Genomic DNA, 49774 nt, shown 5'->3' with positions numbered 1-49774 from the left:
CCCTGCCACGGCGGGGCTTATATGTTGATCAAACTGTAACGATCACCGAAGATCCGTGTCCGAACAGGCCCTGGTTGGCAGTGATTCCGACCTTCGCGCCCTCGACCTGGCGGCCCTCCGCCTGCCCGCGCAGCTGCCACGTCAGCTCGCAGACCTGCGCCAACGCCTGTGCGGGGACGGCCTCGCCGAAGCAGGCGAGCCCGCCGGACGGGTTCACGGGGATGCGTCCGCCGATGGTGGTCTCGCCGGCGCGCAGCAGCTGCTCCGCCTCGCCGCGGCCGCACAGCTGCAGGTCCTCGATCCAGTCCAGCTCCACGGACGTGGCCAGATCGTAGACCTCGGCGACGTCGACGTCGGCCGGCGCGATGCCGGCCTCCTCGTACGCCGCCTGCCCGAGCGACTCCTTGAACGTCAGCGCCGGCGCCGGCACGGCCGAGGCCGAGTCGGTGGAGAAGTTCGGCATGTCCATGATGGTCTGCGGGAACGTGGGCGTGACGGTGGAGATGGCGCTGATCCGCACCGGGTTGGCGATGCCCATCTTGCGGGCGTACTCCATCGAGGTGACCAGGATGGCCGCGCCGCCGTCGGACGTGGCGCAGATATCCAGCAGGTGCAGCGGGTTGGAGACCACGGGGGAGGCCAGGACGGCGTCGACTGTGACCTCCTTGCGGTAGCGGGCGTTCGGGTTGCTGAGCCCGTGCTTGGCGTTCTTGACCTTGACTGCCGCGAAGTCCTCGCTGGTGGCGCCGTACAGGTCCATCCGGCGGCGGGCGTTGAGCGCGAAGTACGCCGGGTTCGTCATGCCCATCAGGCGAAAACGCAGCCAGTCCGGGTCATCCCAGCGCTCCCCGGCGACCGGCGCCAGGAAGCCCTTGGGAGTGGTGTCCGCGCCGACGACGAGGGCGACCTCGCTCAGGCCGGCGAGGATCCGTGCGCGGGCGGTGTCGAGGGCCTGGGCGCCGGTGGCGCAGGCCGCGTAGGAGGTGGCGACGCGCGCCCCGTTCCAGCCGAGGGCTTGCGCGAACGTGGCGCCGGCGACATAGCCGCCATAGCCGTTGCGCACGGTCTCGCCGCCGACGATGTAGTCGACGTCCTGCCACGGCACGTTGGCGTCGGCCAGCGCGGCGCGCGCTGCGGCGACGCCGTACTTGACGAACGAGTGGCCCCATTTGCCCCACGGGTGCATGCCCACACCGAGGATTGCCACATCTGTCGACTTGCTCATGCCTGCTGCTCCTTCACGGCGGTGGGCTTCCAGGCCCACATGCTGCGGTCGCCGGTCTCGTCGGTGTAGATGGTCTCCACGACCAGCTCCACTGGGTTGCCGACCTTGAGGTCGTCCACGCCGTATCCGTTGGCAGCCTGGCCGAGGATCACGATGCCCTCGGGCAGCTCCACCGCGACGAGCGCGAACGGCACGTACGGGTCGGAGATCGGGATGTACGGGGGCGGCGGCTGGTACTGCGCGTCGGTGTAGGACCACACGGTGCCGACGCGGGAGAGCTCGGCGCTAGCGAACTCCTCGCCGGAGCAGGCGGGGTTCTTGCAGAAGTTCAGCTCACGCGGGAACGAGATGGTTCCGCAGGAGGTGCACTTACTGCCGATCAGGGCCGGCTCGGGGCCGGTGGTGAACCAGCCCTCGATGGCTGGGGTCGCACTGGTGGTCATGAAAACCTCATTTACTGGTCAAAACCGGTCGGGCGCTCGTCCACCACATCCGATGGTGAAACGCGTTCCAGTCTCGCATGCGAGTGGTCGAATGGTTCCGGACGTTCCCGTTGGGTGGAGCGGTCACTGGGCCGTCGCGGCGGCGCGCCGGCCCGCGCGGCGGCCGAAGAACGAGCCCTCGCCGAGTTGGGTCCCGCTCGCATAGCCCTTTCCGTCCTGCGCGATATTCGACGCGCACGCGCCCGCGGCGTACAGGCCGGCCACCGCGCTGCCGTCCGCGCGCAACACCTCGGCGTCGACGGACGTGCGGAGCCCGCCCAGGGTGAAACCGGCATAGAACGCCTTGCCGAGGGTCAGGTCGAACGCCGCCCACGGCCCGTCGTCCTGGGCGGCGAGCCACTGCGGGGCCTTGTGGAAATCGGGGTCTGCCCCGCGCGCCGCGTGCTCGTTGTAATGGTCGAGGGTGGACTGCAGCTGCTCGGCCGGGATGTCGAGCGCGGCCGCCATCTCCGCGACGGTCTCCCAGCCGTCGATGAACGGCACGAGGGGGACTTGCGGGCGCGCCATGTGCGCGGAGTCGACGATCAGGTACGCCCTGGCGCCGGGCTGTTCGAGGGCGAACGCGGAGGTCCGCGAGTGGTAGGAGTCCTCCGCGACGAACCGGCGCCCCTCGCCGTTGACGATCAGGCCCGTGAGCAGGATCGACGGCGGATAGACGGGCGCGGTGATAAAGGCCTGGTCCATGTGGGCGGTCGCGCCGCCGACGGACTGGCCCAACAGGATGCCGAGGCCGTCGTCGTAGGTGGTGCCCAGCGTGTAGGGCTTCTGCGCCAGCTCCGGCACGTGCTCGGCCACCATCTCGGCATTCATCACGAAGCCGCCGGCCGCGATGACCACGGACCGCGCGCGGATGGCCCCGGCCTCGCCAAATCGCCGCCAGGTGGCGCCCACGACCTCGGCGGCGTCGACGATGAGCGCGGTGGCCCCAGTCTCGTAGCGGATCTCCACACCGAGGTCCGCCGCGCGGGCGAGCAGGGCGTCGATGGCCATGGCCGCGCCGCCGGTGTCACCGGGCCGGGGCACCTTGTGCCCGCGCGGGGCCGGGACCGCCTCCTCGCAGAACGGCCACACCTTCTCATTGCCGGTGTACATCAGGCCCTCGGTGCCGGGCTGGATGACGGCCTTCTCGGGGTAGTAGCTGCGCTCGAATCGCAGCCCCAGGGACTCGAGCCAGTCGAAGTGGTCCACGCTGCCGTCGGCGTAGGCGCGGATCTTCTCGGGCTCCGGCTCCAGCGAGACCGACATCAGGTACTTGTACATCTCGTCGGCGGAGTCGGCGTGGCCGGTGGCCTGCTGCACCGCGGTCCCGCCGCCCAGGTAGAAGTGCCCGCCGGCGAGGGCGGTGGTCCCGCCCGCGACCGCGGCACGCTCCAGGACGAGCACCCGAGCACCCCGCGCCGCGGCCTCGACGGCAGCGCTGCCGCCCGCGATACCGAAGCCGATCACCAGCACATCGACATCGTCGGTCCACTCCGTCAGCGTCGACGCGGGCACCGGTGCTGTGTTCGGCTGGCTCATAAGGCTCCTCTATCGCGGGGAAGGGGGATCTAGATCGGTTGGAAGTCGGCGATGCGCCACGTGCCGTCGACGCGAGACATGGTGACGAGGACCCGGCTGCCGCTGTGGCTCGGCTCGGGGTTCGCCGCGGTGGTGGTGCTCTGGTTGATGAATAGCAGCACCGTGGCGGTGTTGGTGTCCCCCGAGACCAGCGACCTGCCGACCACGGTGGCCTCGGTGCTGATGCCCTGCTCCCGGGCGGCTGGGACCACCTTCTCCGAGGAGGTCTGGCCGTAGGCGTCCCGGAAGGGGGACGGCGCCAGCCCGTCGGCCGCCGAGCGCAGTTGGACCTCAACCTCCTCGGGATTGTAGGAGAGCAGGGCGACGGACTGCGCCGCCGCGGCGTCGACGGCGAGTGCGGTCCCCGTCGCGTCGCGCCCATGCCGGGAGTGCTGGAGGTAGAGGACCGCGGTGGCGGCGAGGAGGGCGATGAGGACCAGGGCCAGGGCGCTGCGGAGAATGCGGCTGCGGCTCAATTCACGAACTCCATCCCGGAGACCGCGGTGCGGCCGTCCTCCTCGACGACCGTGACCCGGAACCGGTAGGTGCGGACCTCCGATTCGGCGTTGTCAGAGTTGGTGATGGTCTGGTTCGCGGCGACGAGCAACACCGCCTGATCCTCGCCGACCTGCTCGATCCCCACTGCCTCGACCTTGCCCTCCGCGTCGACCTGGCCGGACTCCACCGCCTTCGCGAGTGAGTCCGCGCGGCCGCCGAACGTGGCCCGGAACTCGCCGGTGCTGGCGGCCAGCAGGCGGTCGATGTCCGCGCGCGCGGAGTCTGATCGCAGCGTGGTCAGGTCCTGCACCGACTGCCGGGCGGTGTCGATGAAGGCGGCGCGGCGGGCATCCTCGGCGGAGTCCCCGCGCCCCGCGACGAGCAGCGTGGCGAGCGCTGCGACGAGGCCCGCCACGACGAGTGCGATGAGGAGGCTGGAAACCACTGATGCCACTACGGAGTCAGGCCCATCAACATCTGCTGCCACGTGATCACCCCCGACCCTGACTCCGCGGCGTGGGCCGTCGCCTCGAGATTGGGGGGACCGCTGGCGGCCCAGGGCGACATGTCGCCCATCGGCACATAGCCCTGCGGGTCGGCGCAGATGGCGGGCGTCGGGGCCCGCCTGCCCGGGTACTCCATGCACGGCAGGTTCCGCGCGCCGCGCACGCCGATGGGCGAGTCCTGGGGAATCTTGCAGTACAGGTCGTTCGGCGTCGGCGGGGTGTCCACCAGCGTGGGATACCGCCACTGGTCCGCGGGCAGGTATCCGACGGTGCAGGGCGGCGGGTCGCCGAACTGCATGTGGAAGTCGACCACGGCCATCTGCTCGTCGAGGTTCCCGTTGACCACCGTCTGGATCGCGGCCACCAGCGGCGGCAACAACGTCAGGAGTTGCTCGACCCCGGGCTGATAGGTGGCGGCGACCTCGGCCCCGCTGGTCAGGTTGGCGAGCAGAGGGGGCAGCGCCGGCGCGGCGTCGTCGAGCAGGGTCCTCGCCTGGGTGGCCACGGGCCCGCCGCGCTCGATGATGGACCGCAGCTGGGGGTCGGCCTGCTCGAGCGGGCCGGTGAACTCGGCGAGGTCGTGGTTCCAGCTGCGGATGGCGTCGCTGCTGACGACCTGGCTGTCCAGCAGCGGCCCCAGATCCTCGATGAGGGTGGCGGTGGCCGCCGCGTTGTCCCCGGCCTCAGCCAGGAAATCTCGGGTGGAGGCGACCAGCCCGGCGAGGTCCGCGGCGGAGCCGTCGAACGCGGTGAAGGCCTCGTCGATCAGGGTGTGCAGCTTTCCCGCCGGCACACCGGCGAGCAGTGCGTCCGCCTGGTCGAGCAGCGGGCCGACGGCCTGGGGCAGGCTCGCGTGGGTGGCATCGAGGACCTGCCCGTCGTGCAGGTATGGACCGGAGGTGGTCGTGGGCACCAGGTCAATGTACTGCTCGCCGATCGCGGACATGCTGTGCACGTTGACCTCGAGCCCGTCGGCCGGGATGTCGATGTTGTTGGGCAGAGTCAGCGTCGCCTGCACGCCCGTGCCGGCCAGGCCCACCGATGACACCCGACCGATGGTGGCGCCCCGATAGGTGACGTTGGCGTTGTCGTAGAGGCCGCCCATCTCGGGCAGCTCGGCCACCACGGTGATGCGGCCGATCCCCAATTGCTCCGGCACCCGCAGATACTTCACGGTGATCAGGGAGAGCCCGAGCAGGGTGAGCACCACGAAAATGACCAGCTGGAAGCGGACAAATCGACTGAGCATCATCGGGGAGCTCCGTCCGTGTGGAGGGGGGCGAGCAGCGGGTCCTCGGCCATCGCGCCGAGCCCGGCGGCGTGGCCGAGTGCGCCCTCGCCGGAGGCGACCTGGCGGCCGAGGGGGGTGCCGCGCAGCATGTCGCGTTCCATGCGCGGGACGGTGAGGTCGAGCGTCATGAACAGGTTGGAGTAATCGCCCTGGATGGTGTTGTCGAGGCTGTTCATCGGGAACGGGAACGTCAGCAGCACGGATAGCGAGTCGGTGAGGGCCGCGCCGGAGTCGGCCAGCGCTTGGAGGACGGGCGCGAGGTTCGCGATGTTGTCGGTGAGGTCCTGGCCGCTGGCCGCCACGACGGTCCGCGCGTCCTCGCCGAACCGGCCGAGCGAGGTCAGCGCGTCGGTCAGCTTGGTGCGTTCCGCGTTGAGGACGGTGACCGCCCCGTCTGCGCTGACGAGAGCCCGGTCCAGAGTCACGTTCTGCGCGGCGACCTGCGCCGAGAGCCGGTCCAGCCCGTCGAGGGCCGAGACGATCTCGGCGCGTTGGCCGTCGAGGCCGCCCATCAGGGTGTCGAGCTCGCCGAGGAGGCCGCGCACGGAGCCGGTGCGCCCGTCGAGGGCCGCGTTCAGCTCGGTGGTGATCTCGTTGACCTGCCCGAGCCCGCCGCCGTTGAGGACCACGGACAGCGCGGAGAGGGTCTGCTCGGTGGTGGGGTAGAGCCCGGAGCTCTCCAGGGCGATCACGTCGCCGGCCGCGAGGCGGCCCACCGGCGGGACGCCGGTCGGCGCGGCGAGCTGGATGTGGTTTGAGCCCAGCAAGCTGGTCTGCGCGATCGTGGCGACCGCGTTGCGGGGGAGCTCGGTGCCCTGCGCAAGCGTGACAGTCACCTCGGCGTGCCAGTCCTTGAGCTCGATCCCGGTGATGGAGCCGACCTCGGCGTCGTGGGTGAGGACCGGCGAGTTCCGGGTGATGGTGGTGACATTCGGCATCTCGATCACCACGCTGAACGCCCCGGGGCCGTGCCCCGCCCCGCCGGGGATCGGCAACGACTCGATACCGTCCCACTGACAGCCGCCGAGCGCGAGCGCGGCGACGGCTGGCACCGCGAGCACGACCGCCCGGCGCAGGTGCGGGTTTCTGGAAGCCCGAGTGCGGCTGGTCATCTCGGCGCGCCCCCCATCATCATCTCCAACAGCGGCGGTGGTGAGTACGTCCGGCTGGTCGGCTCCAGGTTCGGCACGGTGTCCTCGAGGCCGGGCTGGCTGTAGATGACCTGGCCGGGATCGGCGAAAACGCCCGTGACGGGGTTGATCAGCAGGTCGGGATAGTTCATCCGCAATGTCTGGAGGACCGGCCCCATGTGCTGCGCGCACAGGCGCGAGGCCTCGGCCGAGTTCGCCTTCTCGGCCCCGGCGATCGCGCCGCAGATGAACTGGATCGGGTTCGCCATGTTCGGCAGGGACAGGACCCCCGTCATCGAGCCCTGGGCGGGCTTGTAGATGTTGTAGAAGTTCGCCATCTGCGTCGGGGCCTGGTGCAAGATCTCCTCCAGCGATGCCCGGTTGTCGGTGAGCAGCTGGGTGACGCCGCCGATCTTGTCCAGTTCCGTGGTCAGCAGCTCGCCGTTCTCGTCGATGAACTGTTGGATGTCGACGAGCGCGGTGTCGAGGCCCGTCATCGCCGAGCCCAGCAGGTCCCGGTTCGAGTTCAGCACCCCCGACACACCCGCGAGGTTCTCGCTGAACTGCGCGATCTGCTGGTCGCTGGACTTGAGCGCCGAGACGAACACCTGCAGGTTGCGGACGATGGCGAACATGTCGCCCCGCCCGTCGGCCAGGGTGGACATGGCCTGGGACAGCTCGGTGATGGCGGTGCGGAACGCCTCGCCGTTGCCGGCCACCATGTCGGAGGCGTCGGTGACGATCGAGGCGAGCGAGCCGGGGTCGTCGGGGCCCTGCGCGTTCGGCCCGCCCGGGCCCAAAGTGTCCGACAACTCGGCGAGTGCGCCCTTGACCTCATCCCATTCCACCGGCACACCGGTCCGCGCCAGCGGGATCGTCGCGTCGTCCGCCAGCTCGGGGCCGCCGGTGTACACGGGGGTGAGTTGGATGAACCGGGCGGAGACGAGGCTCTGCGCGATGATCAGCGCTTGCGCGTCGGCCGGGAGCCGGACGTGGTCGTCGACGTGCATGAGCACCCGCACGCTCTCCGGGCCCGGGGTGATCGATTCGATGGTCCCCGCTCGCACGCCCAACACGCGCACGTCATCGCCCGGGAACACGCCAGTGGCGGAGACGAACTCGGCGGTCACGGCCCTGCGCCCGCTGCCGGAGGTGACGTAGGCGAGCGCCGCGACCAACAGCAGGCAGGCGAGGGCGAGGACGCCGAGGCCCCGCCAATGCTGGCGGATGAGGGGGTTCACGGTGGGCCTCCTGCCCCGGTGACCGCACCGAGTTCGGGCGGGCTGGGAGATGCCGAGCCGGGCGGCACGAGGACGTCGATCAGCGGGGCGAGGTTGGCCTCCGGGAGGACGTTCTGGACGTAGGCGAGGAAGAAGGGCCCCATCGACACGCTCTCCCCGAGGGCCCGCGAGTACGGGCCGAGGCTGTCGACCGCCTCGGATAGATCGCCCTCGCGCGCGACGAGCATGTCCAGCACCGAGTCCAGCTGCCGCAGCGCCGGCGTCAGGGCCTCCCGGTTGTCCGCCACCAGGCCGGAGAGCTGTGTGGCGAGCGCGTCGATGTTGCCGATCAGCGCGTCGAGGTCGGCGCGCCGGGACAGGAGCTCCGCCAGCAGCGCGTCCGCGTCGACGAGGAGGGCGTCCATCTGATCGCTGCGGTGCGCGAGGATGCCCGTGACATCCTCGGCCTTGGCCAGCAGCGCGCGCAGTCCGTCGTCCCGGGAGCTGATCGTGGCGGAGAGCCGGGAGACCCCGTCCAGCGCCGAGTGCAGGCTCGGCTCTGCGGAGTCGAACGTGTCGCTGAGGGTCCGCAGAGTCTGGTCGAGTTGGCCGACGTCGGTCTCGTCGACGGTGTTCGCCAGCCCGCTCAGCGCGTCGGTGAGCGAGTAGGGGGACCGGGTGCGCGAGACCGGGATGATGTCATCCGCGGCCAGCGACCCCGCGCCGTCCGGGACCACCGTCAGCCCTCGTTTGCCGAGGGCGGTCTGGGTGGTGATGGCAGCGTGGGTGGCCTCGCCCAAGACGATATTCTCGCGGACGCCGAACGCCACCAGCACATGGTCGCCCTCGAGGGCGATCTTCTGGACCGTGCCGACCGCCATCCCGGAGATATCCACCTGGTTGCCGACCTCCAGGCCGCCCGCCTCGGAGAACTCGGCCTGGTACGTCGTGGTGTGGTTGAAGAACGGCAGCTTGTCGTACTGCAGCGCGAAGACCACGAGGAGGGCCGTCAGCGCCAACCCGATGAATGCGATGGGGGCGGGATTCATCTCGCGGAAGGTTCTCATCGCGGCGCGCACCTGCCCTCTGTCTGCTGCACCATCGGGTACTCGAACATCTCGCCCTGCGGGTCGGTGAACCGGAACACCAACCCGCACATATAGAACTGGAAGAACGAGCCGTAGGAGCCGGTGCGGGAGAGCCGCTTATAGGTGTCGGGGAGACGGGTCAGCAGGTCGTTCACGTTGTCCTTGTCCTCGTCGAGCAGCGCGGTGGTGCGGCGTAGCTGCTCGACGGTGTCCTGGAGGGGCGGGCGGAGGTTCACGAGCAGGCCGGAGATGGCGCCCGCCGCCTGGTTGATGTGGGTGACGGACTGGCCCAGCGGGTCGCGGTCGGCGGCGAGCCCGCTGACCAGCTGCTGCAATTGGTCTACGGTGCCGGAGAACTGCTCGCCGCGGTCGCTGATGGTGCTGAGCACCGTGTTGAGGTTGCCGATGACCTCACCGATCATCGCGTCGCTGTCGGCGAGGGCGCTCGTGAACCGGCCGGTCCGGCCGAGGAGCGACGCGAGCGTGTCGCCCTGGCCCTGGAAGGTGTCGAGGAGAGCGGCGGTGAGCTTGTTGACCTGGCCCGGGTCGAGGGCCCGGAACAGCGGTTTGAAGCCGCCGAGCAGCAGGTCCAGATCCAGCGCGGGCTCGGTGTTCGAGACCGGGATGGTGCCGCCGGGCTTGAGATTCTGCCCAGCCAGATCCTGCCCGGCCGCGCCGTCCACTTCCGGTGTGGGCGGGAGGATCTCGAGGTAGCGGTCGCCGACGAGGTTCTCATAGCGGATCGCGGCGCGGGCCGTCGGCGGCAGCGCGGCGGTGTTGTCGACGCTGAACCGCACTGCGACCGTATTATCCGGCTGGAGATCGAGCCCGCCGACCTTGCCCACCTGGACGCCCGCGATGCGCACCGGAGCGCCAGACGCCATGCCGGAGGAGCTGGTGAACACCGCGTTGTACTGCGTGGACGCACCGGTGCGGAACTGGCCGAAGACCAGCACGAGGAACGCCAGGATCAGCACCATCACCACGGTGTAGACGCACATCTTCAGCGAGTCTGCGGACACGCGCTGGCGCAGGCCGCGGCCGCTCGGGGCGCGCATCAGTTGCCGCCAGCCGTGGGAATGCCGAACAGGTAGGTGAGCAGGCTCGGCTGGTTGAGGCGAGGCTCCGTGTTCTCCGGTGGATACGGGTTCACGCCGGTGTCGGTGACGAGGTAGGGGGCATGGTCGCCCGGCGTCAGCTGCGGCAGCCCGTAGCAGCCCGGGACGGCGCTCGCGCCGACCGTGGGCAGGTTGTCCGGATAGGAGTACAGCGGGATGCCAGGCACCAGCCCCACATCCAAGGACATCCCCGGGTTCTTGAGCCCGAAGGCCGGCTCGCCGCGCTTGCGGGTCTCACTCAAGCCCTCGATCAGGCAGGTGTATTCCGGTGAATACTGTTCCAGCAGAGCGGTTGTCGGCGAGAGGATGCGCAGCAGGGTGGTCAGGTTCTGCCCGTTCGCATCGAGCAGCGCGCTGCCAGAGCTGGCGAGCTGCGTTGTCGCCACGAGCAGGGACTGGAAGGGGAGGTGTAGTTCGACGATCGTGTCGGCCGTGGTGGCCGAGTGGTCGAGGATCGCCATCAGGTCGGGACTGGCGTCGGCGTAGGTGTCCAGCACCGGGGGCAGCTGATCGAGGGCGTGCTGCAGGGCGGGGAGGCTGCCGTTGACCGTGGCCAGGAACTCGTCCCCGGCGACCAGGGCCTCCCCGAGGGCGTCGCCCTGGCCGCGCAGCGCCACCGAGATGGCGCCGAGTGTGGCGTTGACCTTGTCCGGCTCGACCGCCTGTAGCAGGGTCGTCAGGTGCTCGAACACGGTGTTGACCTCGACCGTCACGCTCTTCGCGGCCACGATGTCGCCGGGGGCGAGCGGACGGGCGGAGGGGTGCTCAGGAGTCTCGAAGCTGACGTACTTCGCGCCGAAAACCGTGGTGGCGGCAATCCGCGCAGTGGCGTTCTCCGGGATCGAGCGCATCTGGTCGCGCTTGAGGTCCAGCTCGATGCGGACCTCGTCGCGGCCCGGGGCGATCGACGCGACGTGCCCGACCTCCGCCCCGAGGTACTTGACCTTCGCGCCCACGTCCATCACCAGGCCGGCGCGCTCGGCGACCACGGTCACTCGGCCGGTCGAGGTGAACTTGTCGCCGTAGGACAGCCAGGCGAGCACCACCACAGCGAGCAGGGCCGAGACAAGGGCCAGCCCCGCGAGCTTCTTACTGTGCGCCATCGGATGCCCCTAGCCCGAGAGGTGGAAGTCGCCGGAGGAGCCATAGATGGCCAGGGACATCACCAGCGTCACCGACACGACCGCCACCAGGGACGCGCGCACCGCATAGCCGACGGCGCGGCCGACTCCGGCCGGACCGCCCGCCGCGGTGTATCCGTAGTAGGTGTGGATGAGCATCACCGTGGCGGCCATGACAATGGCCTGCCCGAACGACCACAGGATGTCGGACGGGGACAAGAAGGTGTTGAAGTAGTGGTCGTACACCCCGGCCGATTGCCCGTACAAGGTGACGGTGGCGAACCGGCTGGCCGCAAATGACGCGACCACGGCCAGGGAGTACAAGGGGACGATGGTGACCAGGCCCGCGACGAGCCGGGTGCTGACGAGATAGGGGATCGAGGCGATGGACATGGCCTCGAGGGCGTCGATCTCCTCGCTGACCCGCATCGCGCCCAGCTGTGCCGTGGACCCGGCGCCGATGGTGGCCGCCAGGCCGATCCCGGCGATCACCGGCGCGCCGATCCGGACGTTGATGAAGGCGGAGAGGAAGCCGGTCAGCGCCTCGACCCCGATATTGCCGAGGGAGCTGTAGCCCTGCACGGCGATGGTGCCTCCGGCGAAGAGGGTGAGAAAGGAGACGATCACGACCGTGCCGCCGATGACGGCGAGACCGCCTGTCCCCATGGCGATCTCGGCGATGAGCCGGATGGTCTCCTTCTTGTGGCGCCGGATGGCGTACGGCATGAAGCGGATGGCGTGCCAGAAGAAGATCGCCTTGTCGCCGATCTCGTCCGCGGCGGCGGACGACCGGGCCGCCAGGCGTCGTGTGCGGAAGAACTTTCCCGTGGTCGCGAGTCTTCCCGTCGTGGTCACCGCCATCGGTCAGCCCGCCGTTGCCTTGATACCGACCGCCGTGACGATCACATTGATGACGAACAGCCCCATGAACGCGTAGACGACGGTCTCGTTCACCGCTTCCCCCACGCTCTTAGGTCCGCCGTGCACCGACAATCCGCGATAGCAGGCGACCAATCCCGCCAACAGCCCGAACATGCCCGCCTTGATCTCCGAGATCACGAGGTCGCCGAGGCCGGTGAGCAGGGTGATCTGGCTGATGAACGCGCCGGGGTTCGCGCCCTGCAAGAACACCGAGAAAACGAACCCGCCGAGGATGCCGATGACGCAGACGAGGCCGTTGAGCAGCAGGGCGACGAACATCGACGCCCACACCCGGGGCACGACGAGCCGGCGCACCGGGTCGATGCCCAGGACGGACATGGCGTCGATCTCCTCGCGAATCGTGCGCGCGCCGAGGTCCGCGCAGATCGCGGTGGCCCCGGCGCCGGCCACGATCAGCACCGTGACCATGGGGCCGATCTGGGTGATGGCGCCGAGTGCCGCCCCCGCGCCACTGAGGTCGGTCGCGCCGATCTCTCGCAGCAGGATGTTCAGGATGAACGTGACGAGGACGGTGAACGGGAGGGCGACCAGCATCGTCGGAATGGTGGAGACCCGGGCGATAAACCAGGACTGGTCGAAGAACTCTCGCACCTGGACCGGCCGCGAGAACGTGAAGCGCATCGTGTCCAGCGACATCGCGAAGAAGCCGCCGATGCCCCGGACCACAGCAGACTGCGTGATCTGCACAGGGACCTCCTCGGATCGGTCGGGCTAGGGGGCGAGAATCACGTGCGGTGGGTCTAGATGACGTGCAGGGGCAGGGACGGCCCGCGGTCGTTGAAGTCGAAGGCCGCGCCGCCGCTGAACCGGGTGAGCGCCACATCGTCGGACTCGCGGTGCGGTGTCAGTTCCGTGTGCACCTGTACCCGCAGGGACTCGTCATCCTCGGCTTCGACCCGCACGGAGAAGTGCGGGTCGACCCCGCGGACCAGCGCGTTGAGCGGCCCCAGGTGGTCGCCGTCGATGAGGGCGGGCCAGGATCCGTCCGCCATCGCGGCCGAGCGCTTCGGCAACACGATGATGGGCTGCGGCCCCGGCTGGACCGTGATGCCGGTGTAAGCCGCGGGGGCCAGTGCCGGATGGATCGCGAGCAGCGCGACGAGGCCGTCGACGGTGGGTGGCAAACGCAAAGCCCGGCACAGCCGTTCCGACGCGATGCCGGCGGTGCCGGCAAATTGGCGGCGCAGCACGTCGCGGACGACGTCTGGCTCCAGCCGCGCGCCCAGGGCCATGGCGGCGCCCAGCGCGAGCAGATGGCCCTGCAGGCAAATCTCGGCCGCCATCCGGGCGAGCGCCGACCCGGACCACTCGCCCCACTGCAGGTCCGCCAGCAACGGGCCGGAGTAGTCCGCCCGGCCGTCCTCGGCGGGATCGATGTCGCCGAGAACCATTGTCGCGGCGGCGGATCGGCCCAGCTCCTCCGCGAAGCGCGGATAGGGGGCGGGCGGGTTGTCAGCGTCGATGGACACCGTCCACGCGCAGTGCGGGGAGCGGTCCGCCGGCGTGCGAGGCGGGCGGTGGATCGGACGACATTGCGCCCGCGGGTTGGTCGCGGTCGCGGTGCCGTCGAACGTCGGATCCTCGATGTCGTGGCACATCGCGGTGACGTACTCGGGCCCCATCTGCTCGACGTCGAGCAGTGCGCCACAGTGGTCCAAGTGGAACTGGCCGTGGTCGTGGTCGAAGACCTCGTAGCGGAAATCCATGAACTGCGGCGGGGCGCCGATGTCGATCTGCATGCCCTTGAAGATGGTCTCCACCCCGTCGCCCTCGAAGCGCAGCGCGCGCTGCATGCGCTTGGTGTAGACGGGGCTGGCGGCGAGCCATTCCTCGATGGCCACCGCGGTCATGCCCTCGCGGCCCAGTTGCGCCAGCACGTGGGGCATCGCGGCACGGTCGATGAGGTGCCCGGCCAGCAACAGCTCGGGGACCAGCACCGCGAGATCGGTGCGGGACAGGGCCGTCACCAGAGCGCCACGGGTGTCTTGCCGAGCGGATAGTAGCCGGGCAGCTTCTCGCCCGACATCGCGCGCTCGATGCGCTTATGCATCCCGGCCGACAGCGTCTTGTCCGTCATCATCTCGATGAACAGGGCGGAGACGTTCCCGAAGTCGAAGAAGTCTCGGTGCCAGGACCACTGGCCGTTGCCGGCGTACCGGAACCAGCTGCCGCCGAAGCCGTGCACCTCGTAGTGGGAGCCGTCGGGCCGTGTGGCGTCGGCGACCTGCTTCCACAGCCCCATCACGGTGCCGGAGACGTGGTCGATGATGACCTCTTGGTACGGGTACTGCCAACCCTCCAACCCGAGCATCTCCTGGCCCAGTGCGAGATCGCGGATCTCCTCGCGGCCGATCGCCATGAAGTCCTCGGTGGGCCCGTAGTTCCAGCCGTAGGTGGCATCGGCCGTGTACATCTCGGCCAGCGGCTTCCAGTCGTTGGCGGCCTCGCATTTGAGGTTGGCATCGAGCCAGTTCTGGACCATCTCGTCCAACTCGGCGCGGTCATATCCGGTCATGGCTTGCCTCCAGGGGCAGGGTTGGTTTCGCTGGGCAGGTTCTCGAGTCTTAGTGCTTGGGTGGGGCAATAGGCCACCGCGCGCTCGACATCGGCGAGCTGCTCTGGGGTGGGGTGCTCGGTGCGGAGCTGGACCTTGCCGTGCCGGGGGACGTGGAAGACGTCGGGCGCCTCCATCTCGCACATGGCGTGGCCCTGGCACAGCTCGAGGTCTACGTGGATCTTCATCGCCCTGCTCGGCGGCGGTAGCGCACCTGGCACGGTTGCTGGAGCTGCACAACCATCTTGCTGTGGTCGTTGCGGTAGGAGTCCGAGGGCTGCGACATCTCAAAGGTGAAGTCCTGCAATAAGGCTGAGAAGATCGCTTTCAGCTGCATCGTGGCGAACTGCGCGCCGACGCAGCGATGTCGGCCGGCGCCGAACGGGATCCACGTCCACCTGTTGAGCAGGTCCTCCTGGCGGGGCGAGATATACCGCCCGGGGTCGAAGGCGTCGGGGTCCGGGAAGTCCTCGGGGATGCGGTTCGAGATCGCTGGCGTCGCCGCCACCAGGTCGTTCTTGGCGATCTCGTGGCCGCCCACCTCAAAATCGTCGTGCGCGACGCGTAGCAGGATGATCAGCGGCGGGTGCAGCCGGAGGGTCTCTTTGATGGTGGACTCGAGCAGCGGGATCTGGCGCAGGGCGCCGAAGCTGATCTCCGACCCGTCGGAGTAGAGGGTGTCCAGCTCCTCGACAACCTGCGTCATGATGTCCGGATGGCGCAGCAGCTCGATGAGCGTCCACGCGGCGGTGCCGGAGGTGGTGTGGTGGCCGGCGAACATCATCGAGATGAACATGCCGGTGATCTCGTCTGCGGAGAACCGGGGCTTGCCGTCATCACCGGGGATGGAGACCAGGACGTCGAGCATGTCGCGGTCGTCCTTGTCCGTGGGCGGGTTCGCGAGCCGCTTGTGCATGCTCTCCTGGACCAGCTCGACGAGCCCGGCCCGGGCCTCGTCCCGACGCTTGAAGCTCTCGATCGGCAGGTAGGGGTCGACGAAAGCCAGTGCGTCCGTGCCCTTCTCGAGATCGTGGTACAGCCGGGCGAAGCGGCCGTCGAGCTCCTCCCGGAACTTCTGCCCGATCAGGCACGCGGACGAGGTGTAAATCGTCAGCTCGGCGAAGAAGTCCAACAGGTCGATCTCGCCCTCGTCGCCCCAATCGGCCACCGCCCGCGCGACCTCGTTCGCGATCGTGACGGCGTGGCCCTTCATGTGCTCGCCGCGCAGCGATTGGTTGCGCAGCATCTCGCGGCGACGCTCGGGGCTGGCGTCGAAGACCACGCCGTCGCCGAAGATCGGCTTCATGAACGGATACGCGGCGCCCTGGTCGAGAGCCTCATCCGAGGACATGAAGAAGAACTCGTTCGCCTGGGATCCCGAGAGCAGCACCACGTCCCGACCTGCCAGGTCGAAGACGCCGACATCGCCGCATTCCTCGCGGACCCGGCGCATCAGCGCGATCGGGTCGGTGCGCAACTCCTCGAGGTGCCCGTGCTCGTCCTCGCCGCCGGACACCCGCGGCGGTTTGGTGATCTGTGTGGTCATTTCTCATGCCTCCCGTGACGGTGCTGCTGGGTCGATCAGTGGCGCCTCCGGCTGGACCTCGATCAAGGTCACGTGGGCCCCTCGCGGCGTCGAGACGGTGGTGGTGATGGCGGCGGCGATATCGGCCGCGCGCAGGAAATAGGGGTGCCGCGCGAAGCCCCACTTGATCCAGTCCTCAAGCAGGGGGCCGGCGTCCTCTGCGGACATGTCCATGCCCATCGACGTCTGGGTGGCGCCCGGGCGGACCACCGAGGTGCGCACGCCCGTGCCCTCCAGCTCCATCCGCATCTGCTCGGCCATGGCCTCGAGCCCGCTCTTCGCCGCAACATAGGCGCCGGAGCGCGGTCGCGGCGCCGCGACGACGTCGGAGCCGATGAGCACGACATCCCCGCGCTGGCGGCCGATCATGTGTGGGACCAGGCGGGCGATCAGACGCTGCGCGCCCGCCAGATGCACGTTCAGCTGGGCGAGGAAGGTGTCCGGGTCCATCTCATGGACCCGGCCCACGCGCAGGTCCCCGGCCCCGGAGACGAGGATCTCCAGGGGGCCGAGCGCGTCCTCCGCCGCGGTGGTGAAGGCGTCCACCGAGGCGGTGTCGGTGACATCGAGGTGCCCGGCGAAGGCCTCGCCGCCGTTCTGCCGGATCTTCTCGGCGATGGCCTCGCACTCGTCCACACGGCGTGCGCCGAGCGCCACCGGGTGCCCGAGCTCGGCCAGCGCGAACGCGGTGGCGGTGCCGATCCCGGAGGAGGCGCCGCTGATCAGCGCGGGGCGGCGCTGGGGGTGGGGGTCGAAGCGGGACATGTCACCGCACCTGCACTCTCATGGGCATGGTCGCGAAACCGCGAACGTTGGTGGAATGGACGCGTTCGGAGGCGGCCTCGTCGATCTCGAAGGACCGGACGGCCTTGACGAACTCGGCGAGCACGATGTTGGCCTCGAGCCGGGCCAGGTGCGCGCCGAGGCAGTAGTGGGTCCCGAGGCCGAAGCTGGCCAGATTCTCCATGCCCTCGCGCCCGATGTCGTACGTTTCGGGGTTGGCGAAGACCCGCTCGTCGCGGTTTGCCGAGCCGACGAGCAGGAGGACCTTCTCACCCGGGGGGATGACGATATCGCCGTAGGCCAGCTCCCTGGTCGAGGTGCGGGCGACCATCTGGCTGGAGGTGTCGAAGCGCAGGGTCTCCTCGACCCAGTCGGATACCCGCCCGGGATCCTTCATGGGCTTCGCCAGCTGGTCCGGGTGGTGATGGCCCCAGAACATCGCGTTGCCGAGCAGCTTGGTGGTGGTCTCGTTGCCGGCGACGACCATCAAGAACATGAAGCCGATGATCTCCTCGTCGGTGAGCCGATCACCGTCGATCTCGGCGTCGACCAGCGCGGACGTGAGGTCCTCGCCGGGATTGGCCCGGCGCAGCTTGAGCATGTCGCTGTAGTACTGGATCAGGTGCAGTGCGGCCTCGATCGAGGCGACGGGCACATCGAGGACCTCGTCCTCGCGGTGCACCACGAGATCCGCCAGGCGGCGGATCTCGGCCCGGTCGGCGGGCGGCACCCCCATCAGCTCGGAGATCACGTCCATGGGCAGCTTTCCCGCGAAGTCCGCGATGAAGTCGAACTCGCCCGCGGCCAGCGCCGGGTCGAGGTGCTCATGGGTGAGCTCGAGGATGCGGGCCTGCATCGACATGATCCGGCGGGGGTTGAATCCGCGTGAGACCAGCGAGCGCATCCGGATGTGCCGGGGGTCGTCCATTGCGAGGAAGGACATCGTCTTGTGGGCGTGCGGACCATAGGCGGCGGGGTCGAGGGACACACCGTTGGCGCTGGAGAGCCCCTCCTTGTCCCGGAACCCCGCGAGCACGTCGGCATGCCGGGACAGCGCCCAGAAACCCAGCTCGGGATTGTGGTAGGCGGGGGCCTCGGCGCGCAGGCGCTTATAGGTGGGGTAGGGGTCGTCGTGGAAGCCGTAGTCATAGGGGTTGAACAGCAGGGGCGTGTCGGCCCGGCTGGGATCGATCGATGTCTGTGGCATCGCGTTACTCCGTGATCGGTGTGGCGGTGGTCTGTGGCGCGGGCGCCGGGTGCAGGCGAACCGGCATCTCCTTGACGCCATTGATGAAGTTCGAGCGCAGCCGCCGGATCGGACCGACCGGCTCCACGCGCTCGACGCGGCGCGCGAGGGTCGTGAACAGGGCCGTCAGCTCCATCCGCGCGAGGTGGGTGCCGAGGCAGAAGTGCGCGCCACCGCCGCCGAATGACAAGTGCGGGTTAGGTTCTCGCGCGATGTCGAAGGAGAAGGGATCAGCGAAGACGTCCTCGTCGTAGTTGGCGCTGGGATAGAACATCACCACCTTGTCGCCGGCTTTGACGGGTTGCTCCCCGATCACGGTGTCCCGGGTGGCGGTGCGCCGGAAGTTCATCACGGGGCTGACCCAGCGCAGGATCTCCTCCACCGCGGTCGCGGCCAGAGATGGATCCGCGCGCAGCCGATCCCACTGCGCCGGGTTCTCGATCAACGCGAGCATGCCGCCGGTGGCCGTGTTCCGGGTGGTCTCGTTGCCGGCGATCACCAGCAGCACGAAGAACATGTTGAATTCCATCTCCGTGAGGGCGTGGCCGTCCTCGTCGGGCTGGATCAGCTTCGTGATGATGTCGTCCTGCGGCGCTACCCGCCGTTGCGCGGCAAGCTCATTCGCGTAGAGGAAGATCTCGGCCGCCGCCATCTCGCCGTCGGACTCGGTGGTCTGGAACTCGGGATCGTCGAAACCGATCATCCGGTTGGACCAGTCGTAGAGCTTGGCGGTGTCCGCGTCGGGCACCCCGAGGAGCGCCGCGATCACGGCCAGGGGCAGCGGCGACGCGACTGCCTCGACGAAGTCCACCTGAGGGTGTTCGAGCAGGTCATCGACTAGGTCGTCGCAGATCTGCTGGATCCGGCCCTGGAGTTGGGCGATCATCCGCGGGGTGAAACCGCGGCTGACGAGCAGTCGCTGGCGGGTGTGCTCGGGCGGGTCGAGGTTGATCAGCATCGCCGCCTGCTTCAGCCGCGTTTCCTCGTCGAAGTCCGGCAGCTGGGACGTGCCGACGGCGCTGGAGAAGGTATCCGAGTCGCGGGAGACCGCGATGACGTCGGCGTGTTTGGTGACGGCCCAGTAGCCGGACCCACCCTCCTCAGGCTGCCAATAGACGGGTGCGGTGCGCCGGATCTCGGCGAAGAAGTCGTGGGGCATGCCGGCGAGATAGACGTCCGGATCATGCAGGGTGACGGGCTGTGGGCTGGTGGCCCGCTGGTCCGTCGGCGTATCGAATCTCATGTATTACCTCGCAAGCACGCTGGCGATCTGCAGGTGCGTCGGTGGGCGAAAGTAGCTCGATGCCGATGACTGTAGACGGGATTTTCCCGCTTGTCGACACCTGGCCAGACTCCTGTCTAGTTTGACGTCCAATTGCAAAAACCATTGCTATGGACAGGAGGGTGATCTACAGTCCAGACACATGTCTATGTAAGGACGGCTGACGGATGACTCTCCGGCCCACCACAAGTTCGGCGCTGCTGATCGACGGCAAGCTGGTGCCCAGCAGCGCGTCAGGCAGGACCTTCCCGATCATCAACCCGGCGACCGAGGAGACCCTCGGGCATGCGGCGGACGGCTCCGCAGAGGACATGGACGCCGCGATCGCCGCGGCGCGGGACGCGTTCGACAACACCAACTGGTCGCGTGACCACGCGCTGCGGGCCAGGTGCCTGCGGCAGTTGCGGGACGCCCTGCAGGGGCACCTCGAGGAGCTTCGGGAGATCACCATCGCGGAGGTCGGCGCACCAGCCTTCTTCCTGCGCGGACCCCAGCTGGAGGGGCCGATCGAGGACCTCGGCTACTTCGCGGGGCTCGCCGAGACGTACCAGTGGGAGACCGGCCTGGGGGTCGCCCGGCCTATGGGCATCCCCTCGCGCCGGACGGTGTTCCGCGAGGGCATCGGCGTCGTCGGCGCGATCACCCCGTGGAACTTTCCGCACCAGATCAACTTCGCCAAGCTCGGCCCCGCGCTCGCGGCGGGCAACACCGTCGTGCTCAAGCCGGCCCCGGACACCCCTTGGTGCGCGGCGCTCGTCGGGAAGGTGATCGCCGAGGAGACCGACTTCCCGCCGGGCGTGATCAACATCGTCACCTCGAGCGACCACGGCCTGGGTGCACAGCTCTCCGCCGACCCCCGGGTGGACCTGATCTCGTTCACCGGCTCGACGGCGACGGGCAAGGCGGTCATGGTGGCCGCGGCCGACTCCCTGAAGAAGGTGTTTCTTGAGCTTGGCGGCAAGTCCGCCTTCATCGTGCTGGACGACACCGATGTGGCCGGGGCCTGCGGCATGGCCGCGTTCACCGTGGCCACCCATGCCGGGCAGGGCTGCGCGCTGACCACCCGGCTGCTGGTGCCCCGAGAGCAGTACGACGCGGCGGTGGCGGCGACGGCGAAGGCGATGGCCGGCCTGCGCCCCGGCGACCCAGCCGATCCGGGAACCATCTGCGGGCCGCTGATCTCCGCCACGCAGCGGGCGCGGGTGGAGTCCTATCTGGAGCTGGCGGTGGCCGAGGGCGGGACCATCGTCTGCGGCGGCGGCCGCACTCAGGGACGGGAGCGCGGCTACTACATTGACCCCACCTTGATTGCGGGAGTGGACAATTCCGCGCGGGTGGCACGCGAGGAGATCTTCGGTCCCGTGCTGGTGATCCTGCCGCACGACGGCGACGCCGACGCCATCCGCATCGCCAACGATTCCCCCTACGGGCTCTCCGGGGCCGTGTGGGGCACCGACCCGGACCGTGTGCAACGCGTCGTCGATGGCGTGCGCACCGGGACGCTGAGCGTCAACGGCGGCATCTGGTACGCCGCCGACGCGCCGTTCGGCGGCTATAAGCAGTCCGGCATCGGCCGCGAGATGGGCGTGGCGGGCTTCGAGGAGTACCTCGAGACCAAGCTCGTCGCCTACCCGGGCTAGTGCCCGTACCCGCCAATTCAGCACCAACACCACCCCCACATCACCGACATGAGGAGATCCGCATCATGGGACGTTTCGAAGGCAAGACCGCCATTGTCACCGGCGCCGCGCAGGGCATCGGCGAGGGCTACGCGCGGGCGCTGGGCAGGGAGGGCGCCAATGTCGTGGTGGCCGACCTCAACGCGGAGCGCGGCCGGCAGGTGGCGAAGCAGATCGTCGCCGACGGCGGCGCGGCCGTGTTCTGTGAGGTGGACGTGTCCGACGAGGCCTCCGCCGCCGCCTTGGCCGCCTTCACGATGGAGACCTACGGCAGCATCGACCACGTGGTGAACAACGCCGCGATCTACGGGCAGATGAAGCTGGACCTGCTGCTGACGGTGCCCTGGGACTACTACAAGAAGTTCATGTCCGTGAACCTCGACGGCGCCCTCAACGTCACCCGCGCCGTGTGGAAGCCGATGAGCAAGGGGGGCGGCGGGTCCATCGTCAACCAGTCCTCGACCGCGGCCTGGCTGTACTCGGGCTTCTACGGCTTGGCGAAGGTCGGCGTGAACGGGCTGACCCAGCAGCTCTCGCGCGAGCTGGGGGGCTCGAAGATCCGCATCAACGCCGTCGCCCCCGGGCCCATCGACACGGAGGCCACCCGCACGGTGACGCCGGGGAACATGGTGGCGGACATGGTCAAGCAGATTCCACTGCAGCGCATGGGCACGCCCGACGACCTGGTGGGCATGTGCCTGTTCCTGCTCTCGGACGAGGCGGCGTGGATCACGGGGCAGATCTTCAATGTCGACGGCGGACAGATCATCCGGTCATGAGCGGGGCTGAGAAGACGGACGGCGCGGTCCGGGTCGGCTACATCGGCCTCGGCAACATGGGCGCGCCCATGGCGAAGCGGCTGCTGGACTGGCCCGGCGGGCTGATCGTCTGCGACGCGCGCGCGGAGGCGACGGAGCCGTTCACCCGCAAGGGCGCGGCGGTGGCGGCGACGCCGGCGGAGCTCGCGCGCCAGGCCCAGGTCATCTCGGTGACCGTGCTCGATGACGACCAGGTCCGCGAGGTCGTGGCGGGCCCCGACGGCATCCTCGAGACCGCGGGCCCGGGCACGGTGATCGCCGTGCACTCGACGATCAGCGACGCCACCGCGGTGGAGCTGGCGGCGCTGTGCGAGCGACAGGGGGTCGGCCTGGTCGACGCCCCCGTCAGCGGCGGCGCCGGCGGGGCCCATAAGGGCTCGCTCGCGGTGATGGTCGGCGGCGACGAGGCCGCATTCCAGGCCGTCGCCGGGCCCTTCGGCTGCTGGTCGGACCTCGTGGTCCACGCCGGACCCGTGGGCGCCGGCACCCGGATGAAGCTGGCGCGCAACCTATTGCACTTCGTCGCGTTCACCGCGACGACGGAGGCGCAACGGCTGGCCGAGGCCGCTGGGCTCGATATCACCGAGCTCGGCAAGGTGGTCCGGCACTCGGACGCGATCACGGGCGGGCCGGGCGCGATCATGCTGCGCGAGAGCACCGCGGCGCTGGCCGAGGACGACAACTGGTATCCGATCCTGCGCCACGTGCGCGAGCTCGGCGAGAAGGACCTGACGTTGGCGCTGGGCCTGGGCGATCGTCTGGGCGTCGATCTGCCGCTCGCCCGGCTGGCCCTGGGCGGGCTGGGCGCGGGGCTCGGGGTGGGCGCGGGACGGGCCGCCCAGGCGGCTGGCGCCGCAGAAGAGCATGAAATCACCGGTAGCTCAAGGGAGAGAACATGATTGACGACACGCGTGCTCGTGGTCTGGCCAGGATGAAGGAGGTCTACGGCTTCGACGTGCAGGACGGGCCCGGGGACCACTTCGCGATCACGGTGGACCATCTATTCGCCGATATCTGGAACCGCCCGGGCCTGAGTGTGCGGGATCGCCGGCTGCTCCTCCTCGGCGCGTTGAGCGCGCAGGGGATGACCGACGTGGCGGAGATCCAGGTGGGTGCGGCGCTCGAGAACGGCGAGTTGGACGAGGCCCAACTTCGAGAGATCGCCATTTTCCTGTGCCACTATGTGGGGTGGCCGGTGGGCACCACCTTCGACTCGATGTTCGGCAAGGTGCTGCACCAGCGCAAGAAGGCCGCGGCCAGGGCGGCGGCGGCCGAACAGGAGGAGCCTGCCCCGTGATCGACACCCCCGAACAGATTCTGACGCCTGAACTGCTGGCGGTCATCGACGAGACGCCAGGGTTCATGCCGCACGACGAGGGCCTCGCGCTGCAGGAGGCCGCGCTTCGATACCTGGGCCGGGGCGTGGGTGTGGAGATCGGCACCTACTGCGGTCGCTCCACGGTCTACCTCGGCACGGCGGCGAAGGCGGCGGGCGGCACCCTCGTCACGGTCGACCACCATCGCGGCTCGGAGGAGCACCAGCCGGGTTGGGAGTACCACGACACCGCGCTGGTGGATCCGCACACGGGACTGCTCGACACTGCCGGCCGATTGCGGCGCACGCTCGTGGACGCGGGGCTGGAGCGGCACGTGGTCACCGTCATCGGGGGCTCCCCGCAGGTGGCCGCATTCTGGCGCACCCCGCTGTCCCTGCTGTTCATCGACGGCGGCCACAGCATGGCCGCGGCCGAGAACGACTTCACGGGCTGGGCGCCGTGGCTCGAGGTCGGCGGCGCGTTGCTGATCCACGACGTGTTCCCAGATCCGGCGGACGGGGGCCGGCCGCCCTATGAGATCTATCGGCGGGCCCTGGGCTGCGGGGACTTCCGAGAGGTCTCGGTGACGGGCACGCTGCGGGTGCTCGAGCGGGTCGCGGGTCAGCCGGGGACGCTGCCGGCGTAGCAGGGCACGCGGCAGTCGACATCGCGGTCGGCGTGGCCCTCGATGGCCACGCCGGCATCGGTGAACAGGGCGCTCCCCGCGGTGGCGCCGGACAGCGCGTCCGCGGCCAACAGCATCACCGCGGACGTCCAGGAGCTCTTCTCCACCGGCCAGCGCTTGCCGTCGGTGAACACCAGCCCGGTCCAATACGCGCCGTCGGGGTCGCGGAGGTGCTGCATCGCCGCGAGGAGCTCGCGCGCGCGGCGGGTATCGCCGATCGCCGTGAGTGCCAGCGACAACTCGCACGTCTCGGCGCCGGTGACCCACGGCTGGTGGTCGACGCAGCGAATGCCCAACCCGTCGACGACGAAGTCCCGCCACCGCCGGTCTAGCAGTTCCTGGGCCGATCGCCCGCGCACCGCCCCGCCGAGCACCGGGTAGTACCAGTCCATGGAGAACTCGGGCTTGGGGGAGAAGGCCTCCGGGTGCCGGCGCAGCGCGTGGCGCAGGCGGCCGAGCGCGACCTCCCAGGCCGGCTGCGGCGCGTCCAGCTCGCGGGCGAGCTGGAGCGCGCAGTGCAGGCTCAGGTGGATGCTGGAGTTTCCGGTCAGCAGGGCCTCGCGGACAGGCTGCCCGTCCGCGCCTCGGGCCCAATAGAACTCGCCGGCGGGCGCCTGCATCTCCAGCGCCATATCGATCGCCCGGCGCACCATCGGCCACATGCGCTCGGCGAAGGCGCGCCGGCCGGTGACGAGGAGATGGTGCCAGACGCCGACGGCCGGGTAGGCGCAGAAGTTGGTGTCGGTGTCCGGGTTCTCGACCGTCCCGCCGCGCCACTGCATCGGCCACGAGCCGTCGGCGCGCTGGGTGGCGCGCAGCCATAAGTAGGCGGCCTCCGCCTCATCCGCCAGCCCCGCGACGGTCAGGCCCATCGCGGACTCGACGTGGTCCCACGGATCTGTGTGCCCGCCGGGGAACCACGGGATCTGGCCGGAGGGCTCCTGCATCGCGGCGATCGCCAGCCCCGTCGCCCGGGCCTGGCTGGCGGTCAGCACTCCCGGGACGTCCGGCAACCTGATCCGGCCCGTGGACAGGCTAGGGCGAGGCAACGGTGACCTCGGCCTTGGTCAGGTACAGGGCCACGCTCTTGCCGATGAGGGGGTTCAGGGCCCGGTCGAGCGCGCGGGTGGCGAGGGGGGCTTTCATCATGTCCCACACCAGGAGTCGGTGGTATGCGCGGACCAGGGGGTGTTGGTCGTTGTCGACGCCCACCGCGCACTTGAGCCACCAATAGGGGACATGCAGCGCGTGCGCGTGGTCGCGGTGGTCGACCGATAGCCCGGCGCGGGTGAGCTTGGCCGCCAGCTCGTCGGCGCGGTAGATGCGGATGTGGCCGCCCTCGACCTCGTGATAGGCGTCGGACAGGGCCCAGCAGAGCTTCTCGGGCAGCCAGCGCGGGACGGTCACCGCGGCCACCCCGCCCGGCTTCAGGATCCGGGCGGCCTCCGAGATCGCGAGCTCGTCGTCGTGGATGTGCTCGAGCACCTCGGAGATGATCACCACGTCGAAGGACGCGTCGGGGAACGGCAGCGCCAGCGCGTCGCCCACCTCGGCGCGGGCGGTCGCGGCGGCGGGTGCCTGGCCCTCCAAGCGCATGGCCGCGAACATCTCGGCCGCCGCCGTCATGTCCTCGGCGTTTTGATCCAGCGCGGTGACGTCAAGACCGCGCCGGTAGAGCTCGAAGGCGTGCCGGCCGTTGCCGGAGCCGATGTCGATGGCCTTGTCGCCGGGGCGTACCCCCAGCCGATCGAAGTCGATTGTCAGCACTGTCGGCCTCCCATTTCCTAGCTGTGCTTGCTCGCGATTGTGTCTGCGTACGCCTCGGCTGTCTTGGCGGCGACGGAGGCCCAGCTGTAGTCCCGCAGCACCCGGGCCCGGCCCTGGGCGCCCATCCGGTCCCGCCGCTCGGGGTCGGCGAGCAACTCGGCGAGGGCCGCGACGAGCAGCTCGGTGTCGCCGGGCGGCACCAGTGTGGCGCATGCGCCGTCCGCTCCGACGACCTCGGGGATGGCGCCGGCCGCGCTCGCGACGAGGGGGGTGGCGCAAGACATCGCCTCGACGGCGGGCAGCGAGAAGCCCTCGTATAGCGAGGGCACACAGGCGATCTCGGCGGATCCGAGGAGCGCGGCGAGCTCACTGTCGTCGATGCCGGACACTGTGTGGACGATGGCGCGGATGCCGAGTGCGTCGATCAGCCGCTCCGTCGCCCCGCCTGGGGCGAGCCGCGTGACCAACGTCAGCTGCACGTCGTGTTCGGTGCGCAGCTTGGCCACCGCCTCCAGCAGCGTGCCGACTCCCTTGAGAGGCATGTCCGCGCTGGCCACGCAGATCAGCCGCCCCGCGACGCGGGAGCTCGCGGGCGGCGCGAAGACCTCCGTGTCCACGCCGAGCGGGATGGTCCGCAGCCGGCCCGCGGGGACGGCGAACGCGGCGCGGATGTCCGCCTCGGAGGACTTCGACACCGTCAACAGCGTCGGGATCCGACGGGCGACGCGTGCTTGCATGGCGAGGAACCCGTACCAGCGCCGGACGGTCAGTCGTCGCCATCCGCGCGCCGCCTGCAGGTCCACGTCCCGGTCCCGGGTGATGGGGTGGTGGATCGTGGCGACGAGTGGCAGCCCGGACCGCTGGAGGGCCAGCAACCCGTAGCCGAGGCACTGGTTGTCATGGACCACATCGAAATCCGCGCGCCGGCGGGCGAGGATCCGCGCGACGCGGAGGCTGAACGTCAGCGGCTCGGGGAACCCGGCGGTCCACATCGTCGCGACCTCGAGCACGTCGACGGCGTCGCGGATCTCGCCGGGTCGCGGCGTGCGGAACGGGTCCGGCTCCCGGTACAGGTCCAGGCTGGGCACCTTGGTCAGCCGCACCCGCGGGTCGACGTCTGGATACGGCTGGCCGGAGAAGACCTCCACCTCATGGCCGAGCTCCGCGAGCTCGCGTGAGAGATGCCGGACGTAAACGCCCTGGCCGCCGCAATGGGGCTTGCTCCGATAGGACAGCAATGCGATGCGCACGATTCACCCAGCTTTTCTGTCAGGCCCGAGACGAGGCTGGGTTGGAGGCTGAGCGGAGCGGCTCGAGGGTGGCCGCCAGGCGCTCGAGGTAGCCACGCGCCTTCCCCTCCTCCGCGTCGGGCAGGCCGAAGACAACCTCGGTGACCCCGAGGTCGCGCCAGCGCGCCAGCCTGTCCAGGTCCGGCTTGCGGTCGAGCACCAGGACCTCGGGTTCGCCGTCGCGTCCGGCATCGCGCCAGATCCGCTGGAGCTGGGCCACGCCGTCGTCGATGGCGTCCTCGATCGGCGTCGTCATCCAGCCGTCGGCAGAGCGCGCGATCCACCGGAAGTTCTTCTCGTTGCCGGCGGCGCCCACGACGGTGGGGATCCGCGGCTGGACCGGCTTGGGCCAGGCCCAGCTGGGGCCGAACTCGACGAACTCGCCGGAGTAGGCGGCTTCCTCATCCGTCCACAGCGCGCGCATGGCCTCGAGGTATTCGCGCAGCATGGTGCGCCGCCGCGCGGGCGGGACCCCGTGGTCGGTCAACTCGTCGATGTTCCAGCCGAATCCGACGCCCAGCCGTACGCGACCGCCAGAGAGGTGGTCGAGGGAGGCGATGGTCTTCGCCAGCGTGATGGGATCGTGCTCGACGGGCAGCGCCACCGCGGTGCCGAGCGTGATGGTCGTGGTGACGGACGCTGCGGTGGCCAGGGCGACCCACGGGTCGAGCGTGCGCATGTAGCGGTCGTCGGGCAGTGTCTCGTCGCCGGTCTGGGGGTGTGCGGCGTCGCGCCGGACCGGAATATGGGTGTGCTCGGGCACGTAGAACGCGTCGAATCCGGCCGCCTCCGCGGCACTGGCGGCGGCGGCCGGAGCGATGCCGCGGTCACTGGTGAACAGGGTGATTCCGAACCGCACATGGACTCCTCGGCAGGTGATGACGAGCTTGCCTCGGCTCGGCGGCGCCGACCCGAGGCAAGACTATCGTCTAGACACGTGTACAGCAAGGGGTGGGAGACCCCCGGCGTCAGCCCTGGCTGATCAGCTGCGCGGCCACCGCCGTGCCAGCGGCGACGGCGCCGACGGAGGGCCACGCCCCGATCTTCTTGGCGAGCGGGTGCGAGGCGCCGAACGCGCCGAGGTAGATCGCGAGCAGCGCCCCGCCGCGGGCGGGACCGGAGGTGCGGATCCAGCTATTGGCGCACACCGCGCCCGCCGCGGCGAGGGCTACGCCGCCCAGCGGGCGGATCCCGGTGCCGCGCGCCACGGCGTAGCCGCCCACGAGCCCGGCCGCGGCGATCGCTGTGGTGGCGATCTTGGGGAGGGGGGCGGTGAGGATGGTCAAGTCGGGTGCTCCTTAGTCGGTGCTGGGGACGGGGTCGTCGATCAGCGGGATCTCGATGTCGAAGACCTCGGTGCCGAGCGGGTCGCTGAGATCTTGCTCGCTGACATACTCCATCGCGCCGGTGACGGGGTCCACATCCAGGGCAGAGATCGGCACCTCGTGCACGGCGACCACCATCTGGTTGGGCTCGGCCGGGTCGGGCAGCGCCCTGCTCGACGGTGAGAGCCCGGACAGGGTCGCAGAGAAGCCCTTGACGGTGGTGGACAGGCCGGCCCCCGAGGGCTCGGGCAGCGCTCCGCCGGTGGAGATCACCGTGCCGGGCGAGCCGCTGCCGGGAGTGGACACTCGCATGTAGCGGGGGGTGGCCGCCACGTCGTAGCGGAACGCCTTGAGCATCGAGAAGCAGGCGAGGACCAGGACCACCGAGAACGGCACCGCGGTGGCGATGGACGCCGTCTGCAGCGCCACCAGCGAGCCGGTACCGCCGACCAGCAGCAACACCGCCGCCGCGATGCCCTCGAGGACCGACCAGTACACGCGGGTGATCTTGGGGGTCTCCAGCTTGCCGCCGGTGGACAGGATGTCGATCACCAGCGAGCCGGAGTCCGAGGACGTGACGAAGAAGAACACGATGACGAATATCGCGAGGACGCTGGTGACTACTCCCAGCGGCAGCCCGCCGAGCAACTCGAACAAGGCAGTGTCGATATTGACCTCGCCGTCGACAAGCATGTCGCCGTCGTCGAGCTGGCGCAGGATGCCGGAGTCGCCGAAGATCGTGAACCAGATGGATGCGACGACGGTGGGCGCGAGGATCACGCCGGCGATGAACTCGCGGATGGTGCGCCCGCGTGAGATGCGGGCGATGAACATGCCGACGAACGGCGCCCAGCTCATCCACCAGCCCCAGTAGAAGATGGTCCAGGCGCTGGTCCAGCCGTCGTCGAGGAATGGGGACGTGGCCAGCATCTGGCCGGGGAGCGACTGGATGTAGCCGCCCAGGTTCTGCACCCAGGACTGCAGCAAGAACAGGGTGGGCCCGAGCATCAAGACGAACGCGGCCAGGCAGGCGGCGAGCACCATGTTGATGTTCGAGAGCCACTTGAGGCCCTTGGAGACGCCGGAGACCACGGAGAACGTGGCGAGGCCGGTGACGCCGATGATCAGCAGGATGATCAGCCAGTTATTGGTCTCCACCCAGCCCAGGTAGGACAGACCAGCAGAGATCTGCTGAACGCCGAAGCCCAGCGAGGTCGCGACGCCGAAGAGGGTGCCGACGATCGCGATCACATCGATGGCGTGCCCGATGGGCCCCTCGATGCGCTTGCGCCCCAGCATCGGCTCGAGCAGCCAGCGCACGGATAGGGGGCGGCCGCGGCGGAACGTCATATAGGCCAATCCCAGGCCCACCACCACATAGATCGCCCAGGCGTGCAGGCCCCAGTGGAACATGGTGAGATCCATCGCGGACTTTGCCGCGTCGATCGAGCCGGACTCCTCGCCGGAGGCCTCCGGCGGGGTGATGAAGTGCGAGAGCGGCTCGCCTACGCCGTAGAAGACCAAGCCGATGCCCATGCCCGCGCTGAAGAGCATCGCGAACCACGACACGATCCCGAACTCCGGCTGCTCGTCGTCTCGGCCGAGGCGGATGTTGCCGACGCGGCTGAATGCGCAGTATGCCGCGAAGAACACGAATCCGGTGGCGGACAGGATGTACCACCAGCCGACGCCGTCGGCGATGCCGTCACGCAGCGCGGTGAACGCGTCGGCACCGGACTCCGCATACACGACGGCGAAGATAATCAGGGCCAAGATCAGGATCGAGGCGGGGATGAACACCGGCTTGCGGATCCCGCGCCAGGCTTCGCGGATGCTATTCAACGGTCATGCTCCTCTGCGCCACGTGCCAGGCCGTTCCGGGTAACCGCGGCATGGCGACGGCGATCTTTCGGAGCGGACAACACGCGGGCTATCGGCGTTTCAAAGCGATGTGCTTTCCGCCGACGCTATGGGACTTCGGCTGGCCCTTCAACTTGATTCACGAATTCGGGCCCCCAATTCAGCGGGTGTTCGGCCGGGTTCTCACGTGTGCCCGCTCGCCCTGGGGGCCGAAGAGGCTGAGGATCTCCACGGGCTCGGCGCCTGCATTACCGAACCAGTGTGGGATGTGGGTGTCGAACTCGGCGACCTCACCTGGCGTCAGCGTCACGTCCTGATCGCCGAGGATCAGCCGGAGCCGCCCGGAGAGGACATAGAGCCACTCGTAGCCCTCGTGCGTCTGCAGCGTCGGCGAGCCCGTGGGCGCCCCGGGCGGGATGAGGTGCTTGAAGGCCTGGATGCCGCCGGGGCGGCGGGTCAGCGGCAGGATCGTCTGGCCGTGCCGGCTGATCGGGCGCGGGTGGATGCGGGGATCACCGGTGGTCGGCGCGTTGACGAGCTCGTCCAGCGGCAGCTGGTGCGCCCGGGCCAGCAGCAGTAACAACTCCAGGGTGGGCCGGCGCTGGCCGGACTCGAGCCGGGAGAGCGTGCTGGGCGAGATCCCCGTCGCCTCGGACAACTGGGCGAGGGTCACTCCGCGGCCGGTGCGCAGCGTGCGCAGGCGCGGCCCGACGGCGTCCATCACGCCGCGCAGGTCCGGGGACTCGTCGGGGGTGCGCATACGACCTATCTTGCCACTTCAGCAATAAAGGTTGCCAGTATTGCTGTGGGCGCGGAACGTTGTAGCCATGACGAAGACGAGTGCGGGAAATCTGGACAAGCGGTACGACGTGGTGATCGTGGGCGGGGGCGCGGCGGGGCTCGCGGCGGCGGTGACGCTGGCCCGAGCCCGTCGTGCGGTGCTGGTGATCGACTCCGGCGCGCCGCGCAACGCCCCGGCCGGCCACATCCACAACTATCTGGGCCGCGAGGGCTCGGCACCCGCGGACCTGCTGGCCGACGGCCGGGCGGATGCCATCGGATACGGCGCGGAGGTGCTCGCGGGGACCGCAGTCTCGGCGGAACGGGAGCCCCACGGCTTTCGAATTCTGCTCGACGACGGCAGCGCGGTGCTCGCGCGTCGGCTGCTGGTGACCACGGGGCTGGTGGACGAGCTGCCGGATATTCCGGGACTCGAGAGCCGATGGGGTCGCGAGGTGCTGCACTGCCCGTACTGCCACGGCTGGGAGGTGCGTGAGCAGCGGATCGGCGTGCTGGGGACCGGCCCGCTCGCGGTGCACCAGGCGCTGATGTGGCGGCAGTGGTGCGAGGACGTGACCCTGTTCCTGCGGGCTGAGCTCGGCGCGGAGGACGCGGAGTCGCTGGCGGCGCGCGGCATCACGGTGGAGCGCGGCGCGGTCGCCGGGCTGGCGCTCACGGTTGACGACGGTGGCGCCGAGCGGTTCGACGGCGTGCGCCTAGAAGACGGCACCGTGGTCCCGGTGCAGGCCGTGGTTGTGGCGTCGACCATGGTGGCGCGGGCCGACGTGCTCACGAGCCTGGGCCTCGAGCCCGTCGAGCTGGAGATGGGCGGGCACGTGATCGGCTCGGCAGTGCCCGCAGACGCGATGGGCACGACCGCCGTGCCCGGAGTCTGGGTGGCCGGCAACGTCACCGACCTCAAGAGCCAGTTGATCATCGCGGCCGGCGCCGGGTTGACCGCGGCCACCGCGATCAACGCGGACCTCAGCGCGGAGGACACCAGGCTCGCCGTCGCGGCGCACCGCAGCTGAACCCGCCACGTGGACCTGGGGGGCCATTCTGGGGGGGCCATTGGGCGGGACGGGCCGCACTGTGCCGTAGATCTCAGCCTACGTTGACGACAGAGTGGTCACGGCGACAGCGAGGAAGGCAGGGATCAAGATGAGTGGGACCTCGATCAGTGCACAGTGGGCCGAGCCCGCGTCCGCAGCGTTGGGCAGGTTGGCCCCGGGCCCCGCAGGGACGCTCGCCCTGCTCGCCGGCTCGGTGTCGGCGAGCGGCGGCGACCTGGCGGGACTGGCCCGCGCGGTCTGCGCAGAGACGCTGGGCCTGACGCCGTTGCCGACGCCGACGTCGGCCGCCGCTGTCGACCCCGCGATCGCGGAGGTCGCGGCGGCGTTCGCGGAGCAGTTCAGCCAGGACGTCTCCGCGATCACCCCCGCGGAGCGTGCTGCGCTGTCGGCCGCGCTGGGGGAGGGGGCGCGCGAATTCGTCCTGTCTGTCTACGTCGCGGACTGGGCACCGCGCGTGCGCCGGGCGCTGGAGGCGCTGTTCGCCCCCACCGCGGGAGACGCAGTCGTGTGGCCTGAGTCGGAGCCGACAGTGGTGGCCAGCCTATGGCCGACGATCGAGGCGCAGATGGTCGCGATCGCCCGGCTGTCCGCCGTCGACCCGGTCACGACAGAGGTGGTTCGATTGCGCGGCGCACGCCAGCACAACTGCCGGCTGTGCAAGTCCCTGCGCCAGGTCACGGCGCTCAACGCCGGAGCGGACGAGTCGACGTTCGACGCGGTGGACCACTACGAGGACAGCGTGTTGTCCGCACGGCAGAAGGCGGCGCTGGCACTGACCGATGCGCTGATCTGGCAGCCTGCGCACCTGTCGGCGGACGTGCTCGATGCGGTGCGCGAGCATTTCACGCCAGCCGAGGCGGTGGAGCTGGTCCTCGACAACGCGCGCAACGCCTTTGCCAAGGTCGCGGTCTCTCTGGGCACGGACGAGGCGAACGTGGCAGAGGGGGTGCAGATCTATGAGGTCCGCCCCGACGGCACCATGGATTTCACGGCGGAGTTCACCCCGACACGGGATTGATCCGGGCCTGCGACTGGTCGGCGGATTGCCGTAAAATCGTATCGAGTGCCATCTGACACTCGATATGGAATCGAGGCCCCTGGTGAATCTGAGAAACGTCCCCCTGCGCCTGGCCACCGGCGCGTTCATCCTGAACTCCGGCATCAAGAAGCTGGGCCTCGACGAGGCGGGCGCGGCGGGCCTGCAAGGCATGGCCGAAAATGTGTCCCCGCTGGTCAACTCCATCCCGGTGGCAACGTTCGGCAGGCTGCTTGCGGGCGTGGAGATCACGCTTGGCGCGGCGCTGCTCGCCCCGGTGGTGCCCGCGGCCGTCGCCGGCGCGGGGCTCACGGCGTTCAGCGGCGGACTGCTCACGATGTACGCGCGCACCCCGGGAATGCATGAGCCGGGCTCGCTGCGGCCCACGCAGGCTGGCACCGCGCTGGCGAAGGATGTGTGGATGTTCGGCACCGGGCTGAGCCTGCTGATCGACGGGCTCCGCTAGCCGTCCGCTGGCCGCCACTGGGCCATGCCGAGCACGATCAGGCGTAACTGCCGCTCGGCGCGGTCCAGCACCACATCGCGGCCCCGGCCCGTCTGGTGCACGTCCAGCAAGGCGGCGACCGTCTCCAGCATGGCCGTCACCAGCAAGTTCGCGGCCATCGCAAGGTCGTCGGCCTCCCACTCGGCCAGCCCGGGAAGCCGAGAGAGGTCGATGGTGAGCTCGCTGGCGAATAACGCGAGCTCCCCGCTGATGGCGCGACGAATTTCGGCGACACCGCCGTGCCGCTCGCGGCTGATGAAGCGGAACTGCGCGGTGTGGGCCTGTACCTGCCGGTCCAAGATCTCGAGCGAGGCCGCCGTCGATTTCGAGTGGGGGTCGCGTCGGGCATCTCGCAGCATTTCGCGGAGCATCCGCATGCTGTCCTCGACCAGCGCCACACCGAGGTCCTCCAGCGAGGGGAAGTGGCGGTAGAACGCGGTGGGGACAATCCCGACCGAGCGGGTCACCTCGCGCAGGCTCAGGCTGGCGAAACTCCGGTCGGCCAGCAGCTCCAGGGCGCCGTCGAGCAGAGCCTGTCTGGTGCGCTCCTTGCGCTCCGCCCGGCTTGCCGGCTCCTGCGCTGCTGTGTCGGTCACAGTCCCGAGTCTATGGCCCCGGTTTCGACCCTCGACCGCAGCTGCCGTAACCGGGATCACATGAGCCTCCTATTGACATGACGTGTGTGCATGCTGCCAGAATAGTCGGAGTACACACGTACACTCAAACTTGAAGCTAGCGCAGTGCCGAACACCCTTGGAGGTTGTGATGACGATGGCCATCCCTCGTGGCTTGAAGCGATCGTTCGGGATAACACGACTGGTAGAGGCAATGGCGACCCCGCACGCCCTGGACCGCTACCTAGAGTTGGTCGACCCGATGGTCACGGTGCGTGACTTGCGGGCCGAGGTGACAGATGTACACCGAACTACGTCCGACTCGATCACCGTCACGCTCCGGCCGACTCGGCAGTGGGCCGGTTTCGAGGCGGGTCAATTCGTCCAGGTTGGGGTGGTCATCGACGGGGTCCGCCACACCCGCTGCTACTCCCCATGCGACTCGCAGCACCGCGCGGACGGCCGGATCGAGCTGACCGTCAAGGCGCACCCCGGCGGCCTCGTCTCCGGACATCTGCACGAGCATGCGCGGGTGGGGCTCGTTGTGGACCTCTCGCAAGCCGCCGGCACGTTCCGGTTGCCGAATCCCCGGCCCGCCGACGTCCTACTGATCAGCGGCGGCAGCGGGATCACCCCGGTGCTCTCGATGCTGCGAACTCTCGTCGACGAGGGATTCGCCGGCCGAATCACGTTCCTGCACTACGCGAATGCGGAGTCCGATGTGGCGCAGCTGGCCGAGCTGCGAAGTCTGGCCGCCGCGCACGGGAATGTCGAGCTGACGCTGGCCTACACCGAATCAGGGGACGGCGACCTGCACGGCTTCTTCGGCCCCGAGCACCTGGCCGCCGCCGCGCCCTGGCACGCCTCGGCGCAGACTTACCTCTGCGGCCCGCCCGGGCTGATGACTTCCGTCGCGGCCCTCTATGACGAGCTGGGACTGGCCGACCAGCTGCACCGCGAGGAGTTCACTCCCACGGTGATCGTGCCCGAGGGGACCGCCGGCGGCACCCTCGCCTTCACCGCCAGCTCCGCCGAGGCCGAGAACTCCGGCGCCACCATCCTGGAGCAGGCCGAGGCCTCCGGCCTGACGCCCGAATACGGCTGCCGAATGGGAATCTGCTTCTCCTGCACCGCAGTCAAGCGCTCGGGCTGCACCAAGAACCTCCTCACCGGCGAACTCGAGTCCGACCCGGACCAGCCCATCCAGCTCTGCGTGAACGTCCCCGTCGGCGACGTGGCCATCGAGATCTGACCCTTCCACCGATCGGAGAACTGACCATGTTCGCACTCTCGCTCACCTCCCTTCCCCTGCTGAACCGGGGGCGAAACACGAAGAACGCTGAGCCAGTCGCCATCTCCTATGAGGACGTCGAGGCGCTGGGCGCGGAGCTCGAAGAGTTGCGCACCCGCACCGTCGCCAAGCTCGGCACGTCCGACCGCGAGTACATCTACAAGGTGATCAAGGCGCAGCGCGGCCTTGAGGTCGCTGGCCGCGCCGCGATGTACCTGCCGTTCCTCCCGCCCGTTTGGCTGGCCGGAGTCGGCGCGCTGAGTGCGTCGAAGATTTTGGACAACATGGAGATTGGCCACAACGTAATGCATGGCCAGTACGACTGGATGCGCGAGCCGGGACTGAACTCGCGGGTCTTCGAGTGGGATACCGTCTGCCCGGCCGACCAGTGGCGGCACTCGCACAACTATCTGCACCACACGTTCACCAATATCTCCGGCAAGGACCGCGACATTGGCTACGGCATCCTGCGCATGGACCCGTCGGTCAAGTGGAACCCCTACTACCTGGGCAACCCGGTGTGGGCGACGCTGCTGATGGTGTTCTTCGAGTGGGGTGTGATGATGCACGACCTCGAGATCGAGAACGTCCTCAAGGGCGAGCGCAAGTGGTCCGACGTCAAGCCCATCCTCAAGGGCTGGTGGCGCAAGGCCGGCCGCCAGGTCCTCAAGGACTATGTGGTCTTCCCCGCGCTGACGGGACCGTTTTTCGTGAGCACCCTGGTCGGCAACGCCAGCGCTAACGTCGTGCGCAACCTGTGGACGTACTCGATCATCTTCTGCGGCCATTTCCCCACCGGCGCACAGGTCTTCACCCAGGACGAGACGGCGGATGAGACGCGCGCCCAGTGGTATGTGCGGCAGATGCTCGGCTCGGCCAACATCACCGGCGGCCGGCTGTTCCACATCATGAGCGGCAACCTCTCGCACCAGATCGAGCACCACTTGTACCCGGACGTGCCGGCCCACCGGTACCCCGAGATGGCGCCGGAGGTCGAGGCGCTGTGCGCGAAATACGACCTGCCGTACAACAAGGGCGGGTTCTTCAAGCAGATTGGCTCCGTCTGGGGCAAAATCTTCCGGCTGGCGCTGCCCGATTCCATCACCGGCCTGCGCGCCGAGCCCGGTGTTATCGTGGAGCGCGAGCCCGCAGCGGCGTGAGCCGCCCTTCGTCATCCGACGAAAGACGGGCTGACCGACGGGATGGGGAGCACACCATGGTGAGCAAGTTCGAGCGCCGCAAGGACATCGTTCAGGAGTTGACGGAGTCGACCGCCACGCACGTGGGGAAGATCGCGATGATCATCACCAATTGCGTCAAGGACGTCACCAAGGAGATCGGGGACCTGATCACCGACGGCTTTGAGATGCGCGAGGCCGCCAAGCAGGCGGGCCGCGACGCCCACCGCGATGGCGGAGCCGACGATGTGAAGATCGACATCCCCCGCGCGAGGTAGCCCAGTGTCGCCTGATTGGCGAATGTGGATTCTCTAGGGCGCGGATCTCCGCATCAGTTCCGCGATATCGCGGTCGTAGGCGACCATCAGCACCTCATCCGCCCGGGTCGGGGCGGAGAGGATCGCCTCGACCGCCAGATCGACGGCTGCGGCGCGCGGCCAGCCGTATGCGCCGGCGGAGATCAGGGGGAAGGCGACAGATCGCGCGCCCAGGGAATCGGCCACCGCGAGGCTGCGAATATACGCAGAGCGAAGCAAATCTGTGCGGTCTTCGTCCTCCGAGTAGACGGGGCCGACAGTGTGGATTACCCACTGCACGTGCAGGTTCCCGCCCGTGGTTGCCACTGCGTCGCCCGTCGGGAGCCCGTCCGGCAGGGTCGTCGCCCGCAGTTCGCGGCAGGCGGCGAGGATCGCGGGGCCGCCCGCGCGGTGGATTGCACCGTCCACCCCGCCGCCTCCGAGCAGGCTGTTGTTGGCCGCGTTCACGATCGCGTCCACGCGCATATTGGTGATGTCGCCCTCGACGACAATGATTTCCGGCATTGATTCCCTGCTTCCTGTGGCTGGCAGGCCGATGGTCTGACACTAGGCGAGATCAGGCCTCGGGTTGTAGCGAGCCGTTTGTCCTCACACTTGAGGCGGGGCGTCGACATCGCCGGGCCCGCCGCCGCGGCGCAGGATCTCGGCCTGTGCGCGGGCGATGCCGCCGTGCTCCAGGGCCGCGAGGGAGGACTCCCCACGCCAACGCACCTGGCCGCGTCGCCGCACGGTGATCGCGAGCCGGCCCGCGAGGTGCTCGATCGCGCCGGGGATATTGCGGCCCTGCGACGGCAGTGGGACGGGAAGCACGTGCGCGGAGCCAAGCGGCGAGGACGCCTCCACCGATACCGACCACAGGAGATTGCGGCCGTGGAGCGACCAGGTCTCATCGGTCACCTCCGCGCGAACCGGTGAGACGGCGGGGTTGCCGAGGCGGAGCACGGTGCCGTCGGGCATGCGCACCACGAGTGCGGTGACCTCGGTGCGCAGCGGACCGGCGCTGACCTGTCCGCCCGCGAACGCGACGCACGCTCCCGGCTCTGCGAAGCCCTGTGCCTGGCCCCACCACCAGCTGTCAGGGAAACCCTCGCGGCCCCAGTTCTTCTCGCAATAGACCTGCGCGCCGGTGAGGTCGATCTCTCGTCCCCCAAGCACCGCGCGCCCCTCCGCTCGTCCGCCGAGCAGCCACGGATGCCAGTACTGGTTGAGTCCCGGCACGGATTGGAAGAAGCTGGAGCCGCCGAACCGCCGCCTCGGCCACGGCACGTGGCTGGTCACCCGCACGTCCAGGAGCGCGTCGGGCCCGAGGTCCACGCGCAGGCGGTCTGTCTCGCCGGCGAACACATCCCCGGCATAGGCGCCCAGCTCGGTGCGGCTGGCCGCGGCGGTGGGATGCGCCGTCGTGCGCAGGAATCCGTCGGGACTCCCCGCCAGGCCGACGGTGGCCCACGGGCCGTCGGGGCCGCGGTTGACCCCGCACAGGGCGATCACGACGTCGCCGGTGGCGGGCTGGGTGAACCGCCAGAAATACCCCTCCATCGCCACCCCGTGCGCAGGCAGAGGGTCGCCGAAGGGCAGGTCGGCACCCGTCGCGCGGTAGCGGGAGAGCAACATCTCCCCAATCTATGGCGGCAACCGTGCCGCCCGCGCTGGTTTCGCGAGTTCGGCGGGTCAGCTGGTCATGGCGTCGAACACCCGGTCCGACTGCTCGACGCTCCACCCCGCGGGCTGGAGGATGTCCGCCCACAGGTAGGCGGCCTCTGCGCCGTAGGTGTGGCCGAAGCCGGACGGCACGTCGGTGGAGAACACCATGTCCATGGTGACCTGCCAGAACGTGACGAAGGGGAGCCACCTCATGCCCGGATCCACGTCGGGGCCCAGTGGCTCGCGGAGCCAGTCGGGCTGGTGCAGCAGCAGGTCGAACGACCACCAGACGATGGGGTCGCTGGCGTGTTGCCAGAACACGGTGCGCGGGGCACCCCACGTGGTGCCGAGCTCAACGTCCTCAGGCTGGGAGGCGAAGCGCACGTGCTCTCCGTCGCGGTAGACCGGCTGGCGTTCGGGGGAGCCGGGATCGCGGTGATCGGTGATGTGGCCCCACGGCTGCGCGAAGTTGGGGGTGCCCACCCACAGGCCGCCGTCGGTGCGGGCGGTCATGTCGGCGGCGGAGGCGAAGGCGGACATCCCGCCGAATGCGCCGAGGCTCTCGCCGAAGGTCACCAGCTTCGGGCGCTGGTCCTCTGGCCGGGTGGACCACGCCGCGTATACGGCTTCGAACAGTGCCTGGCCCGCGAGCTTTGGCGTCTCGCGGTCTGCGATGAAGGACAGGACGCTGGGCAGGAACGAGTACTGCATCGACGCGATCGCGGTGTCGCCGCCCGCGACGTACTCGAAGGAGTTCGCGACGTTGGCGTTGACCCAGCCGCGGCCCGTGGTGGTCACCACGGCGAGCACCGCGCGGTCGAAGGCTCCCGTGCGCTCGAGCTCCGCGACGACGTTCGCGGCGATCTCGTCGACGTCGGCCCCGGACTCGCGGCCGGCATAGGCGCGGATGGGGCTGCGCGCGGGCGCGCCGGTGACAGCCGAGATCTGCTCGGCGGTGGGGCCGCCGGCAACGAAGGTGCGGCCCTCTCGGCCCAGAGAGTCCCAGGCCTGGGTGGACTCGGGCGAGCCGGAGCGCTCGGGGAGCTGGGGCTGCTCGACGCCCTCCGCGGTGCTTTGGTCGGATGCCTCGGCCGTGGACTCGGCGATGCTGAGGACGCCGCGGTACAGGGCGCCGTTGACGACCACGACGGCAAGCGCGATGACGATGACGAGCGCCGTCAGGCGGGCCACGGGCAGCGGCACGAACCGGTCGATGAAGCGGGTGAGCGCGTTGGTGCCGCGGCGCAGGCCCCGGCCGATGGAGAGCAGGATCCAGGCAACGATCAGCGAGAGGATCAGGATCGAGATGTAGAGGGCGCGCTCTGCGCGCGGCACCCCGACGAGGTCTCGAATGGTCTGCTGGTTGTCCGCGCCCAGGTACAGGAAAATCGGGATCGCCACGACGGCGCAGCCTGCGAGGATCCACCAGCCGATCCGCTTGGTCTGGGCGGTCCAGGCTGGGTGGACGCCGCACCGGCGGACGGCCCATGCGGCGAGGCAGCCGAGCCCATAGCCGGTGATGACGCTGATACCGGTGGCCACAGACTGCAGGTACCAGGGGCGCGGCAGCAGTGACGGCGTCATCGACGCCATGAAGGAGAGCAGCGCGACAGCCAGGCCGACGGGGTGGAACCGCGCGAGATGCCGCACGACAGCCCGCCTGCTCGGAGGAGTCTCAGGGTTTTCGTCTGAGCCTGCCGTCGGTTCCGAGCCTGCGGGCTGTTGTGTCACGGTGTGGCTACTCCGATTTTTTGTTGCGTCTACGGCTGGTGAGAACGCCGACGAGCCATCCCACGACGAACACGATCAGCAGAATGAACCACTGCGGGCCCGTGAGATCGAGCCCGAAAAGCTTGATCTTCATACTTGCCGTGTTCATCAGGACGAAGACGACCGCGAGAATGGCGATGATCAATCCGGCCCATTGCGCGGGGCTGACTTTGGCTACGAAGCTCTTCATCGGTCTCCCCTAAACTGTTAGGCGAGCGCCTTGGCCTTGAGGGCCTGGAACTCGGCATCGGTGATAGCGCCCGAATCGAGAAGCGCCTTCGCGTCGGTGATCTGTGCGGCGGGGGTGTGCCCGGCCACGTCGCGAATGTAGTTGTCCTGCGCCGACTTCATCTGTGCGACCTGAGCCTGCGCGCGCTCGGCCATGCCCTGGCCGCGGATGATCAGGTACACCAGCGAGGTGAGCAGCGGGATGAAGAACAGGAACACAATCCACACGGCCTTGATCCAGCCGCTGGTCTTGTGGTCGCGGAAAAGGTCGGTAAGGATCGTCCAGAGCAGCATCAGGTAGCAGATGAACGCGAAGCTAATGACGATCAGCCAGAGAACATTCCAGAAATCCATTGCGACAATCTCCCCAAAATCGGACCGGACGATTCCAGTCAGTTTGATAAGAATGTTGCACTGTGTATGGGCTTGTCAAGCCGGGTTTCTGTCAGGTGGCGCCGGGGGCCCAAGTAGGATGCCGATCGAGTATTCCCCGGTTGAAAGGATCGCCGTGACCGCCCAGGTCGAACAACGTGAATTCCAGGCGCAGACGCGTCAATTGCTGGATCTGATGATCCACTCGATCTACACCAATAAGGACACGTTCCTGCGTGAGTTGGTCTCCAACTCCTCGGACGCGCTGGACAAGCTGCGGTTGGCGGCGTTCCAAGACAAGGATCTGGTGGCGGACACGTCGGATCTGCACATCGAGCTCGTGGTGGACGCCGAGGCCCGCACGCTGGCCGTTCGCGACAACGGCATCGGCATGTCCCGCGAGGAGGTCATCGACCTGATCGGCACCCTCGCCAAGTCCGGCACCGGCGAGATGCGGAAGGCCATGGCGGCCGCGCAGTCCTCGGCCGCGCCGGAGGAGCTGATCGGCCAGTTCGGCATCGGTTTCTACTCCACCTTCATGGTCGCGGACAAGGTCACGCTGCTCACCCGCAAGGCTGGCGAGCAGGCTGGCACGCGCTGGGAGTCCAGCGGCGAGGACACGTACACCATCGAGGAGGTCGCCGACGCCCCACAGGGCACGACGGTGACACTGCACTTGAAGCCGCATGACGACGAGGACCACCTCTTCGACTACACCGCGGAGTGGAAGCTCACCGAGATTGTCAAGCGGTACTCGGACTTCATCTCCTGGCCTGTGCGGATGGCCCGTGAACTCCCGGCCACAGAGGAAGACGGCGCGCCCACGACCGAGATGGTCACCCTCAACTCGATGAAGGCGCTGTGGACCCGACCCCGCAGCGAGGTCACCGACGAGGAGTACACCGAGTTCTACCGCCACGTCAGCCGCGGCTGGGACGAGCCCCTCGAGATCATCCCCATGCGGGCGGAGGGCACGTTCGAGTACCAGGCACTGCTCTTCATCCCGACGCAAGCGCCGTTCGACCTGTTTCAGCGTGAGTCCAAGACCGGCGTGCAGCTCTACGTCAAGCGCGTGTTCATCATGGACGACTGCGAGGAGCTGATGCCGGAGTACCTGCGCTTCGTCAAGGGTGTGGTGGACGCACAGGACCTCTCGCTGAACGTCTCGCGTGAAATCCTGCAGCAGGACCGGCAGCTGCGGCTGATCCAGCGACGCCTGGTCAAGAAGGTGCTCTCCACCATCGGGGAAATACAGCGATCCAGGGCTGCTGACTACACGACGCTATGGGGCCAGTTCGGGCGCGTCCTCAAGGAGGGGCTGCTCTCCGACCAGGACAACCGGGACACGATCCTGGGGCTCTCGTCCTTCTCGTCCACCAACTCGGAGGACGGCGTGACGACGCTCGCCGAGTACGTCGAGCGGATGCCCGAGGGCCAGGGACAGATCTACTTCATGACGGGCGAGACCCGCGCGCAGATCGAGGGCTCCCCGCACATGGAGGCCTTCCGCGCCAAGGGCCGCGAGGTGCTGATCCTCACAGACCCCGTCGACGAGGTCTGGGTGGACCAGGTGCCGGAGTTCGACGGCAAGACCTTCCAGTCGATCGCCAAGGGCGAGGTCGACCTGGACACCGAGGAGGAGCGCGCCGCTGGCGAGAACGAGCGCGAGCAGCGGGGCCGCGACTTCGCGGAGCTGCTCACCTGGCTACAGGAGACCCTCGACGAGCAGGTCAAGGAGGTGCGACTGTCGACGCGACTGACCGAGTCCCCGGCGTGCGTCGTCGGCGACGCCTTCGACATGACCCCCGCGCTGGAGCAGATGTTCCGCGCGTCGGGCCAAGAGATCCCCACGGCCAAGCGGATCCTCGAGCTGAACCCGACGCACCCGCTGATCGAGGGGCTGCGGGCGGCGCACGAGGCGAACGCCGAGGACACGGTGCTGGCCGACACCGCCGAGCTGGTGCTCGGCATGGCGGTGCTGGCTGAGGGCGGCGAACTGGCCAACCCGGCGCAGTTTGCGAAGCTGCTGGGCGAGCGGCTCACCGCGGCGCTGTAGTGGTTCCAGACAAGCTGTAGCGGTTCCGCACTGTAATGAGGACGGCTCGCGCCATGATGGCGCGAGCCGTCCTCATTACGGTGAGCTACTCGGTGGTGCCAGCACCCGCGCCCGTGTCAGGTGCCGCGTCCGCTCCACCGCCGAAGATGGCGGCCAGGCTGCCCATGTCGAGTCCGTCGAGGGGGCTGCCGCCCTCGTCGCCGCCAGGCTGCTCGGCGCCCGGGTCGGTGGTGCCCGCGCCGTCGCCGTCGCCACTGCTCTGGTCGCCGCCGAACATGTCGCTGCCGATCACCTGCATGATCAGGTCCATGCCGCCGGGCATCGTGAGGACGGTGCTGCCCAGATTCAAGACCTGCGGGATGGTCCCGAGGATGCTGCCGGGGACGAAGCCGAAGGTGTAGGCGTAGGTGACCGCGTCCGCGCTCTGGCAGGCGCCGGCGACGACGTAGATGCCGTCGCCGAGCTCTCCGGTGGTCCAGCTGTTCTCCCCGTTGGCCTTATAGGGTGCGCCGAACGTGGGGAGGGTGCCGAGGTCGACGGCGGCGCCAGTCACGAGGGGAAGGGCGTCGATGGGCGAAAGCACCGCGGGGACCAGCTCGCAGTCCGTGTCCGCGGGCGGCGCGATGTGGATCCCAATCGTGTTGCCGGAGACCTTGGATGTCACGACGGGTTTGGCCTGCGGCGCTGGGGGGACGGTCTCGTCCGCGCTCGCCAGCCCGGGCAATGCGAGGGCTAGGGCGCCGGTCAGAGCGATAGCGCCCGTCGTCCCGCGGGTGAGCATTCTCCTCAGTGACATCTGGACTCCTGGATTTGGTGCTGGATAGTGGCGGACGGTTCTGCCCCACCAGGATGCTGCCAGAGAAAAGGGCCACTGCTAGTCGTGCGTCCATATTGCTGTGAACTGTCACACGTTATTGCGCAGGGCGCAGTGGCCGGAGGTCAATGCCTCGGTGGCGATCGGCCAGCAGACCGTGGAGTACGTGGTGCACGAGGAGACAGGCAGAACCTGGCCGCTGCCCGATGACGTCGCCGGGCCTGATGGTGCGGCCCGCGCGAGCCGGAGCTGCGCGAGCTCGACGCGTTGATCCGTGAGAGCGCCCCGGGATTGCCCCAGTGATGTTTGCGAACCAGAAACGGAACATGGGCCGGTTTGTTAGCGCCCGCCGCAGCCCGGTCCACGGCGAATGCCCGCACTCGAAGGTCGGGTGCGGGCAATCGGCAACTGGTATGGATTAGCTGCTGCTGTTTTCGCCGCTCCCGCCGGTCAGTGAGCCGATGTTGAGATTGTCGGTAAGTATGGCGCTGCCGGCGCCGGAGGAGATCTGATCCATGATGATCTTGAGGCCGTTATCCAGCTCGAGGACCCCGCTACCCAGGTCCACCGCTTGGCTGATGCTCCCGAAGCCGCTAGGCACGAACAGGACCTTGAAGGTGTAGCCCTCCAGCGTGAGCCCGTTGAGGCAGGCTCCGACCACGGCGTACGCGCCGGGCGCGAGCGGGTCCGTCACGGAGTTGCCATCAGCATCAACGTCGTAGGGGAATCCGCCCTTGAGGAGGGGGAGAAGGGAGACCAAGTCGGTCGGCGGTGCGACCGAGAATGGAATGGCGTCGATGGCGGACAAGACGACGGGCAAGCACGTGAGACCGGTGGTGCCTGCGGGCGGGGTGGCCTTCATGACGATCGTGTCGCCGTCGACGTGGGCGGCGAGGGTCGGCGGCGGGGGGACCGGGTCGGCGGCATTCGCGACTCCCGGGAGGGTGAGTGCCAACGCGCCGGCTACTGCGATCGCGGCTGTCGAGACTCGGGTTATGAGGGTTCTCTTCGGCATATTTCTGTACTCCTAAAGGATTCTGCGGAGGATGAAATTGGTCGAAGTATCGATTGTGGCAGAGCGTCTGAGATTCTATATGCGGTATGAAAATACTGCTTATGTTTTATGTCAGCGCAACGGTCATAGGGGCCGCGGCCAATTGATTCGAACTGGCTCAGGCCAGGCCGCGCTCGAACGCGTACGCCGCCGCGGCGGTCCGCGACCCCACGCCGAGCTTGCCGAAGATGTTCGACAGGTGCCGCGCCACGGTCTTCTCGCTGAGCACCAGGTCATCGGCGATCTGGAGGTTGCTGCGCCCGGTCGCGACCAGACGCAGCACCTCGGCCTCGCGGGCGGTGAGCCCGCCGGGCACCGCGGCGGGGGATAGCAGCCGATCCACCTGCTCGGCGTCCGGATCCGCTCCGAGCAGGTGGAACCCGGCCCGCGCGGCCACGAGCTCGCGGCGCGAGGACTCCGCGTCGCCGAGCGCGGCGAGCGCGCGGCCGGTGAGGGCCCGGACCCGAGCCTGGTCGTACGGGCTCTCCGCCCGAGCCCACACATGCTGCGCCTTGCGCAGGTAGGGCAGCGCGCCGGCCGGGTCGCCAGCGGCCAACTCGACCGCGCCCGCGGCCTGGGCAGCCGCCGCCGCCAACGAGAGGGACCCGAAGGCGGCGGCGAGCTCGAATAGCTCGCCCGCGAGAACCCGCGCGTCCTCGACCTCGCCCGTGGTGAGCAGCACGTCCACGGCGGCCGGCAGCAGACGGCACCGCTGGACCGGGCCGCCGGGCTCGGCCAGTTGGCGGGCGATCGTCGCGCGTGCCGCACCGGCTCGGCCCTGCGCGAGCCACAGCAGCGCGAGTCCGGGCTGCGGGTCCAGGCCGCGCTCGGCCGCCCGCTCGTATGCCGCGTCGGCCCCCTCGTAGGCGCCGCGCAACCGCAGCAGATCGCCGGTCTCACACGCGGCGAGGGCCACGGCGTCCATCGCCCCGACGGCGATGTAGCGGCGCGTGGCGCGCTCGAGCTCCGCGAGCGCGCCGGCCCAGTCCCCGTGCACCCGCAGCAACTGGCCTCGGTGCACGGCGCACTGGCCGGTGAACGCCAGCAGCCCCGGCTGCGCGTCGCACCATCGCTCCAGTGCCGCCGTCCACTCCGCGACGCGGGAGAAATCGCCGATCTCCTGGCAGCCCTCGATCGCCGTGCAGTACACGTGACCGGCGATGATCGGCGACGTCTCGCCGGCGATCACCCGCACCATCGCCCCGTCGAGCAGCTCGAGCCCCTCGGTCGCCTGGCCGGTGTACAGCGCCATCCGGCCCTGCGCGCACATCCCCATCGCGGTCAGGTCGGGGTCGCGGTGCCTGCGCCCGGCGTCCGCAGCCTCATCTGCCGCGGCCGAGGCCAGCGCGAATGCCTCCGTGTTCAGATGGCGGAACATGCGCAGGAAGGCGACCCAGCCGCGTTCCGCCGAGCCCTGGGCGAGCTCGACCACCAGGCCCTCGGCCCGGTTGGTCCAACCCGTGGACAGAGCCGGCTCTCCGTGCGCGGCCGCGGACATTGCCAGCCGGAATGCGCACCGCACGGACTGGGCCAGGTCGCCGCACTCCTGGTTGACGGCGAACGCCCGCTGCAGGGCCTGGACCGCCACGTCGTGGCGACCGACGAGCTCGGCGGCCGTGGCGCACTGGTCGAGTTCGGGTGGAGAGAGCTCACCGAGCTCCACCCGGGACCAGGCCTCGAACGCCGCGGCCCAGTCGCCGCGCGCGAATAGGTCGCTCGCCTGCGCCCGCTCGTCGATCTCGCCCACCGGATGCCTCCTCAATCGAGGGTACGGCGCGGCGGGCGGCCTGCACCGTGTCAGGAGACCGGGGTCAGGGCCTTCCGGGCGGCGATCCGTCCGGCCACGAACCCGGCGTCGCGCCCGACCCCGGACAGCAGCATCGAGCCGAAGCAGTACTGGAAGCTGAGCCCGCAGAAGTAGAGCCCGGGCGTCTCCGTCGCCGCACCGCGCATTTCCCGAGGCCAGCCGTCGTCGCCCAGCATCGGCAGATGGATCCATGCGAAGGACTGCCGAAATCCGGTGGCCCAGACGATGGTCGCGACGTCGCGGGGCGTGCCGTCGACGACGGGGCGGCCGTCCGCCACGGACTCCACTCGCGATGTCACCCGCTCGACCCCGCGTTCGGCCAGGTCGGATCGCTTGACCCGCAGCATCGGGCCGCCATGGTGGCGAATCTTCGCCATGGTCTTACGGCCCACGGGCGTACGACGGGTCAGCACGTGCCGCCATGCGAAGAGCAGCAGGGGGAACATGACGCGCATCTGGCGCGAGTCCAACTGAGGGGGGATCTGTCCGCAGTCCCGGCCGGCCAGGACCGTTGGATTGGTCTTGGCGATCTCGAACGCGAGGTCGCAGCCCGAGTGGCTGGCGCCCACGACGAGGACCGGCCCTGCGCCGAGTTGTTCCGGCCGCCGGTATTGGCTGGAGTGCAACTGTAGGATCGCCGGGTCCAGCTCCGAGGCGATCTCCGGGATGCGCGGGGTCCGGCCAAAGGTGCCCGTCGCCACCACCACATTGCGGCAGGAATAGCGGCCGCGGTCGGTGGTGACGACGAACCCGTCGCCGTCGGGATCCACACTGACGACGCGGGTCCGCAGCCGCACCGGCAAGTCGAAGTGGCGGGCGTAGGAATCGAGGTAGTCGCCCACCTGATCCTTGCCGGGGAACGACCATCGCGGCGCGGGGAACGGCAGCCCTGGCAGTCCGTCGTACTGCGCCGGCGTGTAGAGCTTGAGGGTGTCCCACTGCTGGCGCCAGTTGTCACCGACGCGGGCGCTGGCGTCGAGTATGACGAACTGATGCCCGCGACGCTGCAGGTGGTAGCCGGTGGACAGGCCAGCCTGGCCGGCCCCGATGATGACGGTCTCAATCTCGCGTGTCTTCTGTGTGGTGTCCATGCCGTCAACGCTAAGAGCGGGCGGCGCGTCTGGCATCGGGCGAACGGCGTATCTCCGCGGAGCGGCGGATGGGTGGATATGCCCACGCACGGGACCGCCGGCAGCGCGGGCAACGCCAGGTACAGGGCCTGGAGGGTGGGGGATGCTGGAGCAGCCGGTGCACCAGCTGCTGGAAGCTGAGGAAGTACTCGAGGTTGTTGTCGGTGAAGTTGTCCCACTCCTGATAGGTCCGCCAGGAGACGCCCGCGGCCTCGAGCCTCTCGGGCACCGTCGTCCACGTGTAGCCGCTGATCCAGTAGTTGCGGTTGGGGCTCGTCGAGGTTCGCGGACCCTGCGCAGTGTGCCGAAGAGTCCAGGCTGCCCGGCGGAGACGCCGAGGGGCCCCCGCCGACCGAGCCTGCGCCGAGGGCGAGGAAACGGCGACGGGACACGTGGCCGGGCTGCGGCGAGGGATCTCGGCCCGCGCTGGAGGGCGCGGGCAGCGTCCGTAGGGTTGGCGTCGACTTGTACCCGTGCGGGAAGGACCCTTCATGCAGGCTGGACCCAAGACCACCGTGCGCGTCCACGTGCGCCTCGACGACATGACGCCTGCGATGCATGTCGGCAACGCCTCGGTGGTGCGGATCATCGAGGAGGCGCGGATGTTCTACCTTGGCCACCCCGTGCCCGGCCGCCTGCCGTTCAACAATGGAATCCTCGAGGTCCTGCAGGGCCGTGCGAACATGCTGATCGCGCAGCAGACAGTCGAGTACGTCGGTGAGATGTTCTACTCGACGGAGCCCCTGTTCGTGACGTTCTGGATCGGCCACCTCGGCGGCTCGAGCGCCACGCTGTGCGCGGAGATTCGGGTCACGGAGGACGCGGACCCGATCGTCAAGACCGAGGCGACCATGGTCATGGTCGCGGTGGACACGGGTAAGTCGTGGCCGCTGCCGGATGATGTCCGCGCGCACCTGGCTAACCACATGGCGGAGCCCATCGCGCTGCGGCCGAGGCCGGGTGCTCGGGTCTGATGGTCAACATCCAGGCGTCGACGTGGGATGAGTACTTCGCGCAGTGCGGCCCCCGCGAACCGGAGCTGCGAGAGCTCGACGCCCTGATCCGTGAGAGCGCGCCGGGCCTGGCTCCGGTGTTGTTCGGCGGGATGTCGGGCACGATGCTCGGCTACGGGATGCAGCCCTATAAATCCGCGAGCGCGAAGGTGGCGAGCGAGTGGCCGCTTCTGGCCCTTGCGAACCAGAAGCGGCACATGAGCCTGTACGTGTGCGCCGTCCTCGACGGGAAGTATGCGGCGGAGATCTACGAGCCGACACTGGGAAAGGTGAAGATCGGCAAAAGCTGCATCCGTTTCACCAAGGTCGCCAACCTCGACCTCGACGGTGTGCGCGCGATGGTGTCCGATCTCGACGCCCGGATGGCATCGGGAGAAAGGCTTATATCGTTTTGGTGTTGGGTTTTCCCAGCTCGACGGCCCGCTAGGGTCGAAGGTGGGAGAGGTCTGGTGAGCGCGGTTTTCGGTTGAGGATCATGCCTCGTGAACAGAGAGTGCGACACCAGGCCTGCCCCGCCAACATGGCCCGTTTGAAGGGAATTGACGGACCGGGCTGGCACCGTGCCCGCCCGGCCGCGTCGGATGACACGTAAGCACGGGCACACCCTGGCGGCGGCGGACGGCGACCATTACCTGATCGCTGGACACCGACAGCCTCCACGGTGACGGCGGCCAGACCCCGGTCGCCGGCGCCAGGGGATGCTC

Annotated in this window: 52 protein-coding genes; 14 read left to right on the top strand and 38 right to left on the bottom strand. The window is 69.0% G+C overall.

What is annotated here, in order from left to right; all coding sequences use genetic code 11:
• Positions 1-28: 28 nt before the first annotated feature.
• The 20 genes from TBIF_RS11210 to TBIF_RS11115 form a co-directional block, all read right to left on the bottom strand.
• Positions 29-1225 (bottom strand): lipid-transfer protein, encoded by a 1197-nt coding sequence (locus TBIF_RS11210; RefSeq protein ID WP_024794893.1) that lies wholly within the window; start codon positions 1223-1225, stop codon positions 29-31.
• Positions 1222-1668 carry a Zn-ribbon domain-containing OB-fold protein gene (locus TBIF_RS11205; protein WP_024794892.1) on the bottom strand — a complete coding sequence of 149 codons (447 nt, stop codon included), beginning with the start codon at positions 1666-1668 and terminating at the stop codon, positions 1222-1224. The genes TBIF_RS11210 and TBIF_RS11205 overlap by 4 nt, the downstream gene beginning before the upstream one ends.
• 123 nt (positions 1669-1791) lie before the next feature.
• Positions 1792-3246: an FAD-binding protein gene (locus tag TBIF_RS11200; protein ID WP_024794891.1), complete on the bottom strand. Its 1455-nt coding sequence runs from the start codon at positions 3244-3246 to the stop codon at positions 1792-1794.
• A gap of 29 nt (positions 3247-3275) precedes the next feature.
• A complete protein-coding gene (locus TBIF_RS23465) occupies positions 3276-3761 on the bottom strand; it encodes a hypothetical protein (protein ID WP_024794890.1) in 486 nt (161 codons plus the stop codon).
• On the bottom strand, positions 3758-4228 hold the full coding sequence (locus TBIF_RS11190) for an Rv1363c family protein (protein ID WP_148302243.1): 471 nt from the start codon (positions 4226-4228) through the stop codon (positions 3758-3760). Before TBIF_RS11190 ends, TBIF_RS23465 begins: the two co-directional genes overlap by 4 nt.
• An 8-nt stretch (positions 4229-4236) precedes the next feature.
• A complete protein-coding gene (locus TBIF_RS11185) occupies positions 4237-5541 on the bottom strand; it encodes an MCE family protein (protein WP_024794888.1) in 1305 nt (434 codons plus the stop codon).
• Positions 5538-6692 carry an MCE family protein gene (locus TBIF_RS11180; protein WP_024794887.1) on the bottom strand — a complete coding sequence of 385 codons (1155 nt, stop codon included), beginning with the start codon at positions 6690-6692 and terminating at the stop codon, positions 5538-5540. The genes TBIF_RS11185 and TBIF_RS11180 overlap by 4 nt, the downstream gene beginning before the upstream one ends.
• Positions 6689-7951, bottom strand: coding sequence for an MCE family protein (locus tag TBIF_RS11175; RefSeq protein WP_024794886.1), 1263 nt, complete (start codon positions 7949-7951; stop codon positions 6689-6691). The genes TBIF_RS11180 and TBIF_RS11175 overlap by 4 nt, the downstream gene beginning before the upstream one ends.
• Positions 7948-8997, bottom strand: coding sequence for an MCE family protein (locus TBIF_RS11170; RefSeq protein ID WP_024794885.1), 1050 nt, complete (start codon positions 8995-8997; stop codon positions 7948-7950). The genes TBIF_RS11175 and TBIF_RS11170 overlap by 4 nt, the downstream gene beginning before the upstream one ends.
• A complete protein-coding gene (locus tag TBIF_RS11165) occupies positions 8994-10076 on the bottom strand; it encodes an MCE family protein (protein ID WP_148302242.1) in 1083 nt (360 codons plus the stop codon). The genes TBIF_RS11170 and TBIF_RS11165 overlap by 4 nt, the downstream gene beginning before the upstream one ends.
• A complete protein-coding gene (locus tag TBIF_RS11160) occupies positions 10076-11239 on the bottom strand; it encodes an MCE family protein (RefSeq protein WP_024794883.1) in 1164 nt (387 codons plus the stop codon). Before TBIF_RS11160 ends, TBIF_RS11165 begins: the two co-directional genes overlap by 1 nt.
• Positions 11240-11248: 9 nt before the next feature.
• Entirely contained in the window at positions 11249-12118 is an 870-nt protein-coding gene (locus TBIF_RS11155; protein ID WP_024794882.1) for an MlaE family ABC transporter permease, read from the bottom strand.
• A 3-nt stretch (positions 12119-12121) separates the two neighbouring features.
• The gene (locus tag TBIF_RS11150; protein ID WP_051461488.1) at positions 12122-12835 is read right to left on the bottom strand and encodes an MlaE family ABC transporter permease; all 714 of its coding nucleotides are present in this window, start codon (positions 12833-12835) and stop codon (positions 12122-12124) included.
• Positions 12836-12939: 104 nt separating this feature from the next.
• Complete coding sequence (locus TBIF_RS11145) at positions 12940-14166, bottom strand: hypothetical protein (protein ID WP_024794880.1); 1227 nt, start codon at positions 14164-14166, stop codon at positions 12940-12942.
• On the bottom strand, positions 14163-14714 hold the full coding sequence (locus tag TBIF_RS11140; protein WP_024794879.1) for a Cif family virulence factor: 552 nt from the start codon (positions 14712-14714) through the stop codon (positions 14163-14165). The genes TBIF_RS11145 and TBIF_RS11140 overlap by 4 nt, the downstream gene beginning before the upstream one ends.
• Complete coding sequence (locus tag TBIF_RS11135; protein ID WP_024794878.1) at positions 14711-14941, bottom strand: ferredoxin; 231 nt, start codon at positions 14939-14941, stop codon at positions 14711-14713. Before TBIF_RS11135 ends, TBIF_RS11140 begins: the two co-directional genes overlap by 4 nt.
• A complete protein-coding gene (gene cyp51, locus TBIF_RS11130) occupies positions 14938-16299 on the bottom strand; it encodes a lanosterol 14-alpha demethylase (protein ID WP_024794877.1) in 1362 nt (453 codons plus the stop codon). Before cyp51 ends, TBIF_RS11135 begins: the two co-directional genes overlap by 4 nt.
• Before the next feature lie 3 nt (positions 16300-16302).
• A complete protein-coding gene (locus tag TBIF_RS11125) occupies positions 16303-17103 on the bottom strand; it encodes an SDR family oxidoreductase (protein WP_024794876.1) in 801 nt (266 codons plus the stop codon).
• 1 nt (position 17104) lies between these two features.
• The gene (locus TBIF_RS11120) at positions 17105-18328 is read right to left on the bottom strand and encodes a cytochrome P450 (protein ID WP_024794875.1); all 1224 of its coding nucleotides are present in this window, start codon (positions 18326-18328) and stop codon (positions 17105-17107) included.
• A gap of 4 nt (positions 18329-18332) precedes the next feature.
• Positions 18333-19610 carry a cytochrome P450 gene (locus TBIF_RS11115; RefSeq protein WP_024794874.1) on the bottom strand — a complete coding sequence of 426 codons (1278 nt, stop codon included), beginning with the start codon at positions 19608-19610 and terminating at the stop codon, positions 18333-18335.
• A gap of 206 nt (positions 19611-19816) precedes the next feature.
• Between TBIF_RS11115 and TBIF_RS11110 the strand changes: the two genes are divergently transcribed.
• The 5 genes from TBIF_RS11110 (at position 19817) to TBIF_RS11090 (ending at position 24108) form a co-directional block, all read left to right on the top strand.
• The gene (locus tag TBIF_RS11110; protein WP_024794873.1) at positions 19817-21289 is read left to right on the top strand and encodes an aldehyde dehydrogenase; all 1473 of its coding nucleotides are present in this window, start codon (positions 19817-19819) and stop codon (positions 21287-21289) included.
• A 65-nt stretch (positions 21290-21354) separates the two neighbouring features.
• Entirely contained in the window at positions 21355-22107 is a 753-nt protein-coding gene (locus tag TBIF_RS11105) for an SDR family oxidoreductase (protein ID WP_024794872.1), read from the top strand.
• Positions 22104-23045 carry an NAD(P)-dependent oxidoreductase gene (locus TBIF_RS11100; RefSeq protein ID WP_024794871.1) on the top strand — a complete coding sequence of 314 codons (942 nt, stop codon included), beginning with the start codon at positions 22104-22106 and terminating at the stop codon, positions 23043-23045. The genes TBIF_RS11105 and TBIF_RS11100 overlap by 4 nt, the downstream gene beginning before the upstream one ends.
• The gene (locus tag TBIF_RS11095; protein WP_024794870.1) at positions 23042-23443 is read left to right on the top strand and encodes a carboxymuconolactone decarboxylase family protein; all 402 of its coding nucleotides are present in this window, start codon (positions 23042-23044) and stop codon (positions 23441-23443) included. Before TBIF_RS11100 ends, TBIF_RS11095 begins: the two co-directional genes overlap by 4 nt.
• A gap of 65 nt (positions 23444-23508) precedes the next feature.
• Positions 23509-24108 carry a class I SAM-dependent methyltransferase gene (locus TBIF_RS11090; protein ID WP_051461487.1) on the top strand — a complete coding sequence of 200 codons (600 nt, stop codon included), beginning with the start codon at positions 23509-23511 and terminating at the stop codon, positions 24106-24108.
• Here the strand turns inward: TBIF_RS11090 and TBIF_RS11085 are convergent.
• The 7 genes from TBIF_RS11085 to TBIF_RS11055 all read right to left on the bottom strand — a co-directional run bounded on the left by TBIF_RS11085 (position 24084) and on the right by TBIF_RS11055 (position 31121).
• On the bottom strand, positions 24084-25196 hold the full coding sequence (locus tag TBIF_RS11085) for a prenyltransferase (protein ID WP_235174668.1): 1113 nt from the start codon (positions 25194-25196) through the stop codon (positions 24084-24086). The genes TBIF_RS11090 and TBIF_RS11085 overlap by 25 nt on opposite strands.
• A complete protein-coding gene (locus TBIF_RS11080) occupies positions 25183-25914 on the bottom strand; it encodes a class I SAM-dependent methyltransferase (RefSeq protein ID WP_024794867.1) in 732 nt (243 codons plus the stop codon). The genes TBIF_RS11085 and TBIF_RS11080 overlap by 14 nt, the downstream gene beginning before the upstream one ends.
• Positions 25915-25931: 17 nt before the next feature.
• Positions 25932-27164 (bottom strand): glycosyltransferase family 4 protein, encoded by a 1233-nt coding sequence (locus tag TBIF_RS11075; protein WP_024794866.1) that lies wholly within the window; start codon positions 27162-27164, stop codon positions 25932-25934.
• A gap of 19 nt (positions 27165-27183) precedes the next feature.
• Complete coding sequence (locus TBIF_RS11070) at positions 27184-28062, bottom strand: LLM class F420-dependent oxidoreductase (protein ID WP_024794865.1); 879 nt, start codon at positions 28060-28062, stop codon at positions 27184-27186.
• Between the two features lie 109 nt (positions 28063-28171).
• A complete protein-coding gene (locus TBIF_RS11065; protein ID WP_024794864.1) occupies positions 28172-28489 on the bottom strand; it encodes a hypothetical protein in 318 nt (105 codons plus the stop codon).
• Positions 28490-28501: 12 nt separating this feature from the next.
• Positions 28502-30370, bottom strand: coding sequence for a BCCT family transporter (locus tag TBIF_RS11060; protein WP_024794863.1), 1869 nt, complete (start codon positions 30368-30370; stop codon positions 28502-28504).
• A gap of 178 nt (positions 30371-30548) precedes the next feature.
• Positions 30549-31121 (bottom strand): helix-turn-helix domain-containing protein, encoded by a 573-nt coding sequence (locus TBIF_RS11055; RefSeq protein ID WP_200182839.1) that lies wholly within the window; start codon positions 31119-31121, stop codon positions 30549-30551.
• Positions 31122-31239: 118 nt separating this feature from the next.
• Here TBIF_RS11055 and TBIF_RS11050 point away from each other — a divergent pair, with 118 nt between their 5' ends.
• The 3 genes from TBIF_RS11050 (at position 31240) to TBIF_RS11040 (ending at position 33743) form a co-directional block, all read left to right on the top strand.
• A complete protein-coding gene (locus tag TBIF_RS11050; RefSeq protein WP_024794861.1) occupies positions 31240-32199 on the top strand; it encodes an NAD(P)/FAD-dependent oxidoreductase in 960 nt (319 codons plus the stop codon).
• Between the two features lie 130 nt (positions 32200-32329).
• Positions 32330-33259 (top strand): carboxymuconolactone decarboxylase family protein, encoded by a 930-nt coding sequence (locus TBIF_RS11045; RefSeq protein WP_024794860.1) that lies wholly within the window; start codon positions 32330-32332, stop codon positions 33257-33259.
• Positions 33260-33323: 64 nt separating this feature from the next.
• Entirely contained in the window at positions 33324-33743 is a 420-nt protein-coding gene (locus TBIF_RS11040; RefSeq protein ID WP_038170774.1) for a hypothetical protein, read from the top strand.
• Here TBIF_RS11040 and TBIF_RS11035 read toward each other — a convergent pair.
• Positions 33740-34378 (bottom strand): TetR family transcriptional regulator, encoded by a 639-nt coding sequence (locus tag TBIF_RS11035; protein WP_024794858.1) that lies wholly within the window; start codon positions 34376-34378, stop codon positions 33740-33742. The two genes, TBIF_RS11040 and TBIF_RS11035, sit on opposite strands and share 4 nt — an antisense overlap.
• A 169-nt stretch (positions 34379-34547) precedes the next feature.
• On the opposite strand from TBIF_RS11035, the gene TBIF_RS11030 reads away from it, so the two are divergent.
• From TBIF_RS11030 to TBIF_RS11020, 3 genes are read left to right on the top strand one after another with little or no spacing between them, the layout of a single operon-like run.
• The gene (locus TBIF_RS11030) at positions 34548-35648 is read left to right on the top strand and encodes a ferredoxin reductase (RefSeq protein ID WP_024794857.1); all 1101 of its coding nucleotides are present in this window, start codon (positions 34548-34550) and stop codon (positions 35646-35648) included.
• A gap of 26 nt (positions 35649-35674) precedes the next feature.
• Positions 35675-36847 (top strand): fatty acid desaturase family protein, encoded by a 1173-nt coding sequence (locus TBIF_RS11025; RefSeq protein ID WP_024794856.1) that lies wholly within the window; start codon positions 35675-35677, stop codon positions 36845-36847.
• A 56-nt stretch (positions 36848-36903) separates the two neighbouring features.
• Positions 36904-37143, top strand: a complete 240-nt coding sequence (locus TBIF_RS11020; protein ID WP_024794855.1) for a hypothetical protein — start codon at positions 36904-36906, stop codon at positions 37141-37143.
• A gap of 33 nt (positions 37144-37176) precedes the next feature.
• Here TBIF_RS11020 and TBIF_RS11015 read toward each other — a convergent pair whose 3' ends face one another.
• The 5 genes from TBIF_RS11015 to TBIF_RS10995 form a co-directional block, all read right to left on the bottom strand.
• Positions 37177-37686 (bottom strand): O-acetyl-ADP-ribose deacetylase, encoded by a 510-nt coding sequence (locus TBIF_RS11015; protein ID WP_024794854.1) that lies wholly within the window; start codon positions 37684-37686, stop codon positions 37177-37179.
• Positions 37687-37770: 84 nt separating this feature from the next.
• Positions 37771-38796: a tocopherol cyclase family protein gene (locus TBIF_RS11010; RefSeq protein ID WP_024794853.1), complete on the bottom strand. Its 1026-nt coding sequence runs from the start codon at positions 38794-38796 to the stop codon at positions 37771-37773.
• Between the two features lie 57 nt (positions 38797-38853).
• Positions 38854-40419: an alpha/beta hydrolase gene (locus TBIF_RS23460; RefSeq protein WP_200182840.1), complete on the bottom strand. Its 1566-nt coding sequence runs from the start codon at positions 40417-40419 to the stop codon at positions 38854-38856.
• A 145-nt stretch (positions 40420-40564) separates the two neighbouring features.
• Positions 40565-40786, bottom strand: coding sequence for a LapA family protein (locus tag TBIF_RS11000; RefSeq protein WP_024794852.1), 222 nt, complete (start codon positions 40784-40786; stop codon positions 40565-40567).
• 17 nt (positions 40787-40803) lie between these two features.
• Positions 40804-41178, bottom strand: a complete 375-nt coding sequence (locus TBIF_RS10995; protein WP_024794851.1) for an SHOCT domain-containing protein — start codon at positions 41176-41178, stop codon at positions 40804-40806.
• 154 nt (positions 41179-41332) lie between these two features.
• Between TBIF_RS10995 and htpG the strand changes: the two genes are divergently transcribed.
• A complete protein-coding gene (gene htpG / locus TBIF_RS10990) occupies positions 41333-43252 on the top strand; it encodes a molecular chaperone HtpG (RefSeq protein WP_024794850.1) in 1920 nt (639 codons plus the stop codon).
• A gap of 85 nt (positions 43253-43337) precedes the next feature.
• Here htpG and TBIF_RS10985 read toward each other — a convergent pair whose 3' ends face one another.
• The 5 genes from TBIF_RS10985 to TBIF_RS26710 form a co-directional block, all read right to left on the bottom strand.
• Positions 43338-44048 carry a hypothetical protein gene (locus TBIF_RS10985; protein WP_148302240.1) on the bottom strand — a complete coding sequence of 237 codons (711 nt, stop codon included), beginning with the start codon at positions 44046-44048 and terminating at the stop codon, positions 43338-43340.
• A gap of 436 nt (positions 44049-44484) precedes the next feature.
• On the bottom strand, positions 44485-45081 hold the full coding sequence (locus TBIF_RS10980) for a hypothetical protein (RefSeq protein WP_148302239.1): 597 nt from the start codon (positions 45079-45081) through the stop codon (positions 44485-44487).
• A gap of 157 nt (positions 45082-45238) precedes the next feature.
• Positions 45239-46867 (bottom strand): helix-turn-helix transcriptional regulator, encoded by a 1629-nt coding sequence (locus tag TBIF_RS10975; RefSeq protein ID WP_024794847.1) that lies wholly within the window; start codon positions 46865-46867, stop codon positions 45239-45241.
• A 50-nt stretch (positions 46868-46917) separates the two neighbouring features.
• Positions 46918-48018 carry a flavin-containing monooxygenase gene (locus TBIF_RS23455; protein WP_038170771.1) on the bottom strand — a complete coding sequence of 367 codons (1101 nt, stop codon included), beginning with the start codon at positions 48016-48018 and terminating at the stop codon, positions 46918-46920.
• 10 nt (positions 48019-48028) lie between these two features.
• Positions 48029-48550, bottom strand: coding sequence for an alkaline phosphatase family protein (locus TBIF_RS26710; protein ID WP_084611662.1), 522 nt, complete (start codon positions 48548-48550; stop codon positions 48029-48031).
• Here TBIF_RS26710 and TBIF_RS10965 point away from each other — a divergent pair.
• Both TBIF_RS10965 and TBIF_RS23450 read left to right on the top strand, forming a co-directional pair.
• Complete coding sequence (locus TBIF_RS10965) at positions 48549-49031, top strand: acyl-CoA thioesterase (protein WP_024794846.1); 483 nt, start codon at positions 48549-48551, stop codon at positions 49029-49031. The two genes, TBIF_RS26710 and TBIF_RS10965, sit on opposite strands and share 2 nt — an antisense overlap.
• The gene (locus TBIF_RS23450) at positions 49031-49540 is read left to right on the top strand and encodes a DUF1801 domain-containing protein (protein WP_024794845.1); all 510 of its coding nucleotides are present in this window, start codon (positions 49031-49033) and stop codon (positions 49538-49540) included. The genes TBIF_RS10965 and TBIF_RS23450 overlap by 1 nt, the downstream gene beginning before the upstream one ends.
• Positions 49541-49774: the final 234 nt, after the last annotated feature.

Origin of the sequence: Tomitella biformata AHU 1821 (genome assembly GCF_000524475.1) — a bacterium.
Classification (GTDB): domain Bacteria; phylum Actinomycetota; class Actinomycetes; order Mycobacteriales; family Mycobacteriaceae; genus Tomitella; species Tomitella biformata.
Note: the sequence above shows the minus strand (reverse complement) of the source record. Positions and strands in the feature narration are given on the sequence as shown.

What these genes read in the sequence shown, in the direction of transcription:
- TBIF_RS10980 (WP_148302239.1), bottom strand. Translation starts at nt 45,081, where the DNA reads ATGCCGAAGAGAACCCTCATAACCCGAGTCTCGACAGCCGCGATCGCA.
- TBIF_RS23450 (WP_024794845.1), top strand. Translation starts at nt 49,031, where the DNA reads ATGGTCAACATCCAGGCGTCGACGTGGGATGAGTACTTCGCGCAGTGC.
- TBIF_RS11180 (WP_024794887.1), bottom strand. Translation starts at nt 6,692, where the DNA reads ATGACCAGCCGCACTCGGGCTTCCAGAAACCCGCACCTGCGCCGGGCG.
- TBIF_RS11015 (WP_024794854.1), bottom strand. Translation starts at nt 37,686, where the DNA reads ATGCCGGAAATCATTGTCGTCGAGGGCGACATCACCAATATGCGCGTG.
- TBIF_RS11135 (WP_024794878.1), bottom strand. Translation starts at nt 14,941, where the DNA reads ATGAAGATCCACGTAGACCTCGAGCTGTGCCAGGGCCACGCCATGTGC.
- TBIF_RS11125 (WP_024794876.1), bottom strand. Translation starts at nt 17,103, where the DNA reads ATGTCCCGCTTCGACCCCCACCCCCAGCGCCGCCCCGCGCTGATCAGC.
- TBIF_RS11160 (WP_024794883.1), bottom strand. Translation starts at nt 11,239, where the DNA reads ATGGCGCACAGTAAGAAGCTCGCGGGGCTGGCCCTTGTCTCGGCCCTG.
- TBIF_RS11090 (WP_051461487.1), top strand. Translation starts at nt 23,509, where the DNA reads ATGCCGCACGACGAGGGCCTCGCGCTGCAGGAGGCCGCGCTTCGATAC.
- TBIF_RS11200 (WP_024794891.1), bottom strand. Translation starts at nt 3,246, where the DNA reads ATGAGCCAGCCGAACACAGCACCGGTGCCCGCGTCGACGCTGACGGAG.
- TBIF_RS11115 (WP_024794874.1), bottom strand. Translation starts at nt 19,610, where the DNA reads ATGAGATTCGATACGCCGACGGACCAGCGGGCCACCAGCCCACAGCCC.
- TBIF_RS11185 (WP_024794888.1), bottom strand. Translation starts at nt 5,541, where the DNA reads ATGATGCTCAGTCGATTTGTCCGCTTCCAGCTGGTCATTTTCGTGGTG.
- TBIF_RS11150 (WP_051461488.1), bottom strand. Translation starts at nt 12,835, where the DNA reads ATGTCGCTGGACACGATGCGCTTCACGTTCTCGCGGCCGGTCCAGGTG.
- TBIF_RS23455 (WP_038170771.1), bottom strand. Translation starts at nt 48,018, where the DNA reads ATGGACACCACACAGAAGACACGCGAGATTGAGACCGTCATCATCGGG.
- TBIF_RS11105 (WP_024794872.1), top strand. Translation starts at nt 21,355, where the DNA reads ATGGGACGTTTCGAAGGCAAGACCGCCATTGTCACCGGCGCCGCGCAG.
- TBIF_RS11010 (WP_024794853.1), bottom strand. Translation starts at nt 38,796, where the DNA reads ATGTTGCTCTCCCGCTACCGCGCGACGGGTGCCGACCTGCCCTTCGGC.
- TBIF_RS11205 (WP_024794892.1), bottom strand. Translation starts at nt 1,668, where the DNA reads ATGACCACCAGTGCGACCCCAGCCATCGAGGGCTGGTTCACCACCGGC.
- TBIF_RS11140 (WP_024794879.1), bottom strand. Translation starts at nt 14,714, where the DNA reads ATGACCGGATATGACCGCGCCGAGTTGGACGAGATGGTCCAGAACTGG.
- TBIF_RS11155 (WP_024794882.1), bottom strand. Translation starts at nt 12,118, where the DNA reads ATGGCGGTGACCACGACGGGAAGACTCGCGACCACGGGAAAGTTCTTC.
- TBIF_RS11120 (WP_024794875.1), bottom strand. Translation starts at nt 18,328, where the DNA reads ATGCCACAGACATCGATCGATCCCAGCCGGGCCGACACGCCCCTGCTG.
- TBIF_RS11030 (WP_024794857.1), top strand. Translation starts at nt 34,548, where the DNA reads ATGACGATGGCCATCCCTCGTGGCTTGAAGCGATCGTTCGGGATAACA.
- TBIF_RS11045 (WP_024794860.1), top strand. Translation starts at nt 32,330, where the DNA reads ATGAGTGGGACCTCGATCAGTGCACAGTGGGCCGAGCCCGCGTCCGCA.
- TBIF_RS10965 (WP_024794846.1), top strand. Translation starts at nt 48,549, where the DNA reads ATGCAGGCTGGACCCAAGACCACCGTGCGCGTCCACGTGCGCCTCGAC.
- TBIF_RS11095 (WP_024794870.1), top strand. Translation starts at nt 23,042, where the DNA reads ATGATTGACGACACGCGTGCTCGTGGTCTGGCCAGGATGAAGGAGGTC.
- TBIF_RS10995 (WP_024794851.1), bottom strand. Translation starts at nt 41,178, where the DNA reads ATGGATTTCTGGAATGTTCTCTGGCTGATCGTCATTAGCTTCGCGTTC.
- TBIF_RS11020 (WP_024794855.1), top strand. Translation starts at nt 36,904, where the DNA reads ATGGTGAGCAAGTTCGAGCGCCGCAAGGACATCGTTCAGGAGTTGACG.
- TBIF_RS10985 (WP_148302240.1), bottom strand. Translation starts at nt 44,048, where the DNA reads ATGTCACTGAGGAGAATGCTCACCCGCGGGACGACGGGCGCTATCGCT.
- TBIF_RS11165 (WP_148302242.1), bottom strand. Translation starts at nt 10,076, where the DNA reads ATGCGCGCCCCGAGCGGCCGCGGCCTGCGCCAGCGCGTGTCCGCAGAC.
- TBIF_RS11040 (WP_038170774.1), top strand. Translation starts at nt 33,324, where the DNA reads ATGGAATCGAGGCCCCTGGTGAATCTGAGAAACGTCCCCCTGCGCCTG.
- TBIF_RS11110 (WP_024794873.1), top strand. Translation starts at nt 19,817, where the DNA reads ATGACTCTCCGGCCCACCACAAGTTCGGCGCTGCTGATCGACGGCAAG.
- TBIF_RS26710 (WP_084611662.1), bottom strand. Translation starts at nt 48,550, where the DNA reads ATGAAGGGTCCTTCCCGCACGGGTACAAGTCGACGCCAACCCTACGGA.
- TBIF_RS11100 (WP_024794871.1), top strand. Translation starts at nt 22,104, where the DNA reads ATGAGCGGGGCTGAGAAGACGGACGGCGCGGTCCGGGTCGGCTACATC.
- TBIF_RS11025 (WP_024794856.1), top strand. Translation starts at nt 35,675, where the DNA reads ATGTTCGCACTCTCGCTCACCTCCCTTCCCCTGCTGAACCGGGGGCGA.
- cyp51 (WP_024794877.1), bottom strand. Translation starts at nt 16,299, where the DNA reads ATGACCACACAGATCACCAAACCGCCGCGGGTGTCCGGCGGCGAGGAC.
- TBIF_RS11210 (WP_024794893.1), bottom strand. Translation starts at nt 1,225, where the DNA reads ATGAGCAAGTCGACAGATGTGGCAATCCTCGGTGTGGGCATGCACCCG.
- TBIF_RS11170 (WP_024794885.1), bottom strand. Translation starts at nt 8,997, where the DNA reads ATGAGAACCTTCCGCGAGATGAATCCCGCCCCCATCGCATTCATCGGG.
- TBIF_RS11000 (WP_024794852.1), bottom strand. Translation starts at nt 40,786, where the DNA reads ATGAAGAGCTTCGTAGCCAAAGTCAGCCCCGCGCAATGGGCCGGATTG.
- TBIF_RS23460 (WP_200182840.1), bottom strand. Translation starts at nt 40,419, where the DNA reads ATGGCGTCGATGACGCCGTCACTGCTGCCGCGCCCCTGGTACCTGCAG.